This window comes from Pseudomonas sp. lyk4-TYG-107 (assembly GCF_030209055.1).
Lineage (GTDB): Bacteria > Pseudomonadota > Gammaproteobacteria > Pseudomonadales > Pseudomonadaceae > Aquipseudomonas > Aquipseudomonas putida_A.
In genome coordinates this window covers 1-57,671 of record NZ_JARVST010000029.1, presented here as the reverse complement: position 1 = coordinate 57,671, position 57,671 = coordinate 1, and the positions used below count along the sequence as shown (strand labels likewise).

Here is a 57,671-nt window from a genome sequence, read left to right as displayed (position 1 = left end):
CTGAGAGAATGCATTCGCGAGCAAGCCCGCTCCCACAAGGGATCAGCGCTCACTTCAGCGCCGGATCCCCCATGTTCATCTTCTTCCAGCCCTGCAACAGCACCTGCGCCTTCGGCTCCTGGCCGTTCTCCAGGTAGTACTGGATCAGCGACAGCCGTGCATTGCGGTTCGCCGGTTGCACCTTGAGCAAACGCTCCAGCTCATCACACGCCTCGCTCACCTTGCCGCTGTCGTGCAACGCCACCGCCAGCACGTAACCGTACTGCGCGTTCTGCGGCTCCAGTTGCGCGGCTCGGTGCAGGGCGGTCATCGCTTGTGCCGTCTTGCCGGCGCGGATCAATGACAGGCCACGGGTGTGCTGCAACAACGCAGCCTCCGGGTGTGCCTTGAGGCTGTTGTCCAGCAGGGTTTGCGCTTCCTGACCCCGACCATTGGCCTCCAGCCATTGCACCAGCGTCACCAGTGCCGGGTAGAAGTCCGGATCGCGTTTGAGTGCCGTACGCAGCAACCCTTCGACCTCGGAAGCACGACCACTGGCTTGATACAGCATCGCCAGATTCAGGTTGGCCTCGGCCCGTTCCGCGAGACTTTTCTGCACCGCCTCATACTCGGCAATCGCTGCGTCCCAATTGGCCTGTGCGGCACCGAGGCCGCTGTTGCGCGCAACGCTGAGCAGGTCCCGCGCCGCGACGATGCGCACGGCTTTCACTGGATCGCCGAGCAGCGGCGTCAACAACGATACGCGCTCGGCGGGCGGCAGGAAGGCACTGATCGCCCGCACTGCACTTTCGCGCACCTGCGGCGCCGGATTCTGCAGATCCCGGGTGGCCAGTTTCAGCGATTGATCGCTTGGGTACAGCGGCAGTTCGGCGAGTAACGTCGCACGCTGAATCGCCGGCAGATCGCTGCGCTGCAACTGCTCATGCAAGGCGTCCGCCGCACCCGGCTGGCCGTTGCGGATCAGCCACAGGCTCTCGTCATAGCGTGGTGCCTGCGGTGTCGAGGCGGAGGCATTCCACAACTTGAACTGTGCGCTGACCTTGTCACCGGCCTTGCCCTGATGGCAGCTGAGACACGCATCGGGCGTACCGAGTTTTTGTGCACGTTCCGGGTTGGGGATGCTGAAGCTGTGGTCATGGCGCCAGTCGTTACCCATGTAGAACTTGCCGGGCATGTGGCAATCCACGCACTGCGAGCCGGGCTGGCCCAGGGTGTGGCGGGTGTGTTCGATGGAATCGTAGTTCTTCGCTTGCAGGCCCTTGCCGTCGACGCCAGCGACCGAAGTCTTGCCCGCCGTGTTGTGGCATTGCAGACACACGGCGTTGCCCGGCGCCTTGAGTTCAGTGCTGTGCGGATTGTGGCAGTTACTGCAGCGCACACCCTTGTCGAACATCTTGCTTTGCAGGAACGAGCCGTGTTCGAACACTTCATCCTTGATCTTGCCGTCCAGCGCATACAGTTCGCGGGTGAGGGTGCTCGGCAGGTAGTCGTCCATCAAGCGCTTGCCGACGGTGTAGCCATCGCCCAGCGGCGCCCGGCGCGCATGGCAGCGGGCACAGGTTTCGATCTCGACGCTGGCGTTCTTGTCCTTGAGGTCGACGACGAAACCCTTGTGGATCAGGTCGTCTTTTTTCTGCGCCCATTGCAGGTGATTCGAGGCCGGACCGTGGCAGGCCTGACAGCCGACGCCAAGGCTGTTCCACTGGCTGTTGAACGTGTTGCTGGCCGCATCGAAATTGCGCTTGAAGCCGGTGGTGTGGCACTCGGCGCACATGAAGTTGGCGTTCTGACTGGGCTTGCTCCAGTGCAGCGGATTCTTGAAGTTCACGCCTTGGCCGGGGTAGAGGTGAAACCAGCGGTGTTTCTCGGTATCCCACGCCACGCCGAGCGCCTGTAAACGGCCTTCGCCGACGTTGATCAGGTATTGCTGCAACGGGGCGATGCCGAAGGTGTAGGCGACCTTGAAATCGGCGTTCTTGCCATCGATGCCCGGCGTATTGACCCAGAACTCGTCACCCTTGCGTGAGAAACGGGTGGTCTCGTTTTCGGCCTTGAAGGTGACGTTGTTGAAGTCGCCGAGCAGGGTTTCGGCATTCGCTGCCTGCATCGCCAATTGGTGATGCGAGCCTTGCCAGTCCTTGACCTGCTCGGTGTGACAGCCCTGGCATTGTTGCTCATCGACCATGGTCGCGGGCTTCTGCGCCACAGGTTGCGGTTTGGCGACGACAGGCGCCGCCGCGCTGATCGGCGGGGCCGTGTACGGCGCGGGCGCGGGGCTGAACAGAAACCAGCCAATTCCCGCCACTGCGGCCAGCAGCACACCGATGGTGAGGGGGAACAGGTAACGTGAAAGGGGCTGTCGGGATGAATCAGGATCAGGCTGTACGACTTTATTTTTATGCTTGGGCATTACGACTTCCGTGGTCAGATGCATTGGCCTGCTGGCATGCGTTCAAGCTCGATGCAGCTTTGCCGGATGAGTCGCTGTCTGTCAAATGGCGGTTGTGATCAACTGCGCAACCACGTGTGAATCTTCAATGTTTGCAGGGCAAATACGCGGGCATTGGCTATAACTGTAACTCCCCCAAGCAATTTCTTCGGCTTTCTGACAGGAGTTACAGCATGAAGCTTGCACTGATGATGAGCACCCTCTGCATCGCCACGCTTGGAGTGGCGGGGTGTTCGAGTAAGGTTGTCGAGCCTGACCAGTACTCCGGATTTCTCAAGGACTACAGCCAGCTCCGGGAAGCCAGATCACCGTCCGGTGCCGAGGTAATGCGTTGGGTCGATCCGAAGCTCGACATCAACCGGTTTACCAGCGTCTACGTCGAGCCGACCCAGCTCTATCCCAAGCCGCAGGCGACGGTGAAGATTCCGCAACAGACCCTCAACGGCATCACCAGCTACTACGATCAAGCGCTAAAGCGCGAAATCAGCAAGTCCTTGCCATTGGCCAACGGCCCTGGCCCCGGTGTAATCGTGGTACGTGCGGCGATTACTGCCGTGAGCAGCCAGACCGAAGGCCTCAAACCGTATGAAATCATCCCGGTTGCGCTGGTTGCGGCAGCGGTCAGCACGGCTAGCGGTATCCGCGATCAGGAAACCACACTCGCCACCGAAGCGGTGTTTCTCGACGGCGGCAGCAATAAGGTTGTGGCCCAGGTTGTGCGCAAGGGCACTGGCAAACCATTGGCAAACGACACTCAGGTAATGAAAGCCGATGACGTCAAAGCGGTGATCGATGGCTGGGCGGCGGACATGCATCAGTCCTATCTCAAGCTCAAGTCGAAGTAAGATCCGCCAGCGGGATCGTTCAGGGCGAACGATCCCGTGCGTGTTTCATCAGAACTCGGCTCGGGCCTGGCGGTTGTAATGACTGAGCAGACCGTCGTAACTCCGGTTGACTGCGTGGAAGTCGTCGCTCAGTTGCTGCGGTGGTGCGTGGTCCTGCCAGTCCTTGTGCAGTGTTTTCAACGCCGCCAGATAGCGGGTCGCTGGCTCGCCGATGTGGAACCACAGATCCCGCGCCGCGTCCGTCTTCGTCCTGAACGCGTTGTTTTGCGAGACGAGGAAGGGTGCCCGACGATCCCATGCCTGCTGCAGCTTTGCCGTGGTGTCGGCCAGCAATTGTGGCGTCAGTGTGCGGTTTCTCATGCCTTCATCGAGCAAGTCGATAGTTTCTCGGGCCTGGATCATGTATGCCAGTAAATACCAATGGATATCCTTGCCCAGACGCGCTTCCATCCGTTTCAGCTGTTCGGGGCGTTGCGCGGCGTCCAGTGGCAGCAAGGCTTCTCTCAGGGCCGTTGACGCCTTGATGTAACCGCTCGCAGCGGACTCGATGAATGCAGATTCGACAATGATGGCCGCCGGGTTTTGCGACCCGGTCGAAAAGCTGGCTTCCCTGTAAATCCGGCCGACCGGAATCACCGTCGCGAGTGTATTCAGCGAGCGGGCGTATTCAGTTGCCTTTCGCGCCAATTCGGGCTGGTAGGCCAGTAATTGAAGTTTTTCGGCGAGGCCTTGAGAGCAGACGTCGCGCTGTATGTCACGCACATTCAACGCATCGCTGTCGTCGAAATCCTTGAGGCCAAGCATCCATTGCTGGTTGTGAGGCTGAGGCGGCTGGGGACTCTTGTAACGGTCGTAAGCCACTCGCCATTGCACGTCGACCCGGTTGACGCAGCTGATGAGCGGGCTCAGGGCATTGGCCTGGGCGGTGATCGGCGCATCGCGTCCGTCCAGCCAGAGGTCGAGTTGTGAGAAGGGCCGACTGGCCCCCATCAATCCCATCACGACAACGGCGATCACCAGACCAATGGGGAACAACAAGTTCGCGTTTTTCACGGTCGCGCCTCCTTGCCGTACCACTGCTCAACGGTGGCCGGTGCGTTGCATTCGGTGGTGGTCGCCGGCATACGGCTGCACGAACGTTCAGTCCAGGGTTGCAACCCCTGATTACGGTTGACCGTGCCTTGGCTGGCGATCACGTTGATGACACCCAGCACAACGACCAGAACCACTATCCCCAGACTCGTCAGACAGATTTTCAGAATTGGGCTGCTCTGCTCCCAGGAGACCTGCGGTTTGACCTGGCGCCGCCGTACCAGCCCGAAAACTGCGAGGGTTGCGGTGTATACAACGCCAGCGATCGGACCGAAAAGCCAACTGAGTCCTGCTGCCATCAGCGCACAGGGAATGAGGTCGCGCAGAACTCCGAACGGCGGCGAGTCGGAGCGCAAGCCCAGGCGAAGGCGTGCACTGAGCCGGTCATCCAGTAACCACCAGCGATGGGCCAGATCATGCACCAGCCAATTGAGCCCGGCTGCGATCACGGCAAATACGACCGTCGTGATCATGACAATGTTGATCAGCCCGCTGACGCGCAGGCCCTGCGGGATGAAGTGGGTAAAAGAGCCGATCAGACAAGCCAGCACGACACCCACGTATGTCGGCCAATCGTTGAAACTCAATTCCCAGTCGCGCCAGAAGAACGCGGTGCCACCGGGCATCTCCGCCCAGACCTGTGGGTTATTGGCGTACAGCGCCGAGCTCAACTTACGGCACTGCGCCCAGTCTTCTTCGCGCAGGCGTCGGGCCAGAGCGCGACGTTGATTGAAGGGGCCGTTGCCCAGGAGCATGCGCGCGGCGCGGTGTTCAGGCGTGGCGAGCGGTGCCTCGGCAAGCTGGCGCTGCCGCGCGAGAAAAATCGGCGCTTCATGCCGGGCGAGCAGGCGCGTCCATTCACTCTCGGGGCAACGGTTGGTTGGGCCTGGGTGCCAGCCCTGGCCGGCGCATACCTGTTCGAAAAGGTTTGAGGACCAGTAACGGCTATCCAGCAGCAATTGACTGAGGAGCAGGTTGAGCCATTGCCGGTGCACTTCTGCTTCGAGCCACAGGTACTGCGTGCAAGACTTGTACGCCTGCAGAAAATCTTCGTCGTCCTCTAGTTCAAGGGCGTCACGCAGGGGGCGAGCGATACGCTCGCGCTGCTGAGCGAGCAAAAGCGTGATCGATTCCTCGTCCAGTTCAAGGCGCTGCCAGGCACTGAACCAGTGAAATGTGGGAATCGCCCAGTCCACCAGAGATTCCGATGCATCGGGATGCTCGATGCAGTGCTGCAGGACAGTGTCTTCGAGGATATGCGCGCAACCCTGTTGAACGGCCATCGCATGACGCTGGACCAGTTCGTCGAGGCTGATGCCCGTCAGCGAACGCGTCACTTGCTGCAGCGCGTCGACTTCTACCACCGTCAGACCGGTAAGGTCCCAGTTGCCGTCGTCATCCTGCTGGTCGTCGTTGAACTGCGCCCATTCCTTGTAGTTGAGGGCCTGCTCATACGCGTCACGCAGGCGCTGAAAACCTTCGGCGTCGTCGTCCGGACGGGTATTTTTGAGGAGGGCAGCGTATTGGCGTTTGATACTGCGCGTATCGGCGTCGGGCGTCAGGCCCAGGACGGTCCAGCAACTCATTGCGTATACAACTCCATGAAAACCTGCGACGCGACCCAGTGATGGCAATTTGATTTTGCGCACCCTACCTGTTTCGCGTCGAAAAGTCCTCAGCCGTTGCTCATTTGCCGACGAACCAGCGGAAGTATGGATTGCCGCCGTCGCTCTGCATCACTTCGCTCATGTCCCGCCCCCAGGCATCGCGGTCGCCGTTGTAGGCATGCAGGCTCGCGCGGTAGAACTGCAGCAGACGCTGGCGGTGGGTCTCCATTCGCTCAGTGAACCCGGTATCGGCATTCACCAGTGGCGGCGGCACATACAGATCCAGCAGCGCCGGCAGCACCCGGGTGATTTCCTGGCTGCGCACCCACGGCGCGTATTCGATCCGGGGCTGATCATCCGTCACCGCCGGCGCGTTTGCCGCAAAGCGTTCAAGGCCTGCGCGGTCGGTGACCCAGGTCGCGAGCAACGCTGGTGCCGAGCCAATCCCGACATCCTGCAATGTGCTGCGTACGCTGGCCTGCTGGAAGCGCTCGGTGATTTTCGCCGCGTCCAGTGCCATCGGCTGCAGCGAACCGACCAGCAGCATCTCGTGGAACTCGCTGGTCCACAGCGAGGCATACGGGAACACGTCGAGGAAGCTGCGTACCAGTGAGCGAGAGTCATCAATGTTTTGGGTCGGCAACGGCAGCCATTGCGCGACGATGCCTTGTTGTTCAAGACGACTGGCTGCCAGTTGATAAAAGTCGCGGGAGTACAGATTGACCACACCGGCCGCCGATGGCGGTGGCGGTTCGAGGGTGATCAGGTCGTAGGTCTGCGGGCTGCGCAACAGTTCCTGACGACCATCGCGCAGGCGCACTTCGACGCCGGGATCGTTGGCGGCGTTGAAGTTGCCCTTGAACAGAGGCGCGGCCTTGACCACCGATGGCAGCAGTTCGGCGACCACCCGCTGTTCCAGGCCCGGATAGCGCAGCAGGGCGCCGGCGGTGATCCCGGTGCCGAAGCCGATCACCAGCGTCGAGCGCGGCTCGCCGTTATGGATCAGCAGTGGCAGCAGCGCCTGGATGCGCATGTAGCGCAGCGACGGCATGGCGTCGCCGGTGTTGGACACGCCTTGAATGTACAGGCGGTGGAAGCTGTTCTCACCACGGCCCTGAGCGACCACCGCCACGGTGCCGCCACGGCCTTCCTCGTAGAACGCCAGCGTGCCGTTACGCGCACCGGGCAGCAGACTGGCGAGTTTGTCCACTGGCGTCAGCACGGCGAGCACGACCGACAGCAGCCCCAGCGCGACCACGGCCTGACGCCGGCCTTTTTTGACGTGATGACCCTTGCGGACGGCCACGTAGCCGATGCCGGCCGCGATGATCGCCAGCAAGCCCAGCGTGCGCACCAGCCCCAGCAGCGGGATCAGCAGAAAACCGCAGAACATCACCCCGACAATCCCGCCCAGGGTGTTGAACGCAACCACGGCCCCGACATCGCGGCCGACCCGCTCACGACCGACACTCAAGCGCAGCGCCAGTGGAAACGCCGCGCCGAGCAACAGCGTCGGCACAAACACGATGCTCAGCGCCGCCACGGCGAAACGTGCGCTCATGCCGGCCAGCTCGCTGGCGCCCATCGCCAGCAGCCAGCTCTCGGCCTGACTTTGCGCCAACACCAGCCAGCGCCCGAGCAGGGCAATTTCCAGCAAGGCGATCAGCCCGGCACCGGCAATCAACAGACCGAACACGCCCCATGGATCGCGAATGCGCTCGACACGGCGGGCGAGCAGGGCGCTGCCGATGAACAGCCCGGTCAGGTACGTCGCGAGCACCACGGCAAACGCGTAGGTGCGGGTGCTCATGAACTGCACGATCGACTGCGACCAGACCACTTCATACCCCAGCGCCACGCCGCCGGCGATGGAGTACAGCCACAGTGCGGTGTGGTCTGCGGCTTGCTCGGTGTGATGTTTGACCGGGGCCGCAATCGGCATCGGATGCTGACGCTGCAGCCACAGCGCGCCGGCGGCGGCCAGCAGGTTGAGCATCGCGGCAAACAGCGCGCTGCCACGCACACCGAGGGTGGCGATCAGCACAAACGCGGCGAGCAGGGTGCCGGCAATTGCGCCCAGGGTGTTGGCCGCATACAGCTGACCGCCGGCCCTGCCCGGATCAGCCGCCAGCGAGCGCACCAATACCGGCAGCGTGCCGCCCATCAATACCGCCGGAATCCCCACCAGCGCGAATGGCAACAGCCAGGCCAGCAGGCCGACATGACTTTGCAGCCAGGCAAACGGATTCGCCGCCAGGCTCATCGCGACCGTCGCGCCAACCCCGAGTATCGCCACCAGCACTTCCAGCCCGGCATAGAGCAACACCGGTTGCTGCAAGCGATCGGCCCAGCGCCCGAACAGCCAGCCGCCAATGGCCAGACCGGCAAAAAACGCGCTGATGCCGGTGGTGATGGCATAGACCTCGACGCCGACCACCAGCGACAACTGCTTGATCCACAGCACCTGATACACCAGCGCGGCGGCGCCGGAGATGCACAGCAGCAGGGCGGGGATCAGCAGCGCCGGGGTGGCGGCTTGAGTGGTGGGTATGGCCGACGGCTTGCTGGCGATACGTGAGAGCATGCGGGGGACCTTGTTCAAATCACACAATATTCGTGACGGTGCGGGCCTCATCGCTGGCTTGCCAGCGATTGGGGCCGGCGCGGTCTCAGGTGAAAACAGGGCCGCCCGCCGATGAGGGCGGACGGCGGTTCAACGGTCTTACTGTGCAGCCGGAGCCGCTTTCATTTTCTCTTCAATCTTCGCGTCAACCGCAGCACGGATCTGGTCGATGCTGAAGCTCGCCGGTTTCTGGCTCGGCGGATACTCGATGAAGGTCTGCAGGAAGCGCGCTGCCTTGGTTGTCGCAACGGCAACCAGGTAAACGTTTTTGGTCGACCAGTCGTAGTATTGATCGGAAACCACGTCGGCCCGCTCGTACGGGTCCATTCTCAGGTTGAAGATCTTGGGCACGCGCAAGGGCGTGAACGGATTGCTCCACACCGCAAAACCACCCGGCGCTCGCTGCTCGGCGAAAACGGCCTTCCAGTTGCCAAAGCGCATTGAAACCAGCATGCCGTCGTCGTTGAAGTAGTAGAACTCCTTGCGTTCACCGTTGGGTTGCTGGCCGGTCAGATAGGGCAACTGGTTGTAACCGTCCAGATGCACTTTGAAGTTGTTGCCTCCGGAGGTCGGCGCCCAGCCCTTGAGCAGCTTGTCTTTCACCTCGGTGTCACCGGCTGCAGCGAGCAAGGTCGGGAACCAGTCCAGGCCCGAGAACATCTCGTTGGAGACTTCCCCCGGTTTGATCTTGCCCGGCCAGCGAATCATCGCCGGTACACGGTAGGCGCCTTCCCAGTTGGAGTTCTTCTCGTTACGGAACGGCGTGGTCGCCGCGTCCGGCCAGGAGAACTGATTCGGACCATTGTCGGTGGTGTAGACCACGATCGTGTTGTCGGCGATTTTCAGGTCGTCGAGGGTCTTGAGCAGTTTGCCGACATCTCCGTCGTGTTCCAGCATGCCGTCGGCGTATTCGTTGCCGGGCATGCCGCTCTGGCCCTTCATCGAGTCACGCACGTGGGTGAACAGGTGCATGCGCGTGGTGTTCATCCAGACGAAGAACGGCTTGTCGGCCTTGGCCTGTTTCTCGATGAACGCTTGCGCGGCAGCGGTGGTTTCGTCGTCGATGGTTTCCATGCGCTTGGTGGTCAGCGCGCCGGTGTCCTCGATCTTGCCGTCGGCGAAACTGTGGATTACGCCCCGTGGCGAGTTGGCTTTGACAAAGTCCGGGTCATCCTTGGGCCAGTAGGGGCGTTCGGGTTCTTCTTCGGCGTTAAGGTGATAAAGGTTGCCGAAGAATTCGTCGAAACCATGGTTGGTCGGCAGGTATTCATCTTTGTCCCCAAGGTGATTCTTACCGAACTGGCCGGTGGCGTATCCCTGAGACTTGAGCGCCTGAGCGATGGTGATATCGCGCTTTTGCAGGCCGACAGTCGCTCCCGGCGCACCGACTTTCGACAGGCCGGTACGCAGCGGCGTCTGGCCGGTGATGAACGAGGATCGTCCGGCGGTGCAGCTGTTCTCCGCGTAATAGTCGGTGAACATCATGCCTTCTTTGGCAATCCGGTCGATGTTCGGGGTCTTGTAGCCCACCACGCCCATGGAGTAGGCGCTGATGTTGGTCTGGCCGATATCGTCGCCGAAGATCACCAGAATGTTGGGTTTCTCAGCCGCTGTGGCAGTTGCCGACAGCGCCATCACCGAGGTTGCCACCAGGGCGAGTTTCGGTAGCCACTTGCGTATGCGAGTCATCTGACTTGCTCCTTATCGCGGGGGTCGTTGTTGCGACTTACGTTTCTTGCAGTCCTGCATCACGCTTTTTCTTATTGCACCTGCCCGGTTGCCGGTGGATCGAACGGGTAGATCCGGCGCCATTCGGTCGCCATGTCCACCACGGTCCAGCCACGGGAATTCGCTTCGTCGAGGGCTTTGTCGAGTCGCCCGATATCGGATTTTCGGTCGTAGGCCCACTCGCGTCTGGCGTCGGTGTGGTGCACCAGCCCCACGAAGCGTTTGCCGGGGCCGGCGGCGGTCCACTGCAGCATCTGCAGGTCGCCGTCAGAATTGCCGAACGCGAGGATCGGCCGTTTGCCGATCACTGCATCAATGCTTTCCGGTTTGCCCGGGCCGTCGTCGTTGTGCGCCAGTTTCCGGGTGCGCAGGATCGAGGCTTTGCCGTCCCTGAACTGGAACGCGGTGACGAACGTGGTGCCGATCACCTGTTCCGGCGGGATGCCGTAGACCTTCTCGGCAAAGGCGCGCATGAAGCCGGTGTCGCCGCCGGAAACGATATAGGTCTTGAAGTCCTGGCTGCGCAGGTAGTCGAGCATTTCCAGCATCGGCTGGAAGATCATCTCGGTGTAGGGCTTGCCGGTTTTCGGATGTCGAGCCTGGCTCAGCCAGGTCTTGGCGTAATCGTCGAAAGCCTCGGTGGTCATGCCGGTGTGGGTGGCGCCGAAGATCTTGATAATCCCGTCCATGCCGGCGGCGGCCAGGGCCTTATGATCATTTTCCAGCACGGCTTTGAATGGCTGGGTGGTTTGCCATTCCGGGTGCTGCGGCGCATTGCGCTTGACTTCGTCGAGGGCGAACAGCAACTCGAAATACATCGGCTGCTCGCTCCACAGGGTGCCGTCGTTGTCGAACACGGCAATGCGATCGGCGGGTTTGACGAAATCTTTGCCGGACTGATCGGTGACCGCTTGCACAAACTCGATGATGTGTTTTTTGGCCGGGCCGTCGTTCCATGACGGCAGTGGCTCGCTGGCCTGGGCCAGCAGTGGCAATGCCAGCGCAAGCAACAGCGCAAGGCTGAAACGTTGACGCTGCTGCGGTGGATGGGTCATGGGAAATCCCTTTCATGAACGGGGTTGAGCGGGCGCAGGGCCGGGGCCGGTTTGTGCTGCTGTTGGGCGGCCTGACTGTGAAGCGTAGTCAACGATTCACGCAGTTGAGCGAGTGTTTGCGCAGTCTGCGGATCACGTCCATAAAGTCCGCGCAACAGGCCTTGCAGGCGCGGGCCGGCATTCACCAGTTGCAGCCCGAGGCGACTGCGCCGCAGCCACAGATACAAGGCGCTCAATTGCGCCGGTTGAGCCTGCAGTTGCGGGTTGATCTGCTGCCAGGCGAAGTCCGCCGATTGCTCCCAGGCCAGTTGCCGCGCGTGCTTGCGCGCCTGCCATTGGTGCCGTGCACGCAACAGCGCCGGACGCAGCCAATAACCGACGCCAATGCACACGGCGAGCAGCGCCAGCCACAGCAGCCAGCGTGTGGAAAAGTGCTGGTTGTTGCGGCCGAGCTGCCGGAGATCGTCGGTGATCGAAAACACCGGTTTGTAGGCGCTGTTGGCTGCGGCTTCGAAGGTCACTGCCGGCACTTGCGCAATGCGGCTCTGCTGCGTTTTGACGTCCCACCATTTCACCGCGATGGCCGGCAGGGTGTAGGCGCCAGCCTTGTCGATGCGGTAGATGACGGCGTCGATCCGCTGACCGCCGAGCACGTTGCCGCGGCCGTCATCCAGGCGGGTGACTTGTGGGGCCTGCAGGTAACGACTCAGGCCGGCCACGTCAGCCAATGGCGGAACTGGAAGCGCCATCGCCAGTGCGCCATCGGCTTGCAGGAGCAGTTGCCGGGTGATGCTGTCACCGGTTTTCAACGGGGTTGCCGAGTTGGTCAGGCTTTGGCTCAGGCGCACATCGCTGGCCACCAACGGCGTTTCTCCGGGGTTGAAGCCGGGTGGCTGAGCGGCACTGAAGTGCAACGGTTGGCTTTGGGCGCTGATTGCTGTGCTGGCCTGACCGGGTGTCGCACTGACCGTCAACGGCGGAATATCGAAGCGGCGGGCGACATTCGGGGTGATCAGGTAGCTGTAGCGCAAGCCGCTGAAGGATTGCCCGTCGATGGTCTGATTCAGGTGTTGGGCCTGGCCGTCCGGCGGCGTGACCAGGGCGCCGTCGAGTTTCAGTTCGGGCAGGGTGGCGGCGCTGGTGAACCAGGTGTCGGTGAGCACGTCGACTTGCAGCTCGAGCAGTCCGCCGACCATCGCGCCTTCGGCGGGTTGCAGGTGCGCCTGGATTTTCAGTTGGGGTTCGGCGGCAGAGGCCTGGATTGTGAACAGGCAACTGGTGAGCAGGGTCAGCAGGGTTGCGGTGATCAGGCGGGCGCCATCGCGAGCAGGCTCACTCCTACAGAAGATTTTCGGCGCACACAGATCCCCTGTAGGAGTGAGCCTGCTCGCGATGGCCGCAATCCGATTCATGGTCTGGCCCCCGACTGATCCTGCAAACTGAATTTCTGCTTGAGAAACTTCGCCGGCGAGGTGTTCAGGTTTTGCAGCCACAACGCATCGGACGTCGCCTGTTCAGTCTCGACTTTTTTGCTCTGGCCCTTGCCCAGCGCCTTGTCGAATTTCACTTCGTCCGGTTTGGTCTCGGGGGCGTTCTTTTCGGCGCTGTCGGTGTCCTTGAGCAACGCCTGCGCCAGCGCCAGATTGGCCGTGGCTTCGGGGAACTGCGGTTGCCGCTGCAAGGCCTGGGTGTAGGCGGCAATCGCCTGATCGAACTTGAAGCGCCGTACGTAAATGTTGCCCAGGTAAAACCACGCTTGCGCCGTGTCCAGCCGGGCAAAGGTCGCCAGTGCGAGGTCGTAGTCTGCCGCGTGATAGGCCGCCACGCCTTTCCAGTACGGATCGACAAACAGCGCCGCCGCTTGCGGCCAATGCTCATGCTCGGCGGCCCAGCGCCCTTGCTGATCGCGGGTGAAGAACGCGTCGGTCAGTGCGCTGGCCTGGGCGGGTGCGGCAGGCCAGCCAAGGCTTGTGGCCAACAGCAGCGCCGGTACCCAGTTGACGCTCCAGCCCTTGCGCACACCGAGCAGCGCCAACAATAGAAGAGGCCAGCACAGCCAGTAACCGGCGTCCTTCCAGTGCAATTGCTGCTGTTCGGCGCTGGCACTCTGGAAGTGTTGTTGGGCGTGCAACTCGATCCAGTCCAGATCATCGTCGTCGAGGGTGAGGCTGCCCAGCGGCGCGCCCACAGCTGCGGCCAGTTTTTTGAGTCCCGCCGGATCGAAATGGCCGAGCAGCGGGCGCCCGTTGCTGTCGACTGCCGGCTGGCCGTTGGCGCCCTGAATCACGCCGCCATCCGCGTTGCCGACCGCCAGTAACAGTACCTGCAATTGGCTGTCGTCGAGTTGTTTGCCGAGACCCTCGAGCTGTGCAACGTCAGCGCCGTCGGTGATCAACAGCAGGCTGCCCGGGGTTTGCTCGGCGCTGAGCAGGCGTTTGGCCTGCTCGATGACCGCGCTAACGTCCTTGCCCGGTTTGTCGATGAGGCCAGTGCCCAGCGCTTGGATGAAGGTGTCGAGCAGCGCCGGATCGTCGGTCGGCGGCAACACCAGATGCGCGCTGCCGGCATAGGCGATCAGTGCGGTGCGGGCGCCGGCGCGACGCTGAATCAGGTCGTGGAGCTTGTGTTTGGCCGCTTGCAGGCGCGTCGGAGGCACGTCGCTGGCGTCCATCGACGGCGACAGATCCACGGCGACGATCAGCGGCGCGCGATTCTGCAGAAAATCCGGGCGATCCTGCTCCCAGGTCGGCCCGGCGGCGGCGAGCGCCCCGAATGCCAACACCGCGCACAGCCAATGCACCGGGCGCAGGCGCTGCTGATCCGTTGGCGTGACCAGCAGGTGCGGCAGCAAGTGTTTGGCGATGTTGCTGCGCAGCCGCCGTTGCAAGTCGCGGCTGCGGCGCCAGAGCAGCGGCAGCAGCGCGGCGAAGAGTACGAGCAGCAGCCACAGCGGGCGTAAAAAGTGCAAGTCGCTGAGATTGATCTCCATCTCAGACCTCCTGCCGCTGGCGGGCAAGCGCCAGGCGCGGGCGCCGCAGGGCGCCGAGGTGATACAGCGCCAACAACCCCAGTGCCGCGCCCAGCGGCCAATGGAACAACTCGCGTTGCGGCTGATGGCTGAGGGTTTTCACCTGATGCGGGGTGAGGCGGTCGAGGGTGTTGTAGACCTGATCCAGCGCCGTGCGATCTTCGGCGCGGAAGAACTGCCCGCCAGTGGCTTGGGCGATCTGTTGCAGCCCGCGCAGATTGACCTGCGCCTCGCCGGAAGCCGTCGGGTCGCCGATGCCGATGGTGTGAATGACCACGCCCTTGTTGGCGGCCATTTCCGCGGCGTGGTCGGGGGTGATCGCGCTGCTGGTGTCATTGCCGTCGGTGAGCAGGATCAGCACCTTTTGCTGTTCGTGCGCCTGGTCGAGCAGCTTCAGGCTCAAACCGATGGCATCGCCGATGGCGGTGTTCGGCCCGGCCATGCCGATGCCGGTGTCGGCCAGCAGCAGCGCAAGGCTGGCGTGATCGAGGGTCAGCGGCGCCTGCGGATAGGCGCTGCTACCGAACACGATCAGACCGATGCGGTCGTCCTTGCGCTTGTCGATGAAGCCTTGCACCACCTGTTTGACGGCGGCGAGGCGATTGATTTTCTGGCCATCGGCATTGCTGAAATCTTCAGTCTCCATCGATTGCGAGAGGTCGATGGCGAGCATCAGGTCGCGTACCGGTTGCTGGCGTTCGATGGGCTTTTCGACGAACACCGGGCGCGCGGCGGCGAGCAGGATCAACGTCCACACCAGAAGATTGAGCAGCATTTGCCAGGGGTTCTGACGATTGCCGACCCGGCTCGGCGCTTCCCCGACGGCGCGGCTCATGGCGCCGAAAAACGGCACGCGCACGGCGCTGCGCGCCTCCTGATACGCCGGTAGATAACGCAAGGTCAGCCACGGCAATGGCAGCAGGAGCAACAACCACGGGTAATCAAGCTGCCACATGGTGCTGCTCCACCCAATGTTGGCAGGTGTCGAACAGCGCCTGGCGCTGTTCGGCGGGGAGGGCGCGCAAGGTGGCGTCGGGGGCGTAGGCGAGTAGGGCCAGTTGTGCGCTGAAGTCGTCGGGCAGCCTGGTTTTGCAGTGCTGCTGCAGAAAGGCTTGCCACTCATCTTTCCCCAGCGCCGCAGGACTCTGTGGGAGCGGGCTTGCTCGCGAAAGCGCTGTGTCAGGCGCCATCAATGTTGGATGTGCCGACGCCTTCGCGAGCAAGCCCGCTCCCACAGGGGTTGTGTTCCTGTTTCGGGATTGGGTTGGCATCGAAAGGGCCACGCGTTTGAGCAGTTCGGGCAACTCGCGCAGGGCATTGAGATCAGCACTGCGCCTACGTAATTGCGCCAGCCCTTGCGACTCATCTCTCCCCAGCGCCGCAGGACTCTGTGGGAGCGGGCTTGCTCGCGAAAGCGCTGTGTCAGGCGCCATCAATGTTGGATGTGCCGACGCCTTCGCGAGCAACCCCGCTCCCACAGGGGTTGCGTTCCAATTCCGGGATTGGGTTGGCATCGAAAGGGCCACGCGTTTGAGCAGTTCGGGCAACTCGCGCAGGGCATTGAGATCATCACTGCGCTCACGCAACTGCGCCAGCCGCACCAGCGCTTCGCGCCGATACTGATCCCGTCGCCACTGCACATAACGCCGCACGCCAACCATCAACGCCAGCACAACCAGCAACGCCAGCAACAGCCACCAGCCCCAGGTCTGCGGCGCATAACTCACCGGCGCCGGCAGGCTCAGCTCCTTGAGCTGGCCGATGTCGGGGATATTCGGGTTCATCACCGTGGGCCGGCAGACTTGCCAAGCTCGGCGCGCAATTGCGCGTGGGCCTCTTCGGCGGTGCTGAACATCATCAGCGGCACCTGACTGCGACGCAGCAGGGTGGCGACATCCTTAAGGCGGCCACCGAGATAATCACCCAACGGCTGATGCACGCTGCGTTTCTCGACAGCCAGTTCCACCTGCAATTGGCCTTGGGTGACCAGCAGCCGGCCATCGCTCGGCAGCTTCAAGGCCAGTGGATCGTAGACTTGCAGGGCAATCACGTCGTTGTGCGCGCGCAGTTGCCGCATCAATTGCAAGGTGCGTTCACCCGCCCCGGCGAAGTCGCTGACGATGCAGATCAAATGGTCGTGACCGGCCAGCGCCAGGCAACGCTGCAAGGCCTTGTCCAACTGGTCCTCGTCTTCGGCGTCGGGATTGGCCGCGTTCAGCGCCTGATTCTGTTGCGCCACGCGGCTGAGCAAGGCTTCGACCCGTTTGCGGCTGCGCAACGGCGCGATGCAGTCGATGCGCTGATCGTTGAACACCAGACCGCCGACCCGGTCACCGGCGTTGAACACCATCCATGCTGCCAGTGCGCCGAGTTCAGCGGCGAGGGCGGATTTGAAACTGCGTCGCGAGCCGAAGAACATCGACATGCGCTGATCGACCACGATCAATGCCGGGCGATCGCGTTCTTCAGTAAAAGTGCGTACCACCGGTTTGCCGGTACGCAGCGAGGCGCGCCAGTCGAGGTGGCGTAAATCATCACCGGGCTGATAACGGCGCAGCTCATCGAAGTTCAAACCACGGCCACGCAGGCGCGAGGCATGGTTGCCGGCAAGGATGCTGCCCTGAGGCTGACGCGCCAGAAAACTCAGGTCACGGGCCTTGAATTCCAGCGCCATCAATTGCGCCACAGACACGTAGACCAGACCGTCCGTGTTCATGCCGGAATCGCCACTTTATCCAGCAAACGGTCGAGCACCTGATCGGCAGTCACGCCATCCGCGACCGCGTCGTAGCTCAATTGCAGGCGATGACGCAGCACCGGATGCACCACGGCGCGCACGTTATCCGGCGAGACGAAATCCTGGCCCTGCAACCACGCGTCGGCCCGCGCGCAACGATCCAGGCCGATGCCGCCCCGGGGACTGGCACCGATGCTGATCCAGCGTCCGAGGTCTTCGTCGTAATCGGCCGGGTGGCGAGTGGCGTTGATCAGGTCGATCAGATAGCGGTCGATGGCCGGTGATACGTGCACCGCGCTGACCTCCTTGCGCGCAGCGAAAATCACTTCCTGTGACAGGCTGAAGCCCTTGCCCGGCGCGGTGTTCGCACCCTGGGCAAACTCTTCGGCGCGCAACAGGCGCAGCACCTGGCTTTCATTGTCGGCGCTGGGGTAATCCAGCAGCACCTTCATCAGGAACCGGTCCATCTGCGCTTCCGGCAATGGATAAGTGCCTTCCTGCTCGATCGGGTTTTGCGTGGCGACCACAATGAACAGCTCCGGCAGCACATGGCTGGTGCCGGCCACGGTAATCTGCCGTTCCTCCATGGCTTCCAGCAGCGCCGCCTGGACCTTGGCCGGGGCGCGGTTGATCTCGTCGGCGAGGATCAGATTGCCGAACAGCGGGCCGGGCTGGAAGCGGATCTCGTTTTGCCCGGCGACCTGATGCAGCACTTCGGCGCCGGTGATGTCCGAGGGCAGCAAGTCCGGGGTGAACTGGATGCGGCTCATCTTCGCGTCCAGATGCGTGGCCAGCGCCTTGACCGTGCGCGTCTTGGCCAGCCCCGGCAGGCTTTCCAGCAGCAAGTGCCCGTTGGCCAGCAGGCCGAGGAGGATCTGCCGAATGACCTGATCCTGGCCGAGTACGGCTTCAGCGATGCTCGCTTGCAGGGCGTTGAGGTCGGTGAGTGCGGTCATGGGACAGTCCTTTGTGGCCGGTCTAGAAAAACGCCAGGGTCATGTTGACGGCAATGCCGTTGCCTTCGGGTCGGTTCTTGGTGTCGAACTCCGGTACCCAGCGCGCACTGATGTTGGCTTGGGCATCGGCGAATTTGCCGCTCCAGGCGACTACCGGCCCGGCGCCGACGGAGCGTCCACGGAAGCCATTGAGGCTGTCGGCGGTCTGCCCCTTGTCGTCGGTGACTTGCTGGATATAACCGGCCGCGAGACCTGCGCTCCAGCCACTGCCGAAGCCGTGAGTCCACAAGGCGTCGAGGGTGAAGATGTTGCCGTTGCGGTAATCGGTGGCGGTGTTTTCGGTGTAGAACTCCAGGCCACTGGACAGGGTGAACTCGCCACCCTTGCCGTCCAGATGGGTGAAGGCCACGGTGGGCATGAACGTGTAGTTGTTCTGCCCGGGGTTGGCCAGTCGATTGTCGTTGTAGGCGCCGGTCGGCACGTAGATCGGCAGGGACAACGCGATGTGGTTCAACTCGTCGAAGTGGTAGCCGGCGGCAATCGGGGTGACCAGCGCGTCGGCGAACTGGGTCCCGGAATCGCTGGTTCCGAGGGTGCGTCCGCGCGGGCCGGTGATGGCCGCGTCAATGTCGGTGTACTGCACTGGAACGCCGATTGCCGAGGCGAAGTTCCATGGGCCTTTGCCGGTGTCCCAGATGTGCGTCAGGTTGGTCATGGTATAGGAGACTTTCATGTCGATCCCGGCACTGACTTCACCGGAAATCGGCGCGCCACGACTGCCCTTGAGCGATCCGTCGTACCAGATGCTGGTCACCGAGACGACCCAGCCCGGCTCGGGCGGGATGATCCCGGCGTTGGAATATACTTGTTGCCCGGTGATCGGCCGGCCCACGCCGCCCTCGGCTGCATAGAGTTGAGTACTGCCGATCATGCACAGCGCCAGCAGCGGACGCACAACGTAAGGCTTGACCATCACTGGCTCCGTTTATTGTTTTGAGTTGACCGGGTTGAGCAATGGCATCTTCCACTCGCCGCTGGCCACTTCCGGTTTCGGCAGGTACAGGCGCAACACGCCGTAGAACGGCCCGTTCGGTGCCGGCAGCCAGTTGGCCTGCTTGTCCTTGCCGGGATTGTTGTGCTGCACGTAGAGGGTCAGTCCGCCGTCGGCATCGAGCTTCAAGTCGGGCAGCATCCGCGAATTGATCAGGTAGCGATTGAGCGGGTTGGCCACCAGTAATTTGCTCTTGCCGTCGTACATGGTCAGCGACCAGAAGGCGTCGGCCGGGGGCAGGGCGCCCTTGTCGAAATGCAGGGTGTAGTCGTGTTTCGCTGCGTCGGCCGGCTGGCCGTCCTTGTCGACGAAATAGCCTATGTAGTTCGCCTCTTCGGCAGAGTTGCCGAAGATGCCCATGTTGGCGCCGGCGTAGCGATACAGGTAATTGCCCTTGAGGTGATCGCGGGTGCCAAACAGGTCACCACTGCTGATTTCGTGCGTGTCGACCTTGTCTTTCTTGAACGCGGCGAATTCCGCTTTGGCATCACTGATGCCGTCTTCAAGGGCCTTGCGTTGCTCGGCGCCGAGCTGTTTCAGGTCGAATGGCTGACCGGCACCGATGCCGATTTTGGCGAAGCGCGCGAGCAGGTCTTTTTCGACGTCCTGCGGCGGAGTGAAGGCGAGCATGAAGTTCAGGTAGCGGAACAGCTCCGGCGTTTCGCTCATGGTCGGCGTCGGTTTCGGCCAACTGACTTTCGGTGCTGGCGCCGGAGCTTTCTGTTTCACGTATTTGCTCAGCGGCTCGACCTTGTAGCCTTTCTGGATCTGCCTGACCTTGCCCAGATCTTTTTCGTCGAACAGCTGCGTGCGGTACAGCGCGTAGGCGATGTTGCTTTCGCTGCGCACCAGGCGGTCGATGTTGATCGGTTGCTGACCCTGCCAGTCAGGCCCGGCGATCATGAAATGGCCACCGTTATTCCCGGTGCTGCGGGTGCCCAGATAAGCGAAGTTCTGCGTGTAGGCGTCGATCAGTTGTACCGAGTAATAACGGTGCTCTTCGATCGGTGGCAAGGTCAGGATCAGTGGCTCGCTGCGCAGATCCATCCAGACGAACGAGTAGGGCGTGTCGGCGTTCGGCGTGACGAACGCGGTGTCTTTGGCAGTGAAGGCCTTGGCGGTGTTGCCGATCTGGTTGAACGGTGCCTTGAAGTTCGGGCTCTTGCTGTCCACGGCCTGGGTGTAGAGGGTCTTGTACATCTCCACTACCGGGAAGCCATACAGATAAGCGTCCTTGGCGATGCCTCGGGCTTCTTCGGGGCTGGCGCTAAAATCGGCCCAGGCGCTGCTGCTCAAGGCGAGGGTCAGAGCGGTCAGCCATAGATTGCGTGTGTTCATGCGGCATCCTTATTCATTGCACGACCGTGATGTCGTCGAGTTTCCAGCTCTTGTCGAAATAGGCTTCGGTCGGCGCGTACAGGCGGAAGTAGCTGAACCAGTGCTTGCCGGGCACGGTTTGCACCCAGTTGTTTTCGAAGCCTTTGGGTGCGCTCGGGCCGAAATACAGGTCTACCGAGCCGTCGGCGTTTTTCTTCAGATCCTGGCGCGAAGACAGGTCGGCCTTGCGCTGCGGATTGTCGATCAGGCAACGGCTGTCGATGTCGTACACGGTCATCGACCAGAACTGCTTGGCCGGCGGGTTGGCGCCGACGTGCAGGCGATAGGTCTTGCCGCCGTCGAGCCAGTCACCCTTGGCGTCGGTGTAGGCACCGAGGTAGGTCTGACCGAGGCCCGGGGTCTTGGAAACCATGCCCTTAGTGTTGGTCACCGCTTCATAAAACCAGGCGCTGCGTTCCCACAACTGGTCGTAATAGGCCACGCGTTGCGACGGTTCGGCGATGTTCAACACCGTGTCCCAATGCCGGTCGGGCCAGTACTGCGCGTCAGGAAAGCGCTTGGCAAAGGTGTTGGCCTTGGCGATCAGTTCACCGACCTGCGCGCCGGACTCCAGGGCCTGACGCTGCTGGGTGTTGGGGTTGAAGGGTTTGTCCTTCTCGATGCCGAGACTGGCGAGCATCGCCATATAGAAGCGGTCACGTTCATTGACCGGTTCTTTCTGGATGATCTGGTGCAGCCGCTGCCAGTAAGCGATGCCGCGCGGCTGGGTGCCCGACCACTTTTTACCGTCAGGCGACAGCAGGCGAGTCTTGCTCGGCTCCGCACGTTTGGCGTACGGGTACATCTTGAATTGCTCGACCAGCGCCTTGCCTTTGGCCGGATCCGGATCCAGCACCCGGAAGCCCACCAGCACGTTCATGGTTTCCGATTTGGCCAGGTAATACTTGTCGGCATCGGCCGGTGGCTCCGCGCCCGGCGGCAGCACCAGGTATTTGCCGCCCTGGCCTTTGTCCGGGCCGGTCTGGCCCATGTCGATGATCGCCCGCTGCCAGAAATCGCCGATGCCGCCGGCGGTCGGTCCCGGTGGCAGTTCAATCACCAGCGGCCCGGTTTCGCTGAGGTCGACGAAGCCGAGAATGTACGGCGTGGTGGCGTTGGCGGTGATCACGCCGAGTTTGTCTTCGTAGCTGTTGAGCACCATCAGATCGCCGTTGCGTGCGCCAAGCTTGTCGCGAAACTCTTCCTGCCACTGCGCGTAGGACACCAGTGGCAAGGCCCACAGGTAACTTTGGGTCGCCTGCTGGAAATCCAGCTCGGCGTAGAGTCTGGCAATCGACTCATGGGCCGGCAGTTCGCCTTCCATGGCGATCTTGCCGATACGCGTGTCGAGCTCCTGGGCACCGACGCCGCAGCTGGCGAACAGGGTCATCAGGCTGAAACCGGCAGCGCGTAAAGCGATGTGCATGGCGATGTCCTTATTTTCCGAATGTCACGTTGATCCCGGCGAACAGGGTGAATTGCGGCACGCCATCGCCTTTGCGTTCGACGGTCCACTGCGGTTCGAGGAAGGCGTTGAGAATATTGCTCCCGGACTTCCAGACTTTGCCCGCACCCAGGCCGATCGGGATGTAGTGAGTGTTGTTCTTCAGGTCGAACGTCCAGGTGCCGGTGGAGCGCAGGTACCAGCCTTTTTCCAGGTTATGAATGATGAACGGCTGCAGGGTTGCGGTTTCGACATGCGCGCGGTCGTGGTCACCGGCGAACGAGCTCTGGTACTGCACCAGCGCACCGAGCAGGCCTCGCGGCGACGAATCGATCGCTACCGCAGCGAGGCCGGCCTGCCACTTGCCGGTGCCCAGTTCGTCCTCGGCAGCGGTCGGCGCGGTGATCTGCGGGCCAATACCCAACTGCACGCCGTCGGTCTTGAGCAGAAAGATGTCGAACAGATTGAGATCGCCGATGCCGGTGCTGTAGCCGCCGCGCGGATCGGGGCGGGTGCTGATCGGCATCGTTGCCCGCAGCAATTGCGGCACACCGATGAAATCGTTGGGCGCAATCGGCAACGTGCCGCGCAGCAAAGCATCGTTGGTGTGCAGGTTGCTGTCGAACAGCTTCGGCGTGTAGTAATCCTGCAGGTTTGCGCCGGGCGCGAGGTTCAGCGGGTTGTTGCTTTTGTTGGCCTCTTCGGCGTTATTTGCCAGAGCACAGAACACAGGCGCCAGCGAGCTCGCCAGCAGCAAGGCGTGAATCCCCAATTTTTTCGACATGATCCCCGTTTCCCTGGTGGCTACTGCATGGACGACCCGGCACTTCTCGGCCGTTGGACGTAATTCCTTTCTTAATCAAGCCTGTAGGACACGTCTGATTCACGCTAGCAGCTAATCGGGAGTTAGCCAGTCGAAGGGATTAATTCTTTGGTTTTGTCTAAGGGGTCTCAGTCGGGTGGTGAGCTGATCAATCAAATGTGTGTTGTCAGTGCTGACGCTTTCGCGGGCAAGCCACGCTCCCACAGGTATTGAAGCGTTCACAAATCCTGTGACCGACTCGATGTCTGTGGGAGCGTGACTTGCCCGCGATGGCAATTTCAAATTCAACCCGGCATGGGATCAGGCATTTTTCTTCGCTTGCTCGCGAACACGCTCTTCCTGCGCCCGCGCCTCAGGCGTGAACTCGGCGCCGAAATCCTCTGCGGAGAAGATCTGGCGGATTTCGATATCAGAATCGCCTGGCATCGGATTCGGGCAGCGTTTGACCCATTCGATGGCTTCTTCCTTCGACTTCACTTCCCAGATCCAGTAGCCGGCCACCAGCTCCTTGGTTTCGATGAACGGGCCGTCGATGACCGTGCGCTTGTCGCCGGAGAAATGCACGCGCGCGCCTTTGCTGCTCGGGTGCAGCCCATTGGCGTCAATGAGGATGCCGGCCTTGACCAGTTCTTCGTTGAAGTTGCCCATGGCGGTGATCAGCTCTTCACTGGGCATGATGCCGGCTTCGGAATCGGCGCTGGCTTTGACAAGGATCATGAATCGCATGGTGGTTTCTCCAGGGAATGGGGTTGATTCACTGCTTAGTCGAACGGGCAGGGCGTGAATCGACACGTCTCTGAATAAAAGATGCAGTCCGGCGTTTTAACAAACGCAATCCGACACGCTGCAACTGCCAATGCAGGAGCTGCCGCAAGCTGCGATCTTTGCTCCTGTCGTTAAAAACCAACATCAAAAAATTACAGCCTTCGGCAGCTCCCAGTGCGTATTTCAATTCAGGATGTTTAAAAGTTGTTTCGATTTTGCGGAACGTTCCCACAAGGTTTTCAGGTTGTCCGTCGGACGTCGGGTCTCTAGCCTGTGTTCGTCGCTGCCAATTCAGCGACCGGGACTGGAAACCCCGATGGGTATTAGTGGCGCGTACACGCCTTTCATAACGTATCCTTGCGCACTTCGAATGTGTGCACTCCGTTATGGCGGCTGTGCGCGGGGGACCTTCGGGTCGTCCGGGTCGCCGCTGCCCGGGTTTCCAACCTGCGTACAGCTGCCACCTCTTCGTCCGGAAACCGAAGGGGCAGCTCCGACTATTCAGTGGAGTTACACCATGAAAAAACCAACACCCAACCCCCCAGAATCAGGCGCCGACACCACAACCCCTTACGCCTCAGTCGACAGTAAAAAACTCCACGAAGCCGCCGACCGCGCCCTCGACTACTACCTCAATCCCGCCGCCCGTATCATGTCTAGCGCCAACGAGCCGGAGTCCATGTACCTCGCCAATCCCAGGTACAGCACCGAATCTCTTTTAGCCAACGCCAGCGAAACACTCGGCTCGGCCAGCGAGATGCTCATCAACTTCGCTGCCTCGCTGGAAACCTCCCAGCGCAAAACAGCACTGGGCATTGCTCAGGTCGTCATGCTGGGGGAGTTAGCGGTAAATCAAGCACTGGATCACGTAGAACTTAAAGACTGATTGATCATGACCCTTCCCGCGCGCAGCAAAGCAATGCAGCCCTTGAGGCTCTGCGTCAGATTCGTGAGTTGGCGCACAGAGCTCTCTTGTTACATTCCTTTACCGCGCGTTGGAACGGTCAACGACCAACCAAAAAAGACTCTAGCCGGTCGTATTTTCTATCCAGTCCGGAGGTGCCATGGATACCCTGTTTTCCAAAACAAGATCGGGTAACATCCGCAGGTCGTGATATTCAATGGAGAGAAACGATGGCAGGAAAGCCAGTCGCAAGACTCGGAGATCCAGGTAGTCATGGTGGAAATATCAGCACTGGATCAAGTCCTATTTTTGTTAACTCGACTCCCGTAGCTTTGGTAGGAGATATCTATTCCTGCCCGATTCACGGCAGTAATCCCATAACAACGGGCGCCCCCCATGTTTTTGGGTTGGGAAAGGACGTTGCCCATGTCGGTTCCCAAACGGCGTGTGGAGCGACGATTACTGCTGGATCACCCGACACCTTCGTCGGTGATTCTGGTAGTGCTCCCGCCAGCTTCTTCTCGCAGTTTCTGAAAGAAAAGACTTTCGTCGAGTTTCAGTTGCTTAATGAAAGAGATGAACCTGTAGCCAACGAGGCGTATGAATTGACGCTTCCCGATGGAACCTTGATGACTGGCGTCCTCGACGAAAATGGCTTTGTGCATGTTGCAAATATTCCCAGGGGGAGTTGCAGCATAAAGTTTCCGAAACTTGAAGATACGGAACATCTTTAATGGTTCAGTCTACTAAAACTACCAGCACAACCCAGGCAGCAAAAAATACAGGCGCATCAGGGAAAACCACGAAAACCAATCAGGTGGTCGTATCCGGTGCGTATATGGAAGTGCTGGTGGGTGGTCCCTACACCCGCGATAAAGAAGAGCATCCTTTCGGGCACGCGGCTTTACACGTGGTGGTCGGTAGCAAAGACATTACTTATGACTTTGGTCGCTATGGAAAAACCTGGGGCACGTTCGATAGCGAGGGCGAAGGCGTGTTGAACGTCTGGACGTCCTTCAAAGCGTATATCTCTGGTGAAAACAGTTTGGGGCGTACAACAACAGGTTTTGTTTATTTTTTGGAAAATGCAAAAGCCGAGGCTGTGATCGCTCATTTCGACGGTATTGTCGCCCAGCAAAAAGAACAGCGAAAAAAGACTGCCTCATCAGCTAGGTATGTCTTGCCATCGAACTATCATCCGACTACGAATAACTGCACAACCGTGACAATTGCAGGAGCAAAGGTTTCGGGAAAGTCAATTGTGCAGAACCCGGGGAAATTCAATGAGATGCGAGGTCTTTCTTTCATCGAAAGACAGGCAGCGCGTACGCAAAGTAGTCCGAAGGACGGTATTTTCATGCCTGCGGATTTACAAGCCATGCTCGAAGCGAATACCGAGGCCCCCTATGATAAGAAAAATGTTTACAAATAGACGTCTTGGCCTATGGCTGGTGGCAGTTTTATCCGTCAATGCGATTTTTTTGGCTTTTCTGATTTTTGGCGATATTGCGAAGGGGCACAATATGAAAATGATCAAAACTAAAGAACCGTTGCTGATTGAAGGGCCAAATGGCGACGAGAATTACTATGTCCTGCCTTTGGGTACTACCCTTTATCACGATAAAAGCTTTCCTGAAGGGCACGACCGTTATGTAGTGTATCTCAATCATAAAGGTGCAATTGCACACGAAGAAGTACCCATGAAGCCTGAGTATGGTGGTTCATTTATAGATCCGCTCTGGCTGGCCAATGTTGATGAGGAAACCTTGAAAGAAATTTTCAAACGGTTTCCGCTCTCCAAAACCGATATTGCCGCTGCTATCAAGGCCAATGAAATAACCAAGGATGATCTAGCCGACATCATCCGATCCATGCCCGACTGACCAATTCTTTTAGCTGTCGGTGAAACGAAGCTGCGATCTTTTGATCTTGATGAAAAGATAAAGTCAAAAGATCGCAGCCTTCGGCAGCTCCTACAGGGGGGGGCGGGGTTGTATACAATTTTTCGCGCAGGCCCCTGACAATTTTCAGTCAGGGCATAGGTCGTCGGACAATTTCGTGGTTAACTTCGGCCTCTTGCATGCTCAATAACCACGTTAAGAAGGACTAAAGTCATGGCTCAAGTCACCCTCAAAGGCAACCCGGTTCAAGTCAACGGCCAGTTGCCACAAGCCGGTTCCAAGGCGCCAGCCTTTTCTCTGGTTGCCGGCAATCTGTCCGACGTCACCCTGAAAGACTTCGCCGGCAAGCGCAAAGTGCTGAACATCTTCCCAAGCGTTGATACCCCGACCTGCGCCACTTCGGTACGCAAGTTCAACGCTCAGGCCAACGAACTGGCTAACACCGTGGTGCTGTGCATCTCGGCTGACCTGCCATTTGCCCAGGCCCGTTTCTGCGGCGCCGAAGGCCTGGAAAACGTGCAGAACCTGTCGACCCTGCGCGGTGCCGAGTTCATCGAAAACTACGGCGTGGCCATCGCTGACGGCCCGCTCAAAGGCCTGACCGCCCGTGCCGTGGTAGTTCTGGACGAGAACGACAACGTCCTGCACAGCGAACTGGTCAAGGAAATCGCTGAAGAGCCGAACTACGACGCAGCACTCGCCGTTCTGAAATAAGCGCTTTTACAATTGTTAACGGCCTGGCCCTGTCCAGGCCGTTTTCATTTGTGTATCAGTGTTTTGCCTCACACCTTGAAACGTAAGTTGAAGGTAAATTGCCGGTAAAGCTGCTTTGCTTAAATCCGATCAGTGCTTATCGTTCAGCCTCCCGTAAAAGAAGCCCACGCGCCCAATGGTTAATCAATCCATGCAATCGTCCCCTCGCAACTCCCGTCGCTGGCTGATCAGCCTGCTCGTCCTGTTGGTCATCGCCGTCCTGTGCTGGAAATTCTGGCCCGCCGGTTCGGCCCACAAGGAGGGCGCCGACAAGGCGGCGAGCGGCCATGCCGGACGTTCGGGGATGATGCGACCGGGCTTCGGTGGCGCGGCCGGGCCGATTCCGGTGCGTGTGGCGCCGGCGGTCACGGGCGACTTCCCGCTGTATTACAAGGCACTGGGCACGGTGACTGCGCTCAACACCATCAACGTGCGCAGCCGGGTCGGCGGTGAACTGGTGAAGATCAATTTCGAGGAAGGGCAGATGGTCAAGGCCGGCGACCTGCTGGCAGAGATCGATCCGCGTCCGTACCAGAACGCCTTGCTCCAGGCTGAAGGCACCTTGCTGCAGAATCAGGCGCAGTTGAAAAACGCACAGGTCGACGTCGAGCGTTATCGCGGCCTGTACAAGGAAGACAGCATCGCCAAGCAGACCCTGGACACCGCCGAAGCGCTGGTCGGCCAGTACCTGGGCACGGTCAAGACCAATCAGGCGGCGGTCAACGACGCCAAGCTCAATCTCGAATTCACCAAGATCCGTGCACCGATTGCCGGTCGCGTCGGTCTGCGTCAGGTCGACGTCGGCAACCTCGTCGCCGCCAACGACACCACGTTCCTTGCGGTGATCACTCAGACCCAACCGATCAGCGTGGTCTTCACCCTGCCGGAAAACAGTCTCGAAACCGTATTGGCGCGCTACCACAGCGGCGCCAAACTGCCGGCCGAGGCATGGGATCGCGGCGATACCAAAATCCAGGCCAGCGGCGTGCTGCAAAGCCTCGACAACCAGATTGACGTCGCCACCGGCACCCTGAAATTCAAGGCCCGTTACGATAACCGCGACCAGTCGCTGTTCCCCAATCAGTTCGTCAACGTCCATCTGCTGGCCGATACCTTGAAAGGCGTGGTACTGGCACCGTCGGCGGCGATTCAATTCGGCACCAACGGCACGTTCGTTTACGCGTTGGACGGCGACAAGAAAGTCACCATCCGCCAACTGAAGATCGGCGCCAGTGACGGCACCAACACTGTGGTCACCGAAGGCCTCGCCGCGGGCGATCGCGTGGTGCTGGAAGGCACCGACCGCCTCAAGGAAGGCAGCGAAGTCGAAGTGGTCAACGACAGCAATGAGGTGCCGACCACCCCGACCGGGCACCTGCAAGGCAAACCCGCCGCCAGTGCGCCGGACGCTGCCGCGGCTGACAAGGCCAAGAAGGGCGCATGAACATTTCGCGGCTGTTCATCCTCCGTCCGGTAGCCACCACTCTGAGCATGCTGGCCATTATTCTGGCCGGCCTGATTGCCTATCGCCTGCTGCCGGTCTCGGCGTTGCCGCAGGTCGATTACCCGACCATTCGCGTCATGACCCTGTACCCCGGCGCCAGTCCGGACGTGATGACCAGTGCCGTCACCGCGCCGCTCGAACGCCAGTTCGGGCAGATGCCGGGCCTGACGCAAATGGCTTCGACCAGCTCCGGCGGCGCTTCGGTGCTGACCCTGCGTTTCAGCCTCGACATCAACATGGACGTTGCCGAGCAGCAAGTGCAGGCCGCGATCAACGCCGCGACCAATCTGCTGCCGACCGATTTGCCGGCGCCGCCGGTGTACAACAAGGTCAACCCGGCGGATACCCCGGTGCTGACCTTGGCGATCACCTCGAAAACCATGCTCCTGCCCAAGCTCAATGACCTGGTCGACACGCGCATGGCGCAGAAGATCGCCCAGATCAGCGGCGTCGGCATGGTCAGCATTGCCGGCGGTCAGCGTCAGGCGGTGCGGATCAAGGTCAACCCGGAAGCCCTCGCGGCGAACAGCCTGAACCTGGAAGACGTGCGCACGCTGATTGGCGCGTCCAACGTCAACCAGCCGAAAGGTAACTTCGACGGCCCGACCCGGGTCTCGATGCTCGATGCCAACGACCAGCTGACGTCGCCCAAGGACTACGCCAACCTGATCCTCGCCTACAAGAACGGCGCGCCGTTGCGTCTGAAGGATGTGGCGGAAATCGTCGACGGTGCGGAGAACGAACGTCTCGCCGCGTGGGCCAACCAGAATCAGGCAGTGCTGCTCAATATCCAGCGTCAACCGGGCGCCAACGTGATCGAGGTGGTCGACCGGATCAAGGCGTTGCTGCCGAGCATCACCGACAACCTGCCGGCCGGCCTCGACGTTACCGTGCTCACTGACCGCACCCAGACCATCCGCGCCTCGGTCACCGACGTGCAGCACGAATTGCTGATCGCCATTGCGTTGGTGGTGATGGTGACGTTCCTGTTTCTGCGGCGTGCCAGTGCGACGATCATCCCGTCGGTTGCGGTGCCGCTGTCGCTGATCGGTACGTTTGGCGTGATGTACCTGGCCGGCTTCTCGGTCAACAACCTGACCTTGATGGCGCTGACCATCGCCACCGGTTTTGTGGTCGACGATGCGATCGTGATGCTGGAAAACATCGCGCGCTTCATCGAGGAGGGTGACAGTCCGATGCAGGCCGCGCTCAAAGGCGCGAAGCAGATCGGCTTTACCCTCATTTCGCTGACCCTGTCGCTGATCGCGGTACTGATTCCGCTGCTGTTCATGGCTGACGTGGTCGGACGACTGTTTCGCGAGTTCGCCATCACTCTGGCGGTAGCGATCCTGATTTCGCTGGTGGTCTCGCTGACCCTGACGCCGATGATGTGCGCGCGCTTGCTCAAACGTGAGCCGGAAGCCCACGAGCAGGGCCGCTTCTACCGGGCCAGCGGCGGCTTCATCGACTGGATGATCGCCGCGTACGGGCGCAAGTTGCAGTGGGTGCTCAAACACCAGCCGCTGACCCTGTTGGTGGCTATCGGTACGCTCGCGCTGACCGTGTTCCTTTATATGGTGGTGCCCAAGGGCTTTTTCCCGGTGCAGGACACCGGGGTGATCCAGGGCATTTCCGAGGCGCCGCAGTCGATTTCGTTCGCGGCCATGGGCGAGCGCCAGCAGGCGCTGGCCAAGGTGATTCTCGAAGATCCGGCGGTGGAGAGCCTGTCGTCCTACATCGGTGTCGACGGCGACAACGCCACGCTCAACAGCGGTCGCTTGCTGATCAACCTCAAACCCCACGGCCAGCGTGACCTGAGCGCCACCGAGGTGATCGCGCGCCTGCAACCGCAACTGGACAAACTGGTCGGCATTCGCCTGTTCATGCAGCCGGTGCAGGATCTGACCATCGAGGATCGGGTCAGCCGCACCCAGTACCAGTTCAGCATGTCCTCACCGGATGCCGAACTGCTCAGCCAGTGGAGCGGGCGTCTGGTCGAGGCCCTGGCCCAGCGTCCGGAACTGACCGACGTTGCCAGCGACTTGCAGGATAAAGGCCTGCAGGTCTATCTGGTGATCGACCGCGATGCGGCTTCGCGCCTCGGTGTCTCGGTGCAGAACATCACCGATGCGCTGTATGACGCCTTCGGTCAGCGGCAAATCTCGACCATTTACACCCAGGCTAGCCAGTACCGCGTGGTGCTGCAGGCGCAGGCCGGGGAGAAGATTGGCCCGGCGGCGCTGGATCAGATTCACGTCAAGACCACTGACGGTGCGCAGGTGCGCCTGTCGAGCCTGGCCCATGTCGAGGAGCGTCAGGCGCAACTGGCGATCACCCACATCGGCCAGTTCCCGGCGGTGATGATGTCGTTCAACCTGGCGCCCGGTGTGGCGCTGGGACATGCGGTGGATATCATCGATCAGGTGCAGAAGGACATCGGCATGCCGATTGGCGTGCAGACCCAGTTTCAGGGCGCGGCCGAAGCGTTCCAGGCCTCGCTGTCGAGCACCTTGCTGCTGATTCTGGCGGCGGTGGTGACCATGTACATCGTGCTCGGCGTGCTTTACGAAAGTTACATCCACCCGATCACCATTCTCTCGACCCTGCCGTCGGCGGCGGTCGGCGCCTTGCTCGCGTTGCTGCTCAGCGGCAATGACCTGGGGATGATCGCGATCATCGGCATCATCCTGCTGATCGGTATCGTCAAGAAGAACGCGATCATGATGATCGACTTCGCCCTCGACGCCGAACGCACCCAGGGCATGGCGCCGGAGCAGGCGATCTATCAGGCGGCGCTGCTGCGCTTCCGGCCGATTCTGATGACCACTCTGGCAGCATTGTTCGGCGCGGTGCCGTTGATGCTCGCCACTGGTTCCGGGGCTGAGTTGCGTCAGCCACTGGGTCTGGTGATGGTCGGCGGCTTGCTGGTGAGCCAGGTACTGACTCTGTTCACCACGCCGGTGATCTACCTGTATTTCGACCGCCTCGGTCGGCGCTTTGGCAAGACCAATGCCGACCGCGAAGAGGTTTCGGTATGACTGTCCGTACACATACCCCTTGTAGGAGTGAGCCTGCTCGCGATAGCGGTGTGTCTGTCCCTACCGATATTGAATGTGCCGACCTCATCGCGAGCGGGCTCACTCCTACAGGGGAGTGCGGTGAAAGTAAGGATCTTGGTCAATGAACCTCTCCGGTCCTTTCATCAAGCGCCCGGTCGCGACCATGCTCCTGAGTCTGGCGATCATGCTGCTGGGCGGTGTCAGTTTCGGTCTGTTGCCGGTGTCGCCGCTGCCGCAAATGGATTTCCCGGTGATCGTGGTCCAGGCCAGTCTGCCCGGCGCCAGTCCCGAGGTGATGGCGTCCACGGTGGCGACGCCGCTGGAGCGCTCGTTCGGGGCGATTGCCGGTGTCAACACCATGAGCAGCCGTTCCAGCCAGGGTTCGACCCGGGTCATTCTGCAATTTGACCTCGACCGTGATATCAACGGCGCGGCGCGGGAAGTGCAGGCGGCGATCAACGCTTCACGCAACCTGTTGCCGAGCGGGATGCGCAGCATGCCGACCTACAAGAAGGTCAACCCGTCGCAGGCGCCGATCATGGTGCTGTCGCTGACGTCGGATGTGCTGGAAAAAGGCCAGCTCTACGACCTGGCCTCGACCATCCTCTCGCAGAGCCTGTCCCAGGTGCAGGGCGTAGGTGAAGTGCAGATCGGCGGCAGTTCGCTGCCGGCGGTGCGTATCGAACTTGAACCGCAGGCGCTGAACCAGTACGGCGTGGCGCTCGATGATGTGCGCAAGACCATCGCCGGGGCCAACGTGCGCCGGCCCAAGGGCTCGGTCGAAGACGGCGAGCGCCTGTGGCAGATCCAGGCCAACGACCAGTTGGAGAAGGCCAAGGATTACGAGTCGCTGATCATCCATTACAAGGACGGCGCGGCCCTGCGCCTGAAGGACGTGGCCAAGGTCAGCGACGGCGTCGAAGACCGTTACAACAGCGGCTTCTTCAACGATGACGCGGCGGTACTGCTGGTGATCAATCGTCAGGCCGGTGCCAACATCATCGAGACGGTCAACGAGATCAAGGCGCAGTTGCCGGCGTTGCAGGCGGTACTGCCGGCCAGCGTCAAGCTGAACCTGGCGATGGATCGCTCGCCGGTGATCAAGGCCACGCTGCACGAAGCGGAAATGACCCTGCTGATCGCCGTGGCGCTGGTGATTCTGGTGGTGTTCCTGTTTCTCGGGAATTTCCGCGCCTCGCTGATTCCGACGCTGGCAGTGCCGGTGTCGCTGGTCGGCACCTTTGCGGTGATGTACCTCTATGGCTTCTCGCTGAACAACTTGTCGCTGATGGCGCTGATTCTGGCTACCGGACTGGTGGTGGACGATGCCATCGTGGTGCTGGAAAACATTTCCCGGCACATCGACGAAGGCGTCAAACCGATGCAGGCTGCCTACCTCGGGGCCAAGGAAGTCGGATTCACCTTGCTGTCGATGAACGTGTCGCTGGTGGCGGTGTTCCTGTCGATCCTGTTCATGGGCGGGATTGTCGAGAGCCTGTTCCGCGAGTTTTCCATCACCCTGGCAGCAGCCATCGTGGTCTCGCTGGTGGTTTCGCTGACCCTGACGCCAATGCTCTGCGCCCGCTGGCTCAAGCCGCACACGCCGGGCCAGGAAAACCGCCTGCAACGCTGGAGCCGCCGCGCCAACGACTGGATGGTCGGCAAATATGCGACCAGCCTCGACTGGGTGCTGCGCCACCGCCGCCTGACTTTGCTCAGCCTGATCATCACGGTCGGCGTCAATGTCGCGTTGTACGTAGTAGTACCGAAGACCTTCATGCCGCAGCAGGACACCGGCCAGTTGATCGGTTTCGTGCGGGGTGACGACGGTCTGTCGTTCAGCGTGATGCAACCGAAAATGGAAACCTTCCGCCGCGCCGTGCTCAAGGACGAAGCAGTGGAAAGCGTCGCCGGGTTCATCGGCGGCACCAACGGCACCAACAACGCGTTCATGCTGGTACGCCTGAAGCCGATCAAGGAGCGCAAGCTGTCGGCGCAGAAAGTCATCGAACGCCTGCGCAAGGAAATGCCCAAGGTGCCCGGCGCCCAGTTGATGCTGATGGCGGATCAGGACCTGCAGTTCGGCGGTGGCCGCGAGCAGACCACCTCGCAATACAGCTACATCCTGCAAAGCGGGGATCTGGGGGCGTTGCGCGAGTGGTACCCGAAAGTGGTGACCGCGCTGCGCGCACTGCCGGAGCTGACCGCCATTGATGCCCGCGAGGGGCGCGGCGCGCAGCAGGTGACGTTGATTGTCGACCGCGATCAGGCCAAGCGCCTCGGGGTCGACATGAACATGGTCACGGCGGTGTTGAACAACGCCTACAGCCAGCGGCAGATTTCGACGATCTACGACAGCCTCAACCAGTATCAGGTAGTGATGGAGGTCAATCCGAAATACGCGCAGGATCCGGTGACGCTCAATCAGGTGCAGGTGATTACCGCTGACGGTGCGCGGATTCCGTTGTCGACCATCGCCCATTACGAAAACAGCCTGGAAGACGACCGCGTCAGCCACGAAGGCCAGTTCGCCTCTGAAAGCATCGCGTTCGACATGGCTGAAGGCGTGACCGTGGAGCAGGGCAGTGCCGCGATCGAGCGGGCGATTGCCAAGGTCGGTCTGCCGGAAGACGTGATCGCGAAAATGGCCGGCACCGCCGATGCCTTTGCCGCGACGCAGAAGAGTCAGCCGTTCATGATCCTCGGTGCGCTGCTCGCGGTGTATCTGGTGCTCGGTGTGCTGTATGAAAGCTACATTCACCCGTTGACGATTCTCTCGACCTTGCCGTCGGCCGGGGTCGGTGCATTGCTGTCGATCTATGCGCTGGGCGGCGAGTTCAGCCTGATCTCCCTGCTCGGATTGTTCCTGCTGATCGGGGTGGTGAAGAAAAACGCGATCCTGATGATCGACCTGGCACTGCAACTGGAACGCCATCAGGGCCTGTCGCCGCTGGAGTCGATCCGCAGCGCCTGCCTGCAACGGCTGCGGCCGATTCTGATGACCACCCTGGCGGCGATCCTCGGCGCCTTGCCGTTGCTGCTCGGCCGCGCGGAAGGCGCAGAAATGCGCCAGCCGTTGGGCCTGACCATTATCGGCGGCCTGATCTTCAGCCAGGTCCTGACCCTTTACACCACGCCTGTGGTTTACCTCTATCTCGACAAGCTGCGCCACCGCTTCAACAAGTGGCGTGGCGTGCGTACTGACGCCGCTCTGGAAACTCCGCTATGACTGACCGTTCGCTTCTCAATCTGGCCACTGCGCGCGGCTCGCGCCTGTTGAGCCTGTCGCTGTGCGTGGCGATGCTCAGTGCCTGCGCCGTCGGCCCGGACTATCAGCGTCCGCAGACCGCCGAGGTCGCGCAATACAAGGAGGCCAAGGGCTGGCGTCAGGCCAATCCGAGCGATTCGCTGGCGCGCGGCGCCTGGTGGGAGCTGTACGGCGATCAGCAGCTCAATGGCCTGATCGAAAAACTTAACAGTTCCAACCAAACCGTCGCGCAATCCGAAGCCCAGTTCCGTCAAGCCCAGGCCTTGGTACGTAGCGCCCGTGGGGCGTTTTATCCCAGTGTCGACCTGAGCGTGGGCAAGACCCGTTCCAGCCAGGGCACCGGCAGCAGCAGTTCGAGCCTGAGCAGTTCCGCCAGCGGCATTCGTGACACCTACAACGCGCAATTGGGTGTGAGTTGGGAGGCTGATATCTGGGGCAAATTGCGCCGAGGTCTGGAAGCCAACGAGGCCAGCGCCCAGGCGAGCTTCGCCGATCTGGCCGCGATGCGCCTGAGCCAGCAGTCGGAGCTGGTGCAGAATTACTTGCAACTGCGGGTCATCGACCAGCAGAAGCGCCTGCTCGAAGCCACCGTCGCGGCCTACGAAAAATCCCTGCAAATGACCCAGAACCAGTACCGCGCCGGGATTTCCGGGCGCGATGCGGTGGCGCAGGCGCAGACCCAGTTGAAAACCACTCAGGCCGATCTGGTCGACCTGATCTGGCAGCGGGCGCAGTTTGAAAATGCCATCGCCGTGCTCACCGGGCAGGCGCCGGCCGAATTCAGCATCGCTGAAACCCAGAACATTCCGAATCTGCCGCAGATTCCCTTGAGTCTGCCTTCGCAACTGCTGGAGCGGCGTCCGGACATCGCTTCGGCGGAGCGCTCGGTAATCGCCGCCAATGCCAATATCGGCGTAGCCAAAGCCGCGTATTACCCCGACCTGACCCTGAGCATGAGCGGCGGCTACAGCAGCAGTACCTCGAAAAATCTGTTAACGCTGCCGAACCGTTTCTGGTCGGTCGGGCCGAAACTGGATTTGCCGATATTCGACGGTGGTATTCGTTCGGCCGAGGTTGACCGTACCGAGGCGGCGTACGACCAGACCGTCGCCAAGTATCGCCAGACCGTGCTTGACGGCTTCCGCGAAGTGGAAAACTATCTGGTGCAACTGAAGGTGTATGAAGACGAGGCGGCGGTGCGTCAGGAAGCACTGGATGCTGCACGCGACTCGCTGCGCCTGACCCAGAACCAGTACAAGGCCGGGTTGATTGCCTACATCGATGTGGTTGTGGTGCAAGCCACGGCGCTGAGCAACGAGCGGACTGTGCTGAACATTCTGCAGAACCGCTTGATCGCCAGTGTGCAATTGATTGCGGCGCTGGGTGGCGGCTGGGACGGACAACTCGATGTCAGCGACAATCGCTGATCCGTGGGAGCGAGCCTGCTCGCGAAGGCGTCAGTTCGATCGACATCTGCTTTGAACGTGCTGATTTTTTCGCGAGCAGGCTCGCTCCCACGTTGATCGCGCTGATTGCCGGAATCCTGCTAGCGAGGCCCGGGCCAGAGCCTCGCAAAACCATCAAACAAGCGTTTCATCGGGTTGATGGCAAAATGATTACTTTGTCAGTGCGTTCTTCTGCGCAATCAGTACAATCGCCGCATTTGCCCGGCCGAGAATGGACGCAGTACGGCGCGGGTGGTCGCGAGAATCTTCATGCTCATCGGTAATTATTCCTTCACCCTGGTTTTCATTTCTTTGTGTGTGGCGATCCTCGCGTCCTACACCGCGCTCGATCTGACCGGGCGCATCGCCAGCGCCCGTGGGCGCGCAGTGCATTTCTGGACGGCCGGCGGTGCACTGGCGATGGGGGTCGGCGTCTGGTCGATGCACTTCATCGGCATGTTGGCCTTCAAGCTGCCGATCGACTTGGGCTACGACATTGCGATTACCGCGCTGTCGCTGCTGATTGCCGTGCTGTCCTGCGGGTTTGCCCTGTGGCTGGTCAGCCAGCCGAAACTGCCGATTTGGCAATTGGCCTTTGGCGCTTTGGTCATGGGCGCCGGCATCAGTGCAATGCATTACACCGGCATGGCCGCGCTGCGCATGACGCCTGGCATCGATTACGACCCGACCCTGTTCGGCGCCTCATTGCTGATCGCGGTCGGGGCCTCGGCGGCGGCGTTATGGATCGCCTTCCGCCTGCGCCAGCACTCGCCTTATGTGCGTCTGATTCGTGGTGGTGCGGCAGTGATCATGGGCATCGCGATTGTCGGCATGCACTACACCGGCATGGCCGCCGCGCAATTTCCTGACGGCAGTTTCTGCGGTGCAACGCTCGACGGCCTCAAGGGCAACGGCCTCGACAATCTGGTGCTGATCACCACGCTGGCGGTGCTGTCGATCGCCTTGCTCACTTCGATTCTCGATGCGCGCCTTGAAGCGCGTACCGCCGATCTGGCGCATTCGCTGACCCTGGCCAACCGTGAACTGACGCAACTGGCATTGCACGACACTCTGACCGGCCTGCCGAACCGCATGCTGCTGGACGACCGGATCAATCAGGCGATGAAGAAGGTCGAGGAGCAGGGCGGTTGTTTTGCGTTGATGTTTATCGATCTGGACGGTTTCAAACCGGTCAACGATGCCTTCGGCCACCACATGGGTGACCAGTTGCTGCGTGAAGTCGGGGTGCGCCTGCGCGAAGATCTGCGCAGTCAGGATACGCTCGCGCGAATTGGCGGCGACGAGTTCGTGCTGCTGGTGCGTCTGAGCGAACCCGACGATGCTCTGGGGCTGGCCGCGCGTCAGGTCGGGTTGCTCGGTCAGGCGTTCCGCGTGGCCGAGCACGACTTGCAGATTTCTGCCAGCGTCGGCATCGCCCTGTACCCGGGTAACGGCCTGAGCGCCCAGGAACTGCTGATGAATGCCGACGCGGCGATGTATCACGCCAAGGGCAGCGGCAAAAACGGTTACAGCTTCTTCGATGCTTCGATGAACAGCAACGCGCGCAAGCAGCTGCAGCTATTGCAAGATCTGCGCGCCGCGCTGGAACACAGTCAGTTCAGCCTGTATTTCCAGCCCAAATTCGACGCCATCAGTGGTCGTCCGGTCGGTGCCGAAGCGCTGCTGCGCTGGCAGCATCCGACCCAGGGCATGTTGCTGCCCGACAAATTTATCGATCTGGCAGAGAAGACCGGCCTGATCATCGCCATCGGTGAATGGGTGCTCAACGAAGCTTGCCGGCAGATGCGCGAATGGTACGTGCTCGGTTACACCGACTGGCGCATTGCGGTGAACCTCTCGGCCTTGCAGTTCTGCCACGCGGGGCTGGTGCAGAGCGTGGCCAAGGCGCTGGCGACCCACCACCTGCCGGCCAACAGCCTGACCCTGGAAATCACCGAAACCACGGCCATGAGCGACGCGGATGCGAGCATGAAGGTGTTGCAGGAGTTGTCCGACATGGGCGTCGACCTGTCGATCGACGACTTCGGCACCGGTTATTCGAGCCTGATGTACCTCAAGCGTTTGCCGGCCAACGAGCTGAAGATCGACCGCGGTTTTGTCCGCGATCTGGAGCATGACAGCGATGACGCGGCCATCGTCTCGGCGATTGTGGCGCTGGGGCAGGCACTCGGTTTGCGCATTGTTGCCGAGGGCGTGGAGACTGGCGTACAGCAGGACTTCCTCACGCAGTTGGGCTGTGATTCGTTGCAGGGCTATCTGTTGGGCCATCCGATGCCGGCGGACGCGTTCATGCAGAACATTGCCCGTGGAGAGGCTTTGGCGGCAGTCTGACTGCATTCTGTGGCGAGGGAGCTTGCTCCCGCTGGGGCGCGAAGCGGCCTCGTTTTTACTCGGTTTTACTGTGTTGCCCGGAATCACGGCTGCTTCGCAGCCGAGCGGGAGCAAGCTCCCTCGCCACAAAAAACATCTCAGTCCCATGCAGGGTTTTGTCTTTGACAGAGCCCATGCAAAACCGCCCAATGGCGGTTATTCTTCAACCCGACTGTTACGTGTGCATTGGGGGGAAGGGCCAGCATGGATAAAGTCATGGTAATCACCGGTGGCGGGCGCGGAATTGGCGCCGCTACGGCGTTGTTGGCTGCCGGGCAGGGCTATCGGATCTGCATCAACTATCAGTCGGATGAACAGGCCGCGCAAAGCGTGCTGGAGCAAGTGCGGGCGCTGGGGGCGCAAGCCATTGCGGTACGCGCCGATGTCAGCATCGAAGACGAAGTGATCGCGCTGTTTCAGCGGGTCGACACCGAATTGGGGCGGGTCACCGCGCTGGTGAACAACGCCGGCACCGTCGGGCACAAGTCGCGGGTCGATGAAATGTCCGAATTCCGCATTCTCAAAATCATGAAAACCAACGTCCTGGCGCCGATCCTCTGCGCCAAGCACGCGATCCTGCGCATGTCGCCCAAACACGGCGGGCAGGGCGGCAGCATCGTCAACGTTTCCTCGGTCGCCGCGCGCCTGGGTTCGCCCAACGAGTACGTCGACTACGCCGCGTCCAAAGGCGCACTCGACACCTTCACCATCGGTCTGTCCAAGGAAGTGGCGGGTGAGGGGATTCGGGTCAACGCGGTGCGTCCGGGCTATATCTATACCGATTTCCATGCATTGAGCGGCGATCCGGATCGGGTCAGCAAGCTTGAGTCGGCGATTCCGATGGCCCGGGGCGGGCGCCCGGATGAGGTGGCGGAGGCGATTGTCTGGTTGTTGTCGGACAAGGCTTCTTATGCGACCGGGACGTTTGTTGATTTGGGTGGAGGGCGTTAAGTCCAGAGAGTTTCGCTGTCAGGTCGGCCCTCTTCGCGAGCAGGCTCGCTCCCACATTGGTTCTGTGTCCTGCACAAATCCAGGGTGGGAGCGAGCCTGCTCGCGAAGGCAATAGCCCAGACAACACAGGGCTGTCAGAACGACCGCACAATCCGCCCCAGCGTCTCCATCGCCTTCTCCGAATCCTCGGTCCACGGGCTGCCGTAATTCAGGCGAATGCAGTTCCTGAACCGCTGAGTCGGCGAGAAGATCGGCCCCGGCGCGATGCTGATGCCCTGCGCCAACGCCATCTGAAACAACTTCAACGAATCCATCTGCGGTGGCAGTTCCAGCCACAGGAAGTAGCCGCCCGCCGGCTGGCTGACGCGGGTCTGCGCCGGGAAATAGCGGGCAATCGCTGCGAGCATCGCGCTTTGCTGTTCTTCCAGGGCGTAGCGCAGTTTGCGCAGATGGCGGTCGTAGCCGCCGTGTTGCAGGTAGTCGGCGATGGCCGCTTGCGCCGGCATCGAGGCACACAGCGAGGTCATCAGTTTCAGCCGTTCGATTTTCTGTGCGTAGCGCCCGGCAGCGACCCAGCCGATGCGGTAGCCGGGGGCCAGGCTCTTGGCGAACGAGCCGCAGTGCATCACCAGCCCTTCGGTGTCGAACGCCTTGGCCGGTTTCGGCGCTTGCTGACCGTAATAGAGTTCGGCGTAGACATCGTCCTCGATCAGCGGCACCTGATGCAGGCGCAGCAGTTCCACCAGTTCCTGTTTCTTCGCCTCGGGCATGGTCGCGCCCATCGGGTTCTGGAAACTGGTCATGCACCAGCAGGCCTTGATCGGATGGCGCTCCAGGGTCTGGGCGAGCACGCCGAGGTCGATACCGTCGCGCGGGTGCACGGGGATTTCCACGGCTTTGAGTTTCAAGCGCTCCAGCACTTGCAGGCTGGCGTAGAACGCCGGGGCTTCGATGGCCACCAGATCGCCCGGCTCGGTCACCGCTTGCAGGCACAGGTTCAGCGCTTCGAGGGCGCCGTTGGTGATCAGCAGTTCTTCCATCGGCAGCATCAGCCCGCCGACCATGTAGCGCAGAGCGATCTGCCGGCGCAGTTGCGGATTGCCCGGCGACATGTCGGTGACCACCATGCGCGGGTCCATCTCCCGCGCCGCACTGGCCAGCGAACGTGACAGCCGTTGCAACGGGAACAGGGTCGGGCTGGGGAACGCCGAGCCGAAGGGCACGGTGCTCGGATCCTTGATCGATTCCAGCACCGAGAACACCAGTTCGCTGACGTCGACTTCGGTGGAGTCGTTGACGTGGCTGCTGATCACCGGCTCCGAGAACGGACTCGGTGCGTGGGTGTTGACGAAGTAACCGGAGCGCGGCCGTGCGCGGATCAGACCGCGACGTTCCAGCAGGTAATAGGCCTGGAACACCGTGGACGGGCTGACCCCGTAAGTCTGGCTGGCGTAGCGCACCGACGGCACCCGTTGCCCGGGGCCGAGCACGCCGGAGCGGATCAGTTCAGCGATGTCGTCGGCGAATTTTTCGTAGCGTTTCATCTTGGGTCCGGGTTGGGTTCATTCTGGAAGACCGCGGTGCCTTCATTCGCGAGCAGGCTCGCTTCCACACTGGATATCAGTGTCCACAAAACCCTGTGGGAGCGAGCCTGCTCGCGAATGGCCGCGCCGCAGTCTAAGGGATCAGCGATTCATCGGCGCCACAAACCTGCTTTTCGCCACGCTATAAATCTGCGGCTCGTCGCTGTCGGCGATCTTGAAGCTCAAGGTCTGCGAGCTGCTGGCCGGGCGCTCCGTGGTCATCGCTACCGACACTGGCACGTCGACAATCTCCCCCGGCGCCAGGCTCAGTTCGGTCTTGCCCTGCAACTGGAAGCCGTCGCCGTCCACCAGGCTCAGGTTGTAGTCCTGGCGCTGCTGGGTCTTGTTGATGACCTTGAGGGTGTAGATGTTTTCGATCTGGCCCTGACCGTTCTCGCGGAACAGCCCGCGATCCTTGGTCACATCCAGCGAGACCATGGGCCGCTCAACCAAGGCCAGCGCCAGTGCGCCGATCATCACCAGCAGCACCGCGACATAACCAATCAGCCGTGGTCGCAGCAGATGCGTCTTGCCGCCCTGCAATTCGCGTTCGGAACTGTAGCGGATCAGGCCGCGCGGGTAGTTCATTTTGTCCATGATCGAATCGCAGGCGTCGATGCACGCCGCGCAGCCGATGCATTCCATCTGCAGGCCGTCGCGGATGTCGATGCCGGTCGGGCAGACCTGCACGCACAACTGGCAATCGATGCAATCACCCAGGCCGGCTTCGGCGGGTTTCACGTCGCGTTTGCGCGGGCCACGGTTTTCGCCACGGGCGACGTCGTAGGAAATCGCCAAAGTGTCCTTGTCGAACATCACGCTCTGGAACCGCGCATACGGGCACATGTGCATGCATACCGCTTCGCGCAGCCAACCGGCGTTGATGTAAGTGGCGGCGGTGAAGAACAGCACCCAGAACAGACTGACCCCGCCGATCTGCAGGGTGAACAGCTCTTCGGCCAGCGGCCGGATCGGCGTGAAGTAGCCGACAAACGTCAGTCCGGTCATCACGCTGATCGCCAGCCACAGAGTGTGCTTGGCCGCGCGCCGGGCCAGTTTGTTCAGGCCCCAGGGCGCCGCTTGCAGTTTGATCCGCTGGTTGCGTTCGCCTTCGGTGACTTTTTCGCACCACATGAAGATCCACGTCCACGAACTCTGCGGGCAGGTATAGCCACACCAGACCCGGCCAGCGAACACGGTGATGGCGAACAGGCCGAACGCGGCAATGATAAGGAGTGCCGAGAGCAGGATGAAATCCTGTGGCCAGAAGGTCGCGCCGAAGATATGGAATTTGCTTTCGGCCAAGTCCCACAGCACGGCCTGACGACCGCCCCAGTTCAGCCAAACGGTGCCGAAGAACAGCAAAAAGAGAAAGCCCGCGCCGCTGATGCGCAAGGTACGGAACAGGCCGGTGAAACTGCGGGTGTGGATGTGATTGTCGGTGGAGCCGGCCTTCGCCTTCATCGGGCGACCGGGCACATTTTTTATGGTGGGGCTTGCTTCTACGGTTCGGACGGGGATTTGTTCGCTCATGGTCATTCGCTCATCAGCCTCCATCAGGCGGACGAACTATGAGCGCCGATCTGTTTGCATAACAGACTCAGCTATTTGAATAAAAAGCGTATCAGATGGCGTTTGGTACACATCCTGCGACAACTTGAAGCAGCCCGCAGACGCAGGCGCAAACGCCTATCGCAGACGTCTGCGCCGGATGTTGATCCGGGTCAGTCAAATCACCGAATCACTCTCGTCGGCCTTCAGGTGCTTGCGACCGTCTTTCGCGCCAGCGACGGTCAAGGCATCCGCCTCTGCTTCGGTGATGTAAACGCGCCGGCCTTCAATCTCAACGAACGACATGGCTTTTTCGCTATCGGTTTTGACTTCCAGCGTGTCGCAGATACGAATTTCTTCACCATTTTCGACGGTGAAAAAACACACTTTTGCTTCGGGATTGGATTCATCGATTCGAACGGGCATGAGGCTGTCCTTTTTTCATGAGTACCTGAAAGGTTAGGGCGCGTGCTTTGCCGATCGTTCTGCGCAACTGATTAATGGTCGCTGCTGTCCATCCACTAACGACCAATAAGAAAGGACGGAGCGATGAACGCCTGGTGGCATGAAGTGTGGGTGACGCTGCAAGCGGAGTTCGCCGATGTCGGCGATGCCTCGCAACTGACGCGCATCACCGTGCGCCTGTTGATGGCGGCGGTGCTGGGCGGAATTCTCGGTTTCGAACGTGAGCATAAGGGCAAGGCCGCCGGGGTGCGCACGCACATGTTGGTGGCGTTGGGGGCGGCGCTGTTTGTGCTGGTGCCGCAGACCTCAGGGGCTGAATCCGATGCGATGAGCCGGGTGTTGCAGGGAGTGATCGCCGGGATCGGCTTTTTGGGCGCCGGGACGATTCTGAAGAATCAGGAAGGTGACGAAGGGCACGTGAAAGGACTGACCACGGCAGCCGGGTTGTGGATGACGGCGGCGATCGGCGTGGCGGCCGGGTTGGGCAGGGAAGCGACGGCGCTGCTCAGCACTTTGTTGGCGTTGGGGATTTTCAGCGTGATGCCACGGGTGGTCAGGATGTTTGAGAAGGATGGGGAGAAAAACCAGCACCTGTAACCGATCGTTCCCATGATGGTGGGAACGATCGGCTGGGTGCTTAGACGATCACCGGTGGCATCATCGTCGGCGGCTCTTCCTTCGGCGGTGGCGTGGTGCCTGGGGGTTCCTGCTCGGGGATCGGCTGTGGCTCGGTCTCGGGCAGGGTGGGTTTGTCGATGTTCGGATCAGGCGTTTCGGCCGGGATCGGGATGTTCATCTGTAGACCTCCGTGTGGCACATGGCGTGAGAAGTGCTTAAGTGGATTGACCACCGTGTGATGAATTCGATCCGCTTTTCTGTCCAGACAAATCCCTGTGAACTTTTCCCCGCGCCGGTCGCTCGGAACCTAAGTGAGTTCAAGTCGGGGCCGGTGCCTCATTGTGAACACTGTTCCGGCACAAGAGCGTCCTTGGGGCGTTAAGGAGAGATGCTCGATGTCTGCTGAAAAACCTTCAGAGCAGAGCTACAACCCGCACATGCCGCTGTCGCAGGCGTTGCTGCTGCCGCGCATCGTGATCGAAAACACCATGCCGACCCTCGATGGCGGGCAGTTTGCCGTGAAGTCGATTGTCGAGCGTGACGTGATCGTCACCAGCAAGGTCTTCGCCGACGGCCATGACAAGCTGGCGGTGCGCATCCGCTGGCGTGCGGAGGGCGAAGAGAGCTGGCACAGCGAGGTGATGAACGAGCTGGGCAATAACAGTTGGCAGGGGCGGTTTCGTCCCGACCGCCAGGGTCGCTATCTGTACTGCATCGAAGCGTGGATCGACCATTTCGCCAGTTTCCAGTACGAACTGGAGAAAAAGCACAACGCCGCCGTCCCGGTGTCACTCGAACTGCAGGAAGGCCGCAGCATGGTGCAGCAGGCTGCCGAACGCAGCGAAGGTCAGCTCAGCGAGGAACTCGCTGCCTTGCACCACGAATTGTCCGGCCTGCTCGAAACCGAGCAGGTGGCGCTGTTTCTGCACTCGCGCAGTGCGCAATTGATGGCGCAGGCCGATCACCGTGCCTATCTGAGCCTGAGCGCCGAATTCCCGGTGGATGTCGAACGGGAACTGGCCGAGTTCGCCAGTTGGTACGAGCTGTTTCCGCGCTCGATCACCGACGATCCCAAGCGTCACGGCACTTTCAACGATGTGCACTCGCGGCTGCCGATGATTCAGGATATGGGTTTCGACGTGCTGTACTTCACGCCGATTCACCCGATCGGCCGCGCCCACCGCAAGGGCCGCAACAATTCTCTGACCGCAGGTCCCGATGATCCGGGCAGTCCGTACGCGATCGGCAGCGAGGAGGGTGGTCATGAGGCGATTCACTCGCAGCTCGGCACCCGCGAAGACTTCCGCCGGTTGGTGGCCGCTGCCGCTGAGCATGGCCTGGAAATCGCCCTCGATTTCGCCATTCAGTGTTCGCAGGATCACCCGTGGCTCAAGCAGCATCCGGGCTGGTTCAACTGGCGCCCGGACGGCACGATCAAATACGCGGAAAACCCGCCGAAGAAATACCAGGACATCGTCAACGTCGACTTCTATGCGCCGGACGCGATCCCCAGTCTGTGGGTCGAGCTGCGCGACATCGTGGTCGGCTGGGTCAACGAAGGCGTGAAGATCTTTCGCGTCGACAATCCGCACACCAAGCCGCTGCCGTTCTGGCAATGGCTGATTGCCGATGTGCGGGCACTGCACCCCGAAGTGATCTTCCTCGCCGAGGCGTTCACCACGCCGGCGATGATGGCGCGTCTGGGCAAGGTCGGTTACAGCCAGAGCTACACCTATTTCACCTGGCGTAACACCAAGTCGGAGCTGGCGACCTATTTCACCGAACTCAACGAGTCGCCGTGGCGTGAATGCTACCGGCCGAACTTCTTCGTCAACACGCCGGACATCAACCCCGCGTTCCTGCATGAGTCGGGGCGGCCGGGGTTTCTGATCCGCGCGGCGCTGGCGACCATGGGGTCGGGCCTGTGGGGCATGTATTCCGGTTATGAACTGTGCGAATCGGCGCCGGTGCCGGGCAAGGAGGAATACCTTGATTCGGAGAAGTACGAGATCCGCGTCCGCGACTTCAATGCGCCGGGCAACATCATTGCCGAAATCGCCCAGCTCAACCGCATCCGCCGGCAGAACCCGGCGCTGCACACGCATCTGGGGTTGAAAATCTACAACGCGTGGAACGACAACATTCTGTACTTCGGCAAGCGCAGCTTTGACGGCAGCAATTTCATTCTGGTGGCGGTGAGCCTCGATCCGCACAACGTGCAGGAAGCCAATTTCGAACTGCCGCTGTGGGAGATGGGCCTGCCCGACGACGCGACCACCCACGGTGAGGACTTGATGAACGGGCATCGCTGGGACTGGCATGGCAAGTATCAGTTCATGCGCATTGACCCGGCGTACCAGCCGTTCGGGATCTGGCGGATTACTGCCGCGTAAGACCTTGCTCAAAAACTTGTGGTGAGGGGATTTATCCCCGACTGGCTGCGCAGCAGCCACAAAGAACAACTGGGTAAAACTGAATAAAAGCAGGGCCGCTTCGCAGCCCGTCGGGGATGAATCCCCTCACCACAGAGCCCCTCATCACAGGGCATCCGTGTGGTCTGACAGAATTGAACAGGAGTTTCACATGGCGAAGAAACCCAAGGCAGCCACCTTTATCAAAGACCCGCTCTGGTACAAGGATGCGGTGATCTATCAAGTTCACGTAAAATCATTTTTCGACTCCAATAACGACGGGATCGGCGACTTTCCCGGCCTGATCGCCAAACTCGATTACATCGCCGAACTCGGCGTCAACACCATCTGGCTGCTGCCGTTCTACCCGTCGCCACGTCGCGATGACGGCTATGACATCGCCGAATACCGCGGCGTACACAGCGACTACGGGACCATGGCCGACGCCAAGCGCTTTATCGCCGAGGCGCACAAGCGGGGTTTGCGGGTGATCACCGAACTGGTCATCAACCACACCTCCGATCAGCACCCGTGGTTCCAGCGGGCGCGCAAGGCTAAGCCCGGTTCGGCGGCGCGGGACTTCTATGTGTGGTCGGATGACGATCAGAAGTACGACGGCACCCGGATCATCTTCCTCGACACCGAGAAGTCCAACTGGACCTGGGACCCGGTCGCCGGACAGTACTTCTGGCACCGTTTCTATTCGCACCAGCCCGACCTGAATTTCGACAACCCGCAAGTGATGAAAGCGGTGCTGTCGGTGATGCGTTACTGGCTGGACATGGGCATCGACGGCCTGCGTCTTGACGCCATTCCGTATCTGATCGAGCGCGACGGCACCAACAACGAAAACCTGCCCGAGACCCACGATGTCCTCAAGCAGATCCGTGCCGAGATCGATGCCAATTACCCGGACCGCATGCTGCTGGCCGAGGCCAACCAATGGCCGGAAGACACCCAGCTGTACTTCGGTGACACCGATGCCGAGGGCGTCAACGGCGACGAATGCCACATGGCCTTCCACTTCCCGCTGATGCCGCGCATGTACATGGCGCTGGCCCAGGAAGATCGCTTCCCGATCACCGACATTCTGCGTCAGACCCCCGAGATTCCGGCCAACTGCCAGTGGGCAATTTTCCTGCGTAACCACGATGAGTTGACGCTGGAGATGGTCACCGACAAGGAGCGCGACTACCTGTGGAACTACTACGCCGCTGACCGTCGCGCGCGGATCAACCTTGGCATTCGTCGGCGTCTGGCGCCGTTGATGGAGCGTGACCGCCGCCGCGTCGAGCTGCTCAACAGCCTGCTGCTGTCGATGCCCGGCACGCCGACTTTGTATTACGGCGACGAAATCGGCATGGGCGACAACATCTACCTCGGCGACCGCGACGGCGTGCGTACGCCGATGCAATGGTCGATTGACCGTAACGGCGGTTTCTCCCGCGCCGATCCGGCCAGTCTGGTGCTGCCGCCGATCATGGACCCGCAATACGGTTATCTGTCGGTCAACGTCGAAACCCAGGCCGGCGATCCGCATTCGCTGCTGAACTGGACGCGGCGCATGCTCGCCGTGCGCAAGCAGTCCAAGGCGTTCGGTCGCGGCACGCTGAAGATGCTCTCGCCGAGCAACCGGCGGATTCTGGCCTACACCCGGGAATTCACCGACGCCGACGGCAAGCACGAAATCATTCTTTGCGTGGCCAACGTCTCGCGCAGCGCGCAGGCAGCAGAACTCGATCTGTCGGCCTACGTCGGCATGGTCCCGGTGGAGATGCTCGGCGGTAACGCGTTTCCGCCGATCGGCCAGTTGAATTTCCTCCTGACCCTGGCGCCGTACGGTTTCTACTGGTTCGCCCTGGCTGCGGAAAACCAGATGCCGAGCTGGCACGTGGAACCGGCGCAGAGCCTGCCGGACTTCACCACGCTGGTGCTGAAAAAACGCATGGAAGAACTGCTCGAAACGCCGACCCGCAACACCCTGGAGCAGAGCATCCTGCCGAGCTGGCTGCAGAACCGCCGCTGGTTCGCCGGCAAGGACGCGGCCATCGAGCAGGTCAATCTGGCCTATGGCGTGCGCTTCGGCGATGCGCAGCATCCGGTGCTGCTCAGCGAAATAGAAGTCACCAGCGCCGGGCAGACCAGCCGCTATCAACTGCCGTTCGGCTTCATCGCCGAAGATCAGGTCGGGCCGGCGTTGCCGCAGCAACTGGCATTGTCGCGTGTTCGTCGCGGGCGTCAGGTCGGTCTGATCACTGACGCGTTCAGCCTCGAAACGTTTGTCCACGCGGTGCTGCAAGGCATGCAGAGCAACACCGTGCTCAACTCCGAACAGGGCGAGATTCGTTTCGCGCCGACCGCGCAGCTGGAAAAACTCGGCCTCGGTGCCGAATCCGAGGTGCGTTATCTGTCGGCCGAGCAATCGAACAGTTCGGTGGTAATCGGCAACAGTCTGGTGCTGAAGCTGATCCGCAAGGTCGCTTCGGGTGTTCACCCGGAACTGGAAATGAGCGCGTACCTGACCGAGGCCGGTTTCGCCCACATCTCGCCGCTGCTCGGCTCGGTGATTCGCCGCGATGGCGCGGGCGAAGACAACCTGCTGATGATCGCCCAAGGCTATCTGAGCAATCAGGGCGATGCCTGGGAATGGACGCAGAACAACCTCGAACGGGCGTTGCGTGATGAGCTGGCGGACGCGATGTCCGAGCAGGAACAGCATTACAACGCCCTCGGCGAACTGAAGGACTTTGCCGGCATGCTCGGCCAGCGTCTGGGTGAAATGCACCAAGTGCTGGCGGCGCCAAGCAACAACCCCGACTTCGCCCCGCAAACCACCAGCGCCAAGGAGGCGCAAGCCACTGGCAAGGACGTCGCGGCGCAGGTCGAGCATGCGTTGAAGCTGCTCAAGCAACATCAGAGTCATCTGAGCGCGGCGGATCAGAAAATGGTCGCGCGGCTGCTGGACAACAAAAAAGTCATCCTCGGCCATGTGCAGGAACTTGCGCAGAAAGCTGTGGGCGGCTTGCGGATCCGCGTGCATGGCGACCTGCACCTGGGTCAGGTGCTGGTGATCAAGGGCGATGCCTATCTGATCGATTTCGAGGGTGAACCGGCGCGGCCGCTGCACGAACGGCGTGGCAAACACAGTCCGTACAAGGACGTCAGCGGCGTGCTGCGTTCCTTCGATTACGCGGCGGCGATGACGATCAACGTGCACAACGTCGATCACAGTCCAGAGTCGGAAGCGGCCCGCCATCGCGTTGCCGAGCGCTATCTGCGTGAGGCGCGCGAGGCATTTGTTCAGGCATATCGCCAAGCGGCAGCTAGTCTTGATCATGCCTGGCAGGATCCTGCAGGTGCCGACGCTGCGCTTGCGCTGTTCGGCCTGGAGAAGGCGGCCTATGAAGTGGCCTATGAAGCCGAAAATCGCCCCACGTGGCTGCCCGTGCCGTTGCACGGCTTGTATGGGTTATTGACGGGGCTTAAACCCTTTTCCGATCTTGGTGGAGAGTAGTCATGAGTGTCTCGAACAAGGAACAGGGTCACGCTAAAGAAGCGTTACTGCCGGCGGCGCGGGACATCGACGCCCTGGTGCGCGCTGAACACCACGACCCGTTTTCCATTCTCGGCCCGCATGGCGATGGTGCCGGTGGGCAATTTATCCGCGCTTATCTGCCCGGTGCATTGAAAGTCGAAGTGCTGGACAAGGACAGCGGTGAAGAGCGTGGCGAACTGCAAGCCACCGAAACACCGGGATTGTTTGTTGGTCACTTCAATCAGGCGCGGCCGTATCTGCTGCGCACGCGTTGGGCCGGCGGCGAACAGGTGGCGGAAGATCCGTACAGCTTCGGCCAGTTGCTCGGCGAAATGGATTTGTATCTGTTCGCTGAAGGCAATCACCGTGATCTGAGCAGCTGCCTCGGCGCGCAACTGACCACCGTCGATGGCGTCGACGGTGTGCGCTTTGCCGTGTGGGCGCCGAATGCTCGCCGAGTGTCGGTGGTCGGTGATTTCAACGTGTGGGATGGTCGCCGCCATCCGATGCGCCTGCGCCATCCATCCGGGGTCTGGGAGTTGTTTATTCCGCGCCTGCAAGCAGGGGAGTTGTATAAGTACGAAATCCTCGGCGCCCACGGCATCCTGCCGCTGAAGGCTGACCCGATGGCCTTGGCCACCAGCCTGCCGCCGGACACCGCGTCGAAAGTCGCCGCGCCGCTGCAGATCAACTGGCAGGATCAGGACTGGATGAACGGCCGCCGCGAGCGGCAGAAGCATTCAGCGCCGCTGTCAATCTACGAATTGCATGCCGGCTCGTGGCAGTGCGAACTGGACGATCTAGGCGAAGTCGCCCGCCAGTACACCTGGCCGGAACTGGCCGAGCGCTTGATTCCTTACGTCAAGGAGCTGGGTTTCACCCACATCGAACTGATGCCGATCATGGAGCACCCGTTTGGTGGTTCGTGGGGTTATCAGTTGCTCTCGCAATTCGCCCCGAGTGCCCGATACGGCACGCCAGAGCAGTTCGGTGAGTTCGTCGACGCCTGTCACCGCGCCGATATCGGCGTGATCCTCGACTGGGTGCCAGCGCATTTCCCTACCGATACCCATGGCCTGGCGCAGTTCGACGGCACCGCGCTGTACGAATACGGCAACCCGCTGGAAGGCTTTCATCAGGACTGGGACACGCTGATTTACAACCTGGGGCGCACCGAAGTTCACGGCTACATGCTGGCGTCGGCGTTGCACTGGTTGAAGCATTTCCACATCGACGGTTTGCGCGTTGATGCGGTGGCCTCGATGCTTTATCGCGACTATTCGCGCAAGGCCGGCGAATGGGTGCCGAACCGCCATGGCGGGCGCGAGAATCTGGAGGCGATCGATTTCCTCCGCCACTTGAATGACGTGGTCGAACTGGAAGCGCCGGGCGCGCTGGTGATCGCCGAGGAGTCCACCGCATGGCCGGGCGTCAGTCAGAGCACCCAGCAGGGTGGTCTCGGTTTCGCCTACAAATGGAACATGGGCTGGATGCACGACTCGCTGCACTACATCCAGCAGGACCCGGTGTACCGCGCGCACCATCACAACGAATTGAGTTTCGGCCTGGTTTACGCCTGGTCCGAGCGCTTCATCCTGCCGATTTCCCACGACGAAGTGGTGCACGGCAAGCACTCGCTGATCGACAAGATGCCCGGCGATCGTTGGCAGAAATTTGCCAACCTGCGCGCCTATCTGAGTTTCATGTGGACCCATCCGGGCAAGAAGCTGCTGTTCATGGGTTGCGAGTTCGGCCAGTGGCGCGAGTGGAATCACGATCAGCAACTGGACTGGTACCTGCTGCAATACTCGGAACACAAAGGCGTGCAGAAACTGGTCGGCGACCTCAATCGCTTGTACCGCGAAGAACCGGCGCTGCACGATCAGGACGATGCGCCGCAGGGTTTCCAGTGGTTGATCGGCGATGATGCGATCAACAGCGTGTACGCGTGGCTGCGCTGGAGCAAGGACGGAAAACCGGTGCTGGTGGTGGCCAACTTTACTCCGGTGCCGCGTCAGTCGTACCGGGTCGGGGTGCCGTTCGCCGGGCGCTGGAACGAACTGCTCAACAGCGATGCCGACACCTACGCCGGGTCCAATTATGGCAATGGCGGCGGGGCGTTTACCGAAGAGGTGCCGAGCCATGGCCAGTCGTTGTCGCTGGAGCTGAATCTGCCGCCGCTGGCGGTGTTGATTCTCAAGCCGGAGGGTTGATCCGGCACCGTGGTGCTGCAATTCGCGAGCAGGCTCGCTCCCACATTGAATGCATTCTCCTGTGGGAGCGAGCCTGCTCGCGATGGCGTCTTCACCACCGCATCCGCACCCCCAGACTTCCAATCAACCCGTTCAGATCGTTGTCATCCACGTCACTGCTGTAATCGGCGCTGACATACAGGCTGACCGCCGGCGTCACTCGCGCCACCAACCCCAATCCCAACTCGACCGTTGATGACTTGCGGCTGCTGCTGATCTTGTCGACCTGATCGAGAGTCACCGTGTTGCCGGTATACACCGTGTGCCAGAGGTTGGTACGCACATAGGGTTCCACTGGCAGGCCGTTCACATCGTAACTGCCTTTGAGGCGGGCGCCGACGCGGCCGCTCCACGCCGACAGATCCGTTGAAGACGCATTGCCGGAGCCCGCGTACGGCGTGTCGAGGGTGATGCGCTGGTTGATCAGTTGCGCCTGGGGTTCAACCACCCAGTTCCCGCCCAGGCCGATCGGATATCCACCTTCGACCGAGAAGGTCATTGCACTGCCTTCGGTGGCCTGGCGCGCGCCTTGTTCGTTACGACTGAAACCGCTGACCCGGCCACCGCTGGCCGACAGGTCGACATGCCAGCCCTGCGCGCCAGTCAGACGGTAATAAGCACCGAGGCTCTGGCCTTGCAGATTCAGGGTGTCGGTGGTCGGATCGGCGAGGGCGCGGCTGCTGATCAGGCCGGCGCTGTTGGCCTGGATCTGGTTGTATCCGCCAATCAGGCCGAGCGTCTGGGTGTGACCGCCGGCGCTTTGCACGGTGAGCACGGGCGGGCCTTTGAAGTCGCCGTTGCCGGGGGTGGCAAAACCTAGCGAAAGTACGTCGGTTTGCGCTTGCCGGGCGCTTTGTCCGTACAACCGGTCCCAGGCTGCTGGCGCCAGATCTTCGGTGATCAGGTCGGTGCCGCGCAAATCGGGACGTGGACTCAGGCGTTGTGGCTCGGGGGTGACAACGGTCGCCGGCAGGGTCAGAACGGGCATGTCCTGGCGATACCAGGGAGTGGTTTCATCCGCCGCAGGTCCGGCCTGCGCCTCCATGGATGAGCACAGCAGAATCGAACTCGACACTGTGCAAAACGTCACTTTGATCTCTTGTGGGGTGAATGAGCTTTTCATGGAGGTCTACCTTGCAAGCGCATGCGGGATCTCTTTTCTGGCGTCTCTCCTACCCCGAACGAGGGGCGACCGAATGGAGCGGGGCGAACCGCGGCGCTCGATTTCGCGAGTGCCGGAAGGGTCGCCCCGGTGAGTGATTCCGGGGGTAGTAAGGTAGAGATAAGAAGAGTGATGCCCATGCGTCAAGAAACTGCACGATGAGCGGTACAGATAAATCAGGCGCTGCAAGCGTTTGTTTTTCTGCACATATCCAAGTCATTGTCTGTGCTTACAAATGCACTTCCACCGCCAGCGGCAAATGATCCGACAAGTGCGTCCACGGCTTGTTACCGAGGATCTGCGGGTCGTGGCTGCTGGCATTGCGCAGGTAGATGCGGTCCAGGCGCAGCAGTGGAAAACGCGCAGGGTAGGTCTTGGCCGGGCGGCCGTGGTGGCGTTCGAAGGCTTCGTGCAGGTAATCGCGGCGGGCGAGGGCGGCATTGCCCTGCAGCTGCCAGTCATTGAAGTCGCCGGCAATGATAACCGGTGCATCGTCGGGCAATGATTCGAGCAACTGGCAAAGCAGCTGCAACTGCAATTGGCGGTGGCTTTCCAGCAGGCTCAGGTGCACGCAGATTGCATGCACTTCGGCGTGGCCCGGCACGTCCAGCACGCAGTGCAGCAGGCCTCTGCGCTCGGGGCCGGTGATCGACACGTCGAGGTTGCGGTATTCGCGGATCGGGTATTTCGACAGCAGCGCATTGCCGTGATGACCATCGGGGTACACCGCGTTGCGCCCGTAGGCGAAATCGCTCCACATGCTGTCGGCGAGAAATTCGTATTGCGAGGTTTGCGGCCATTCCTGGTAGCGATTGGAGTGGCGCTCGTGTTCGCCCACCACCTCCTGCAGAAACACCAGATCAGCCGAGGTGCTGCGCACCGCTTCGCGCAGTTCCGGCAGGATGAAGCGCCGGTTGAGGGCGGTAAAACCCTTGTGAGTGTTGACCGTCAACACGCGCAGGCGATGGATGACGGGTGCGTCGACGGCGTGACGCTTGGGATCGCTGGACACGTTCACTCCTCTGAAAAAACGGCTTCCTGTTCATGCGACTGGTCTGTGAGCGGGCAGTTCCTTCCAGATGCCTCAGGCCGTAATACAAATCACCAGAGCCACCAGTAAACCTGTGGGAGCGAGCTTGCTCGCGAAAGCGGCCTCCCGATCGACCAATCTCCGACTGAATGCACTCGGTCAAATTGTGGGAGCTGGCTTGCCAGCGATGACGGCTCACAAGCCGACCAACCTCCCACTGAATGCAAGCATTCCAACTGTGGGAGCGGCGGTGCGACGATTCGACTTGCTCGCGAAAGCGGCCTATCAGACAAAATCAAAACAACAGAGCAAACCCCGCAAATAAACATAACCCCGCAACCATGTTTAAAGTACACGAACCGTTACGCCATAACGGCTACAACGCCTTGCGCCGTTACCTACGCGTACGCCAGAATCCGCCGGCTTACACGGCTATGCGTTGGGCTTATCGTTTCCCTGTCACTGGAAAGCAGTGATCGGGTTTGGTAGCCCATTTCGGTACGGTCGTATGGCGTCACCTTATGCAGCCTCTTTTTTGCGGCTCAGTTTTATATGGTGGACATGCGTGGGGCTCATTCGTGAGCGCCGGGTTCCGTATCGACCGGTCTACCAACCCGCGCATGGCCGCCACCCATCGTTTGGTAGCGAGGGTGATGGCTCCTATTTCTCGATACGGAGTTTCATCCATGTTCAAAGCCACACCCAACCCCCCGGACACCTCAATCCCGTACGACCCGGCCCTCGACCCGCAGAAGATAAAAGCGGCAACCGACCGCGCCATCAACTTCTACCTCAACCCCGGCGCACTGAAGATCTCGATCCCTTCAGCCTCGTCATGCAAGGCGAACAGAATCTTCCTCATCGACCCCACCGTGGACGAAGAAACCTTGCTCATCGAAGCCTGCGAATCTCTGGCAGCTGCCAGCGACATGGCCCGCGACATCGGCGACTCCGTCGACAACCCACAGCGCCGGGCGATGCTGATGCTGCATCAGGTAATCATGCTCAGTGAACTGATGGTCAACCGGGTACTGGACGGCCGCCGCGTGCCGAACTAATTGCCCGGTCCCCCTGTAGGAGCTGCCGCAGGCTGCGATCTTTGATCTTGATCTTTAAAAGCAACATCAAAAGATCGCAGCCTTCGGCAGCTCCTACAGGAAGTCATTCTTCCAAAGTGCCTCGATCGGAGTTCCATCTGATGCCCGAAACCCCACCCAATCCGCCAGTCACAGACCCGCTATCACCCTACGAATCCCTCAACTCAAGAAAACTCCACGAAGCCGCCGAACGCGCCCTCGACCACTATCTCGCGCCCGCGCACATCATGGCAACGCCGTACACCCCCAGCAGCATGTTCATGGTCAACCCGCAAACCGACACCGAATCCCTGCTGGCCAACGCCTGCGAATCCCTGGCCTCAGCCACGGTCATGCTCGGTGAACTCGCCGGCACGCTGGAGGGGCCGAGTCGTAATACGGCGCTGGGCATTGCGCAGGTGGTGATGCTGGGGGAGTTGGCGGTGAATCAGGCGCTGGATAATGTTGTGCCCAAGGAATAGGCGTTGACAGTTCTGGCCTCTTCGCGAGCAAGCCCGCTCCCACAGTGGATCTGCGTTGATCACTGGTTAAGTGCCCGGCAAAGATCCCTTGTAGGCGTGAGTCTATTAAATAAATTCGTCCCCTTATCACGCCTTATTCCAGATTGTTTTTCGCAGCCCAAGAATTGGCCTGCATATATTTTGAGTAATGGAGGTGAGTATTCGGATACAGCTGTGCTCGGGTTAATTGCTCGGGGTAACACTTTCGTGGGAAAGCATTACCCCGGCCAACAACCTCCTGTGTTCACTTCAGTTCATCGAAAACACACCAGCTTTAGGAGCAACTGCTAAGCACCTCCCCATCAAGGAGAGGCGCTTAGCGTGGATTACCGTTTTTTGAATCAGCGATGCTCTTGGAAAAGTGATCTCCTCTGAACTTATGTTCCGGGGGAGCACCTTTTGTTCATCTGCGCCCCTTCCACCGGTGTATTCCAGGCAACAGAAACTTTTTAGTTTTTGAAGGCGATCGTGTTTAACCTGAAATAATTAAGTTGATTAAGTTCACCCGTCGCCGTGAGTACGAATTGGATAGTATCGAACGCCTGACCGTTGTCCGGGGCGACGGTTCTTTCAAAAATTTGATGGTCGTGGTCGGTGCTGCCCTCGTAGAACGTCATTGAGGACACCACACTATTTTTTTGTATGAACTCTAGCTTGATTTTTAATTGCCGCGCAGCCAAGTGGCAATTGATTGTCATACTCTTGGCATCATTTTGATGCAGTGCTATTGAGTACGCAAATGTGTCTAAAACACTTATGCGCCTTAGATAACTCCACAGACCCGTGGAATAGTCAAACACCGAGCTGCGACAGCTACCATATCCCTCAGTGTTTACAATAACCGTCGTTTTGGTTTTCGTCCCCTGCATGAAGCTCCCTGGATCTATGATCGTGTTCTCGGCATTCGGTCGTGGATATGTCTGAAAGTCTTCGACGAGGAAAACAGGAGCGACCACGTTCACTATCCACTCTCCCGACTCCGTCCCGCTGCCATACAACGCCTTGGCTTTGAACACATGCTTCGTACGTGTCAGCCCGGTCAGCTCTACCGTCCATATACCTTTCTCATCGGCTCTGGCCTTTTTGCCAGTGGAGGTGGCTCCGTCGTAAATCTCCACCTCAAGAAAGGTGTTCGCCGTCCCCGTCAGGCGGATACGGGTGTCAGGAGTACTTCCACCATTGCTGATTGGCTGCCCGTTGGAATCCTGCGCGGCGGTGATGGCCGGCCTCACGCCATTCAACGCCGTCAAACGCCAAAGGTTCGATGTCGGATTGTTCGCGTATTGGCCAACGGCCTTCAAGGTGTGCAGTACGTCCAGCGATAACCCGCTCACGGTACGGGTCCAGGTTCTGTCGGGGCCAGCTTCCGCGATGCCTTTGGAGATTGCACCGAGGAAAACTTCCACCTTCTGGCCATCAGGCGCGGAGCCAGTGAGCGTGACGCTGGTGTGCACGGTATGACCGTTATCGGGAATGTTCCAGTTGCTCTGATCTTTTACTGAGGTGATGGTCAGTGCGGTATTGGCCGTCACCGTCAACGTCCACGCCGCGGACACCTGCCCACTGCCATACAGCGCGATGGCGGTGAAGCTGTGAGCGGCCACGCTCAAGCCTGTCAGGGTCAGTTCCCACAGGCCGGTCGTCAGGTTAACCGTGGCTTCACCTTTGACGGTGGTGCCATCCTTGATCTGGACTTTCTGACCTTTGGCCC

Annotated in this window: 40 protein-coding genes and 3 pseudogenes; 18 read left to right on the top strand and 25 right to left on the bottom strand. The window is 60.7% G+C overall.

Annotation, left to right across the window (positions count from 1 at the left end; translation table 11 throughout):
- Positions 1-49: 49 nt before the first annotated feature.
- On the bottom strand, positions 50-2,410 hold the full coding sequence (locus QRN61_RS23435; protein WP_285375697.1) for a tetratricopeptide repeat protein: 2,361 nt from the start codon (positions 2,408-2,410) through the stop codon (positions 50-52).
- A 212-nt stretch (positions 2,411-2,622) separates the two neighbouring features.
- On the opposite strand from QRN61_RS23435, the gene QRN61_RS23430 reads away from it, so the two are divergent.
- Positions 2,623-3,294, top strand: a complete 672-nt coding sequence (locus tag QRN61_RS23430; protein ID WP_097090079.1) for a DUF3313 domain-containing protein — start codon at positions 2,623-2,625, stop codon at positions 3,292-3,294.
- Between the two features lie 48 nt (positions 3,295-3,342).
- Here QRN61_RS23430 and QRN61_RS23425 read toward each other — a convergent pair whose 3' ends face one another.
- The 17 genes and pseudogenes from QRN61_RS23425 to QRN61_RS23345 all read right to left on the bottom strand — a co-directional run bounded on the left by QRN61_RS23425 (position 3,343) and on the right by QRN61_RS23345 (position 23,541).
- The gene (locus QRN61_RS23425) at positions 3,343-4,347 is read right to left on the bottom strand and encodes a DUF3829 domain-containing protein (protein ID WP_285375694.1); all 1,005 of its coding nucleotides are present in this window, start codon (positions 4,345-4,347) and stop codon (positions 3,343-3,345) included.
- A complete protein-coding gene (locus QRN61_RS23420; RefSeq protein WP_285375693.1) occupies positions 4,344-5,972 on the bottom strand; it encodes a J domain-containing protein in 1,629 nt (542 codons plus the stop codon). Before QRN61_RS23420 ends, QRN61_RS23425 begins: the two co-directional genes overlap by 4 nt.
- Before the next feature lie 100 nt (positions 5,973-6,072).
- A complete protein-coding gene (locus QRN61_RS23415; RefSeq protein ID WP_285375692.1) occupies positions 6,073-8,577 on the bottom strand; it encodes a fused MFS/spermidine synthase in 2,505 nt (834 codons plus the stop codon).
- 138 nt (positions 8,578-8,715) lie between these two features.
- A complete protein-coding gene (locus QRN61_RS23410) occupies positions 8,716-10,305 on the bottom strand; it encodes an arylsulfatase (RefSeq protein WP_096797328.1) in 1,590 nt (529 codons plus the stop codon).
- Positions 10,306-10,376: 71 nt separating this feature from the next.
- Positions 10,377-11,399: an HAD family hydrolase gene (locus tag QRN61_RS23405; RefSeq protein WP_285375690.1), complete on the bottom strand. Its 1,023-nt coding sequence runs from the start codon at positions 11,397-11,399 to the stop codon at positions 10,377-10,379.
- Positions 11,396-12,811 (bottom strand): hypothetical protein, encoded by a 1,416-nt coding sequence (locus tag QRN61_RS23400; RefSeq protein ID WP_285375689.1) that lies wholly within the window; start codon positions 12,809-12,811, stop codon positions 11,396-11,398. The genes QRN61_RS23405 and QRN61_RS23400 overlap by 4 nt, the downstream gene beginning before the upstream one ends.
- Positions 12,808-14,388: a VWA domain-containing protein gene (locus tag QRN61_RS23395; RefSeq protein ID WP_285375687.1), complete on the bottom strand. Its 1,581-nt coding sequence runs from the start codon at positions 14,386-14,388 to the stop codon at positions 12,808-12,810. Before QRN61_RS23395 ends, QRN61_RS23400 begins: the two co-directional genes overlap by 4 nt.
- Before the next feature lies 1 nt (position 14,389).
- Entirely contained in the window at positions 14,390-15,382 is a 993-nt protein-coding gene (locus QRN61_RS23390) for a vWA domain-containing protein (RefSeq protein WP_285375685.1), read from the bottom strand.
- Positions 15,369-15,779: pseudogene (locus QRN61_RS27820) on the bottom strand (DUF4381 family protein); the annotation flags it as partial. The gene QRN61_RS23390 and the pseudogene QRN61_RS27820, both read right to left, overlap by 14 nt.
- A pseudogene (locus QRN61_RS23380) lies at positions 15,771-16,211 on the bottom strand (DUF4381 domain-containing protein); the annotation flags it as partial. The pseudogenes QRN61_RS23380 and QRN61_RS27820, both read right to left, overlap by 9 nt.
- Positions 16,211-17,143 carry a DUF58 domain-containing protein gene (locus tag QRN61_RS23375; protein ID WP_096797334.1) on the bottom strand — a complete coding sequence of 311 codons (933 nt, stop codon included), beginning with the start codon at positions 17,141-17,143 and terminating at the stop codon, positions 16,211-16,213. The pseudogene QRN61_RS23380 and the gene QRN61_RS23375, both read right to left, overlap by 1 nt.
- On the bottom strand, positions 17,140-18,120 hold the full coding sequence (locus tag QRN61_RS23370; protein ID WP_095135538.1) for an AAA family ATPase: 981 nt from the start codon (positions 18,118-18,120) through the stop codon (positions 17,140-17,142). The genes QRN61_RS23375 and QRN61_RS23370 overlap by 4 nt, the downstream gene beginning before the upstream one ends.
- Positions 18,121-18,142: 22 nt before the next feature.
- A complete protein-coding gene (locus QRN61_RS23365; RefSeq protein ID WP_096797335.1) occupies positions 18,143-19,093 on the bottom strand; it encodes a SphA family protein in 951 nt (316 codons plus the stop codon).
- A gap of 12 nt (positions 19,094-19,105) precedes the next feature.
- The gene (locus QRN61_RS23360; protein WP_285375681.1) at positions 19,106-20,509 is read right to left on the bottom strand and encodes a DUF1254 domain-containing protein; all 1,404 of its coding nucleotides are present in this window, start codon (positions 20,507-20,509) and stop codon (positions 19,106-19,108) included.
- Positions 20,510-20,522: 13 nt separating this feature from the next.
- On the bottom strand, positions 20,523-21,974 hold the full coding sequence (locus QRN61_RS23355; protein ID WP_285375679.1) for a DUF1254 domain-containing protein: 1,452 nt from the start codon (positions 21,972-21,974) through the stop codon (positions 20,523-20,525).
- A 10-nt stretch (positions 21,975-21,984) separates the two neighbouring features.
- On the bottom strand, positions 21,985-22,776 hold the full coding sequence (locus tag QRN61_RS23350) for a hypothetical protein (RefSeq protein WP_285375677.1): 792 nt from the start codon (positions 22,774-22,776) through the stop codon (positions 21,985-21,987).
- Positions 22,777-23,115: 339 nt separating this feature from the next.
- On the bottom strand, positions 23,116-23,541 hold the full coding sequence (locus QRN61_RS23345) for a YciI family protein (RefSeq protein WP_097090093.1): 426 nt from the start codon (positions 23,539-23,541) through the stop codon (positions 23,116-23,118).
- A gap of 556 nt (positions 23,542-24,097) precedes the next feature.
- On the opposite strand from QRN61_RS23345, the gene QRN61_RS23340 reads away from it, so the two are divergent.
- From QRN61_RS23340 to QRN61_RS23290, 11 genes are all read left to right on the top strand, one after another.
- Positions 24,098-24,466 (top strand): DUF6124 family protein, encoded by a 369-nt coding sequence (locus QRN61_RS23340; RefSeq protein WP_096797340.1) that lies wholly within the window; start codon positions 24,098-24,100, stop codon positions 24,464-24,466.
- Positions 24,467-24,714: 248 nt separating this feature from the next.
- The gene (locus QRN61_RS23335) at positions 24,715-25,218 is read left to right on the top strand and encodes a PAAR domain-containing protein (protein ID WP_096797341.1); all 504 of its coding nucleotides are present in this window, start codon (positions 24,715-24,717) and stop codon (positions 25,216-25,218) included.
- Positions 25,218-25,916 carry a hypothetical protein gene (locus tag QRN61_RS23330; RefSeq protein WP_096797342.1) on the top strand — a complete coding sequence of 233 codons (699 nt, stop codon included), beginning with the start codon at positions 25,218-25,220 and terminating at the stop codon, positions 25,914-25,916. Before QRN61_RS23335 ends, QRN61_RS23330 begins: the two co-directional genes overlap by 1 nt.
- Positions 25,903-26,367, top strand: coding sequence for a hypothetical protein (locus tag QRN61_RS23325; protein ID WP_236645243.1), 465 nt, complete (start codon positions 25,903-25,905; stop codon positions 26,365-26,367). The genes QRN61_RS23330 and QRN61_RS23325 overlap by 14 nt, the downstream gene beginning before the upstream one ends.
- A gap of 231 nt (positions 26,368-26,598) precedes the next feature.
- Positions 26,599-27,099: a thiol peroxidase gene (gene tpx / locus QRN61_RS23320; RefSeq protein WP_007968505.1), complete on the top strand. Its 501-nt coding sequence runs from the start codon at positions 26,599-26,601 to the stop codon at positions 27,097-27,099.
- Between the two features lie 175 nt (positions 27,100-27,274).
- Complete coding sequence (locus QRN61_RS23315) at positions 27,275-28,582, top strand: MdtA/MuxA family multidrug efflux RND transporter periplasmic adaptor subunit (RefSeq protein ID WP_096797343.1); 1,308 nt, start codon at positions 27,275-27,277, stop codon at positions 28,580-28,582.
- Positions 28,579-31,680, top strand: coding sequence for an MdtB/MuxB family multidrug efflux RND transporter permease subunit (locus QRN61_RS23310; RefSeq protein WP_285375672.1), 3,102 nt, complete (start codon positions 28,579-28,581; stop codon positions 31,678-31,680). Before QRN61_RS23315 ends, QRN61_RS23310 begins: the two co-directional genes overlap by 4 nt.
- A 142-nt stretch (positions 31,681-31,822) precedes the next feature.
- Complete coding sequence (locus tag QRN61_RS23305) at positions 31,823-34,930, top strand: efflux RND transporter permease subunit (protein WP_285375670.1); 3,108 nt, start codon at positions 31,823-31,825, stop codon at positions 34,928-34,930.
- Positions 34,927-36,396 carry an efflux transporter outer membrane subunit gene (locus QRN61_RS23300; RefSeq protein WP_285375668.1) on the top strand — a complete coding sequence of 490 codons (1,470 nt, stop codon included), beginning with the start codon at positions 34,927-34,929 and terminating at the stop codon, positions 36,394-36,396. The genes QRN61_RS23305 and QRN61_RS23300 overlap by 4 nt, the downstream gene beginning before the upstream one ends.
- A 288-nt stretch (positions 36,397-36,684) precedes the next feature.
- Entirely contained in the window at positions 36,685-38,766 is a 2,082-nt protein-coding gene (locus tag QRN61_RS23295) for a putative bifunctional diguanylate cyclase/phosphodiesterase (RefSeq protein WP_027613727.1), read from the top strand.
- Between the two features lie 243 nt (positions 38,767-39,009).
- Positions 39,010-39,756, top strand: a complete 747-nt coding sequence (locus QRN61_RS23290; protein ID WP_007968514.1) for an SDR family oxidoreductase — start codon at positions 39,010-39,012, stop codon at positions 39,754-39,756.
- A 134-nt stretch (positions 39,757-39,890) separates the two neighbouring features.
- Here the strand turns inward: QRN61_RS23290 and mapR are convergent, their stop codons facing one another.
- The 3 genes from mapR to QRN61_RS23275 form a co-directional block, all read right to left on the bottom strand.
- Positions 39,891-41,300, bottom strand: a complete 1,410-nt coding sequence (gene mapR / locus QRN61_RS23285; protein ID WP_100848031.1) for a GntR family transcriptional regulator MpaR — start codon at positions 41,298-41,300, stop codon at positions 39,891-39,893.
- A gap of 141 nt (positions 41,301-41,441) precedes the next feature.
- Positions 41,442-42,872 carry a cytochrome c oxidase accessory protein CcoG gene (gene ccoG / locus QRN61_RS23280; protein ID WP_150368080.1) on the bottom strand — a complete coding sequence of 477 codons (1,431 nt, stop codon included), beginning with the start codon at positions 42,870-42,872 and terminating at the stop codon, positions 41,442-41,444.
- A 195-nt stretch (positions 42,873-43,067) separates the two neighbouring features.
- Positions 43,068-43,316 carry a DUF3203 family protein gene (locus tag QRN61_RS23275; RefSeq protein ID WP_027613724.1) on the bottom strand — a complete coding sequence of 83 codons (249 nt, stop codon included), beginning with the start codon at positions 43,314-43,316 and terminating at the stop codon, positions 43,068-43,070.
- Between the two features lie 123 nt (positions 43,317-43,439).
- Between QRN61_RS23275 and QRN61_RS23270 the strand changes: the two genes are divergently transcribed.
- Positions 43,440-43,952, top strand: a complete 513-nt coding sequence (locus QRN61_RS23270) for an MgtC/SapB family protein (RefSeq protein ID WP_027613723.1) — start codon at positions 43,440-43,442, stop codon at positions 43,950-43,952.
- A 40-nt stretch (positions 43,953-43,992) separates the two neighbouring features.
- Here QRN61_RS23270 and QRN61_RS23265 read toward each other — a convergent pair whose 3' ends face one another.
- Complete coding sequence (locus QRN61_RS23265) at positions 43,993-44,151, bottom strand: hypothetical protein (RefSeq protein WP_190953399.1); 159 nt, start codon at positions 44,149-44,151, stop codon at positions 43,993-43,995.
- 217 nt (positions 44,152-44,368) lie between these two features.
- On the opposite strand from QRN61_RS23265, the gene QRN61_RS23260 reads away from it, so the two are divergent.
- The 3 genes from QRN61_RS23260 (at position 44,369) to glgB (ending at position 52,132) form a co-directional block, all read left to right on the top strand.
- The gene (locus QRN61_RS23260) at positions 44,369-46,366 is read left to right on the top strand and encodes an alpha-1,4-glucan--maltose-1-phosphate maltosyltransferase (RefSeq protein WP_150368079.1); all 1,998 of its coding nucleotides are present in this window, start codon (positions 44,369-44,371) and stop codon (positions 46,364-46,366) included.
- A gap of 190 nt (positions 46,367-46,556) precedes the next feature.
- Complete coding sequence (gene treS / locus QRN61_RS23255; RefSeq protein WP_150368078.1) at positions 46,557-49,898, top strand: maltose alpha-D-glucosyltransferase; 3,342 nt, start codon at positions 46,557-46,559, stop codon at positions 49,896-49,898.
- A gap of 2 nt (positions 49,899-49,900) precedes the next feature.
- The gene (gene glgB, locus QRN61_RS23250) at positions 49,901-52,132 is read left to right on the top strand and encodes a 1,4-alpha-glucan branching protein GlgB (RefSeq protein WP_150368077.1); all 2,232 of its coding nucleotides are present in this window, start codon (positions 49,901-49,903) and stop codon (positions 52,130-52,132) included.
- Positions 52,133-52,223: 91 nt separating this feature from the next.
- Here glgB and QRN61_RS23245 read toward each other — a convergent pair whose 3' ends face one another.
- Together QRN61_RS23245 and QRN61_RS23240 are read right to left on the bottom strand one after the other, a co-directional pair.
- On the bottom strand, positions 52,224-53,294 hold the full coding sequence (locus QRN61_RS23245) for an autotransporter domain-containing protein (protein ID WP_150368076.1): 1,071 nt from the start codon (positions 53,292-53,294) through the stop codon (positions 52,224-52,226).
- Positions 53,295-53,562: 268 nt separating this feature from the next.
- Positions 53,563-54,345 carry an endonuclease/exonuclease/phosphatase family protein gene (locus QRN61_RS23240; RefSeq protein WP_027613718.1) on the bottom strand — a complete coding sequence of 261 codons (783 nt, stop codon included), beginning with the start codon at positions 54,343-54,345 and terminating at the stop codon, positions 53,563-53,565.
- Between the two features lie 704 nt (positions 54,346-55,049).
- On the opposite strand from QRN61_RS23240, the gene QRN61_RS23235 reads away from it, so the two are divergent.
- Positions 55,050-55,421 carry a DUF6124 family protein gene (locus QRN61_RS23235; RefSeq protein WP_150368075.1) on the top strand — a complete coding sequence of 124 codons (372 nt, stop codon included), beginning with the start codon at positions 55,050-55,052 and terminating at the stop codon, positions 55,419-55,421.
- Between the two features lie 140 nt (positions 55,422-55,561).
- Positions 55,562-55,921: a DUF6124 family protein gene (locus QRN61_RS23230; protein WP_150368074.1), complete on the top strand. Its 360-nt coding sequence runs from the start codon at positions 55,562-55,564 to the stop codon at positions 55,919-55,921.
- Between the two features lie 488 nt (positions 55,922-56,409).
- Here QRN61_RS23230 and QRN61_RS23225 read toward each other — a convergent pair.
- Positions 56,410-57,671 (bottom strand): annotated as a pseudogene (locus QRN61_RS23225) (hypothetical protein); the annotation flags it as partial.

Excerpts from the sequence above, each read along its gene's own strand:
- QRN61_RS23435 (WP_285375697.1), bottom strand. The coding sequence starts at position 2,410 with ATGCCCAAGCATAAAAATAAAGTCGTACAGCCTGATCCTGATTCATCC.
- QRN61_RS23315 (WP_096797343.1), top strand. The coding sequence starts at position 27,275 with ATGGTTAATCAATCCATGCAATCGTCCCCTCGCAACTCCCGTCGCTGG.
- treS (WP_150368078.1), top strand. The coding sequence starts at position 46,557 with ATGGCGAAGAAACCCAAGGCAGCCACCTTTATCAAAGACCCGCTCTGG.
- QRN61_RS23235 (WP_150368075.1), top strand. The coding sequence starts at position 55,050 with ATGTTCAAAGCCACACCCAACCCCCCGGACACCTCAATCCCGTACGAC.
- QRN61_RS23275 (WP_027613724.1), bottom strand. The coding sequence starts at position 43,316 with ATGCCCGTTCGAATCGATGAATCCAATCCCGAAGCAAAAGTGTGTTTT.
- QRN61_RS23260 (WP_150368079.1), top strand. The coding sequence starts at position 44,369 with ATGTCTGCTGAAAAACCTTCAGAGCAGAGCTACAACCCGCACATGCCG.
- QRN61_RS23350 (WP_285375677.1), bottom strand. The coding sequence starts at position 22,776 with ATGTCGAAAAAATTGGGGATTCACGCCTTGCTGCTGGCGAGCTCGCTG.
- QRN61_RS23405 (WP_285375690.1), bottom strand. The coding sequence starts at position 11,399 with ATGACCCATCCACCGCAGCAGCGTCAACGTTTCAGCCTTGCGCTGTTG.
- QRN61_RS23330 (WP_096797342.1), top strand. The coding sequence starts at position 25,218 with ATGGTTCAGTCTACTAAAACTACCAGCACAACCCAGGCAGCAAAAAAT.
- QRN61_RS23430 (WP_097090079.1), top strand. The coding sequence starts at position 2,623 with ATGAAGCTTGCACTGATGATGAGCACCCTCTGCATCGCCACGCTTGGA.
- tpx (WP_007968505.1), top strand. The coding sequence starts at position 26,599 with ATGGCTCAAGTCACCCTCAAAGGCAACCCGGTTCAAGTCAACGGCCAG.
- QRN61_RS23360 (WP_285375681.1), bottom strand. The coding sequence starts at position 20,509 with ATGAACACACGCAATCTATGGCTGACCGCTCTGACCCTCGCCTTGAGC.
- QRN61_RS23400 (WP_285375689.1), bottom strand. The coding sequence starts at position 12,811 with ATGAATCGGATTGCGGCCATCGCGAGCAGGCTCACTCCTACAGGGGAT.
- QRN61_RS23345 (WP_097090093.1), bottom strand. The coding sequence starts at position 23,541 with ATGCGATTCATGATCCTTGTCAAAGCCAGCGCCGATTCCGAAGCCGGC.
- QRN61_RS23270 (WP_027613723.1), top strand. The coding sequence starts at position 43,440 with ATGAACGCCTGGTGGCATGAAGTGTGGGTGACGCTGCAAGCGGAGTTC.
- mapR (WP_100848031.1), bottom strand. The coding sequence starts at position 41,300 with ATGAAACGCTACGAAAAATTCGCCGACGACATCGCTGAACTGATCCGC.
- QRN61_RS23340 (WP_096797340.1), top strand. The coding sequence starts at position 24,098 with ATGAAAAAACCAACACCCAACCCCCCAGAATCAGGCGCCGACACCACA.
- QRN61_RS23230 (WP_150368074.1), top strand. The coding sequence starts at position 55,562 with ATGCCCGAAACCCCACCCAATCCGCCAGTCACAGACCCGCTATCACCC.
- QRN61_RS23310 (WP_285375672.1), top strand. The coding sequence starts at position 28,579 with ATGAACATTTCGCGGCTGTTCATCCTCCGTCCGGTAGCCACCACTCTG.
- QRN61_RS23325 (WP_236645243.1), top strand. The coding sequence starts at position 25,903 with ATGTTTACAAATAGACGTCTTGGCCTATGGCTGGTGGCAGTTTTATCC.
- QRN61_RS23395 (WP_285375687.1), bottom strand. The coding sequence starts at position 14,388 with ATGGAGATCAATCTCAGCGACTTGCACTTTTTACGCCCGCTGTGGCTG.
- QRN61_RS23390 (WP_285375685.1), bottom strand. The coding sequence starts at position 15,382 with ATGTGGCAGCTTGATTACCCGTGGTTGTTGCTCCTGCTGCCATTGCCG.
- QRN61_RS23305 (WP_285375670.1), top strand. The coding sequence starts at position 31,823 with ATGAACCTCTCCGGTCCTTTCATCAAGCGCCCGGTCGCGACCATGCTC.
- QRN61_RS23375 (WP_096797334.1), bottom strand. The coding sequence starts at position 17,143 with ATGAACACGGACGGTCTGGTCTACGTGTCTGTGGCGCAATTGATGGCG.
- glgB (WP_150368077.1), top strand. The coding sequence starts at position 49,901 with ATGAGTGTCTCGAACAAGGAACAGGGTCACGCTAAAGAAGCGTTACTG.
- QRN61_RS23355 (WP_285375679.1), bottom strand. The coding sequence starts at position 21,974 with ATGCACATCGCTTTACGCGCTGCCGGTTTCAGCCTGATGACCCTGTTC.
- QRN61_RS23410 (WP_096797328.1), bottom strand. The coding sequence starts at position 10,305 with ATGACTCGCATACGCAAGTGGCTACCGAAACTCGCCCTGGTGGCAACC.
- QRN61_RS23245 (WP_150368076.1), bottom strand. The coding sequence starts at position 53,294 with ATGAAAAGCTCATTCACCCCACAAGAGATCAAAGTGACGTTTTGCACA.
- QRN61_RS23370 (WP_095135538.1), bottom strand. The coding sequence starts at position 18,120 with ATGACCGCACTCACCGACCTCAACGCCCTGCAAGCGAGCATCGCTGAA.
- QRN61_RS23335 (WP_096797341.1), top strand. The coding sequence starts at position 24,715 with ATGGCAGGAAAGCCAGTCGCAAGACTCGGAGATCCAGGTAGTCATGGT.
- QRN61_RS23295 (WP_027613727.1), top strand. The coding sequence starts at position 36,685 with ATGCTCATCGGTAATTATTCCTTCACCCTGGTTTTCATTTCTTTGTGT.
- QRN61_RS23265 (WP_190953399.1), bottom strand. The coding sequence starts at position 44,151 with ATGAACATCCCGATCCCGGCCGAAACGCCTGATCCGAACATCGACAAA.
- QRN61_RS23420 (WP_285375693.1), bottom strand. The coding sequence starts at position 5,972 with ATGAGTTGCTGGACCGTCCTGGGCCTGACGCCCGACGCCGATACGCGC.
- QRN61_RS23415 (WP_285375692.1), bottom strand. The coding sequence starts at position 8,577 with ATGCTCTCACGTATCGCCAGCAAGCCGTCGGCCATACCCACCACTCAA.
- ccoG (WP_150368080.1), bottom strand. The coding sequence starts at position 42,872 with ATGAGCGAACAAATCCCCGTCCGAACCGTAGAAGCAAGCCCCACCATA.
- QRN61_RS23365 (WP_096797335.1), bottom strand. The coding sequence starts at position 19,093 with ATGGTCAAGCCTTACGTTGTGCGTCCGCTGCTGGCGCTGTGCATGATC.
- QRN61_RS23290 (WP_007968514.1), top strand. The coding sequence starts at position 39,010 with ATGGATAAAGTCATGGTAATCACCGGTGGCGGGCGCGGAATTGGCGCC.
- QRN61_RS23300 (WP_285375668.1), top strand. The coding sequence starts at position 34,927 with ATGACTGACCGTTCGCTTCTCAATCTGGCCACTGCGCGCGGCTCGCGC.